The sequence below is a fragment of the Paenibacillus sp. FSL K6-2441 genome, from assembly GCF_037964765.1.
In the GTDB taxonomy this organism is placed as follows: domain Bacteria; phylum Bacillota; class Bacilli; order Paenibacillales; family Paenibacillaceae; genus Fontibacillus; species Fontibacillus phoenicis.
This window is the reverse complement of the sequence record NZ_CP150174.1, coordinates 3940344-3985000: the sequence shown is the minus strand read 5'-3', so window position 1 is coordinate 3985000 and position 44657 is coordinate 3940344. Positions and strand designations below refer to the sequence as shown.

Sequence of the window (44657 nt, the reverse complement as noted above, 5' to 3'; positions counted from 1 at the left end):
GTGAACCGAAGCCCCAGTAAACGGCGGCCGTAACTATAACGGTCCTAAGGTAGCGAAATTCCTTGTCAGGTAAATTCTGACCCGCACGAATGGCGTAACGACTTGGGCGCTGTCTCAACGAGAGATCCGGTGAAATTTTAATACCTGTGAAGATGCAGGTTACCCGCGACAAGACGGAAAGACCCCATGGAGCTTTACTGCAGCTTGATATTGGACTTGGATACGATTTGTACAGGATAGGTGGGAGCCTAGGAAGCCGGAGCGCCAGCTTCGGTGGAGGCGCCGTTGGGATACCACCCTGATCGTATCTAGGTTCTAACCTGGTACCGTAATCCGGTACGGGGACAGTGTCAGGTGGGCAGTTTGACTGGGGCGGTCGCCTCCTAAAGAGTAACGGAGGCGCCCCAAGGTTCCCTCAGAATGGTTGGAAATCATTCGAAGAGTGCAAAGGCAGAAGGGAGCTTGACTGCGAGACTGACAAGTCGAGCAGGGACGAAAGTCGGGCTTAGTGATCCGGTGGTACCGCATGGAAGGGCCATCGCTCAACGGATAAAAGCTACCCTGGGGATAACAGGCTTATCTCCCCCAAGAGTCCACATCGACGGGGAGGTTTGGCACCTCGATGTCGGCTCATCGCATCCTGGGGCTGAAGTAGGTCCCAAGGGTTGGGCTGTTCGCCCATTAAAGCGGTACGCGAGCTGGGTTCAGAACGTCGTGAGACAGTTCGGTCCCTATCTGTCGTGGGCGTAGGAAATTTGAGAGGAGCTGTCCTTAGTACGAGAGGACCGGGATGGACGCACCGCTGGTGCACCAGTTGTTCCGCCAGGAGCACAGCTGGGTAGCTAAGTGCGGACGGGATAAGCGCTGAAAGCATCTAAGCGTGAAGCCCCCCTCAAGATGAGATTTCCCCGTATGTAAGACCCCTTGAAGACGACAAGGTTGATAGGCCTGAGGTGGAAGTGCCGTAAGGCATGGAGCTGACAGGTACTAATCGGTCGAGGGCTTATCCAAAAAATAAAATGCAAATCTAGTTTCGTATCCAGTTTTCAAGGATTCAACCTTGAACCGATTTTTAGCTGCAAGCCTTTTATAAGGTTTGATCTTTTGCTGAAGCGGAAAGTGCGGAAGTAAAAGCAGCGCAAAAATCTTGTTTGGTGGCAATGGCGGAGGGGTTCCACTCGTTCCCATCCCGAACACGACCGTTAAGCCCTCCAGCGCCGATGGTACTTGGACCGAAGGGTCCTGGGAGAGTAGGACGCTGCCAAGCAATGTTCCCCGATAGCTCAGTCGGTAGAGCACTCGACTGTTAATCGAGTTGTCACAGGTTCGAGTCCTGTTCGGGGAGTCTATCCTGGAAGGAAGGATATATGTTTTGCATATTTCCTTCTCTTCCGGGGAAACCAACTCTTATGGAGAGGTGTCCGAGTTGGCCGAAGGAGCACGATTGGAAATCGTGTAGGCGTCACAAGCGTCTCGAGGGTTCGAATCCCTCTCTCTCCGCCAGCAAGGACTTGAATATGGCCCGTTGGTCAAGGGGTTAAGACACCTCCCTTTCACGGAGGTAACAGGGGTTCGAATCCCCTACGGGTCACCATCTCTTTTCTTTAGTCATCCCAGATCTGGAGGCTTAGCTCAGCTGGGAGAGCATCTGCCTTACAAGCAGAGGGTCGGGGGTTCGATCCCCTCAGCCTCCACCATACTTCTTATTACTGACGCGGGGTGGAGCAGCCCGGTAGCTCGTCGGGCTCATAACCCGAAGGCCGCAGGTTCAAATCCTGCCCCCGCAATTATCCTCTTCAAGAGGATGGCATTATTCTCGTGTGGAGCCGTGGTGTAGAGGCCTAACATGCCTGCCTGTCACGCAGGAGACCGCGGGTTCGAATCCCGTCGGCTCCGCCATTTATCTTCTTAGTTAAGACTTGTACGAGCCATTAGCTCAGTTGGTAGAGCACCTGACTTTTAATCAGGGTGTCGAAGGTTCGAGTCCTTCATGGCTCACCAGTTTCATATTTATTATGCGGACGTGGCTCAGCGGTAGAGCATCGCCTTGCCAAGGCGAGGGTCGCGGGTTCGATTCCCGTCGTCCGCTCCATCTTAATACGCGCCCTTAGCTCAGCTGGATAGAGCGTTTGACTACGAATCAAAAGGTCAGGAGTTCGAATCTCTTAGGGCGCGCCACTTTTTCAATTTCATATTTCACCTTATTGACGGGATGTAGCTCAGCTTGGTAGAGCACCTGGTTTGGGACCAGGGGGTCGCATGTTCGAATCGTGTCATCCCGACCATCTCTTTAAGGTGCGGGTGTAGTTCAATGGTAGAACTCCAGCCTTCCAAGCTGGTAGCGTGGGTTCGATTCCCATCACCCGCTCCATACATAACAGCAACATCATCGGATAAGATGATGTTTTTTGTTATAATTTTAACCTTATTACCATTGCGGCCTTCCTCCCGGGTATAAAAGTTTTCTATCGACGCCTTATACCCTTGCGTTTTACTGCTTTACCGTGTTAAGGTAAGTAAAGTTGCGACGGAATCGAATCCGCAGTCATAGCGTCCAAGAATTTCTTACAAATTAAGTGAAGATTTTCAGGTCAGTTTGTTGTATGATGTTAGGAAACGCTTGGCGCACGTCATTAGGTCTAACCGACAAAGATCATGACCATGCTGAATTTAGCATGCTGCATTGGGATGAAAAGGGGGAGAAACATGACAGAGTTAACGGTTACCGCAGGTAAAGGCAACTCGAATAACCTGCTTCGGCGCGACATTCGTTTTTTGGGCAATATTCTAGGAGAGGTCCTGGTGCATCAGGGCGGCAATGAGCTCTTGGATATTGTCGAGAAGATACGTGAAGCCAGTAAATCCCTGCGGGCTGTATTTTTACCGGAGTTACATGAAGAGTTTAAGGGAATGATCAATTCTTTAGAACCCGGCATCCGTCATCAGGTGATTCGTGCATTTGCGATCTATTTCCAATTAGTGAATATTGCGGAGCAGAACCACCGCATTCGCCGTAAACGCGATTATGAGCGTTCTGCAGGGGAAGAGGTTCAGAGCGGTACGATCGAGGCCGCTGTCCGCGATTTGAAGGAACAGGGTTTTAGTTATAGCGAAGCTCAGGAGCTCCTGAGCGGCATGTCTCTGGAGCTGGTCATGACCGCCCACCCAACGGAAGCGATGCGCCGTGCGATTCTGGACATCCACAAACGGATCGCTGACGATGTCATGCAGTTGGATAACCCCACGCTGACCTTCCGCGAACGGGAGCAATTGCGGGAGAAGCTGCTTAACGAGGTCATTACCCTTTGGCAGACCGATGAATTGCGGGATCGCAAGCCTACCGTACTGGATGAGGTCCGAAATGGGATGTACTATTTTCACGAAACCTTATTCCATGTGCTGCCTGAGGTTTATCAAGAACTGGAACGCTGCCTGACCAAATACTATCCAGAGCACTACTGGCACGTCCCAACGTACTTGCGCTTCGGCTCGTGGATCGGCGGCGATCGGGACGGGAATCCTTCGGTAACCTCCGACGTGACCTGGGAGACGTTGCGGATGCAACGTAAACTGGCGGTGCGCGAATATCAGCGGATTTTGTCCGATTTGTTCAAGCACCTTAGCTTCAGCACCACCATCGTGGACGTTACGGACGAGCTGATGGCTTCCATTCAGCGGGATCGCCTGCAAGTGACCCTGCGCAAAACGCAGCAATGGAACAACGAGAAGGAACCTTACCGTATTAAGCTGACGTATATGACGGAGAAGCTGCACAATGTTCTGGATGATAGCACAAAGGATACGCCAGAGCGTTATCCAAACGTAGAGGCATTTATCCAGGATTTGAAAATCATCGACCGCAGCTTGCGTCATCACTACGCAGACTATGTGGCGGATACGCATATCAAGAAGCTGATCCGTCAGGCGGAGCTGTTTGGCTTCCATACTGCCACGCTGGATATCCGTCAGCACAGTAAAGAGCATGAGAACGCCATGACGGAAATTTTGGCGAAAATGAATATTGTGGAGAACTATGCCGAGCTGGAGGAGCAAGAGAAGATTCAACTGTTGGAACGGTTGTTAAACGACCCGCGTCCATTAACTTCTCCTTATCAGGATTACTCGGAGAGCACAAGAGAATGTCTGGACGTATATCGTACGGTGTATCAGGCGCAAAAAGAATACGGCACACAGTGTATCACCAGTTACCTGATTAGTATGACAGAGGCGGCCAGCGATATCCTTGAGGTCATGGTCTTCTCGAAAGAAGTAGGCTTGTTCCGTAAAGAAGCGGACGGTACCGTCGTTTGCACGCTTCAATCGGTTCCGCTGTTCGAAACGATCGACGATCTGCACGCCGCACCAGGCATTATGCGTCAGTTGTTCAGCATGCCGATTTACCGGGAGTCGGTGGCGGCGATGAACGAACTCCAGGAAATTATGCTCGGCTACTCCGACAGTAACAAAGACGGCGGCGTAGTTACAGCAAACTGGGAGCTGCGCGTAGCCTTGAAACAAATCACAGCGACGGCCAATGAATTTGGCATTAAGCTGAAATTCTTCCACGGGCGCGGTGGCGCGCTTGGCCGCGGCGGCATGCCGCTCAACCGCAGCATCCTTGTGCAACCGCCGGAGACGATCGGCGGCGGTATCAAGATCACGGAGCAAGGCGAAGTGATCTCGTCACGTTATTCCTTGCGTGGTATCGCGTACCGCAGCTTGGAGCAGGCGACTTCGGCGCTGATCACCGCAGCGATTCAAGCGAAGCTGCATCAAGATCAAGGGCCAAGCGCAGAAGAACAACGCTGGGAAGAGATCATGAGCGGCATTTCCGAGACATCGCTTCAAAAATATCAGGACCTGGTTTTCCGAGAGCCGGATTTCTTGAAGTTCTTCCGTGAGTCAACGCCATTGGTCGAAGTGGGTGAGCTGAATATCGGCTCCCGTCCATCCAAGCGGAAGAACAGTGATCGGTTTGAGGATTTGCGGGCGATCCCTTGGGTGTTTGCCTGGACGCAAAGCCGGTATTTGTTCCCGGCATGGTATGCGGCTGGAACCGGCCTGTATAATTTCTATCAAAATAATGAAGAGAACCTCAAGGTTCTTCAGGATATGTATCAGAACTTCTCGTTCTTCCGCACGGTGATCGATACCTTGCAATTTGCGTTAAGTAAAGCGGACTTGGTCATCGCGAAGGAATACGCCAAGATGTGCAAGGATGATGAAGTGAGGGAGCGGATCCTGGGTCAAATTGAAGAGGAATTCCATTTGACGCGGGAAATGGTGCTGAAGATTTGCGGGATTTCAGAAATTTTCGACAACCTTCCTGGCCTGCAAGAATCAATCCGATTGCGTAATCCTTATGTTGATCCGCTGAGCTATTTACAGGTGCAGCTGTTAACGGAATTGCGGTCTGCGCGTGAAAAAGGGCAGGATGATGCCGAACTGTTACGTGAAGTGCTGCTTACGATTAACGGAATTGCTGCCGGACTCCGGAATACGGGCTGATCCATTATTGGCTCAGGATGCCAAGCCAGACCTTCTTCATAAGAAGGTCCGGCTTTTTTGCTGTTGGCTTGGCTGGATGTATTGCATTTTGGGATAAGTTGCTTTAACATTTGAATGAAGTGCCGACGACTGGAAGTACCCTTTCAAGGATTTAATGGTCAGGATTCGGATCAAGGACGACCTATTGCATTGCCTTAGACCAAGGGACGAATAGCCGGACAGGCAGGGTACAAGTACCTGAGCCCTTCCAACCGATTTGGGGGAAAATATGGTGGTGGAACATTTCGATGCAAGACTGGTGAAGCTGGCCCGTAAAGGGGATCAGGAAGCCTTCGCCGAACTTGTTGATCTATATAAGGATAAGCTTTATCATCTCGGATACCGGATGCTGTCCAACCGGCACGAAGCGGAAGATGTCGTGCAGGAGACGTTCTTAAGGGTACATAAAAACTGGAACCGCTACGACGATAAACAGAAGTTCTCAACCTGGATTTACCGGATCGCGACGAACTTGTGTATTGACCGACTGCGTAAGCGGAAGCCAAGTTATTACTTGGACGCGGAGATGAACGATCAGGATGGCTTGGACGGATACACTCTGATTCCTGGGGATGAACGGACACCGGAAACGGAATACTTGCTGTCGGAAACGCAGCTAACGATTCATCAAGCGATCGAAGGCTTGCCTGCCAAATATAAGTCGGTGATCGTGCTCCGTTATTTGCAGGAACTGTCGCTGCAGGAGATCAGCGAAGTTTTGGATATGCCGGTGACCACGGTGAAGACGCGGGTTCACCGCGGACGCGAATTTTTACGTAAAAAACTGGAGCATAAAATGCTCTGAAATTTGGGCTCCGCCCGGGGAATTATTTTTTGAAACGAATTCTGCACCATTACGTATTGTAAGGTAGGATGTAGGACGACTATGATCTTAGCCGTGCCTTCCGCATTTCGCATAGATTGATACTACTGAAAGGATTGGCTGATATGGAATGCAAACATGCCTCATCTTTGATGCATGATTATCTGGACGGCGAATTAAGCCGCGACCAAGCCGAACAGCTGAAGCAGCATCTAGACGAGTGTCCGGATTGCCTCAAGGAATTCAGGGAATTGGAACGAACCGAAATGATGTTGTTTGCCACCATCAAGCAGCATAGCAACATCTCGGCTCCCGATGAACTGGTGAACCGGATCATCAGTCAGATTCCAAGTCAACCCAAACAGCAGGCATGGATCCAGTGGATCAGACGCCATCCGGCGTTGACAGCGGCAGCAATGTTCTTGCTGGTGATGTTATTCAGCGCGGTATCGCTTTGGGATAGCGACGATCAGCTGGTCGTAAAAGGAGCGGGTCTGGATCAGGTCATCATTCAGGGCGATACGGTCACGGTACCAAGTGACGCCGTGATTGCCGGGAACTTGACCATTGAGAACGGGAAAGCCGAAATCTATGGTGAAGTTCAAGGCAACCTAACCGTAATTGATGGCTCCTATTACCAAGCCTCCACGGCGCATATTTCGGGCGAAGTTAAACAGATCGATCAAGCGCTGGACTGGATCTGGTACCGGATCATCAATACGTTTACGGAAGTCGCCTCTAGGTGATCGTAAGGCGATAATGAGTTTTTGGGCGCCCTTCCATCGGGAATTGGCGCTTTTTTTATTTTTTGGGACCAGGTAAAAATTTGCAATCGTTACGAAATGAACCTATTTTTGCTGGACGCTTGCATCTGACATGTGAACGTTATAACCTAGTATTTAGGGGAAACTTATAGAGACAGGCGTGAATGAAGCTGTACATATTGTTTCCTTGTTGGCGGGCCAAACGTCCGCAAGGAACTTTCCGGGGGTCGCAGCATGAACTATTTTGCGAATTTGACTTGGCAGGATACCATTAAGGATGTCATCGATATCCTAATTGTTACCTATATAATATATCACTTGATTTTGCTTGTCCGCGGAACACGGGCCGTTCAGTTGCTCAAGGGAATTTTAGTTCTGGTCTTTATTTGGGCCGTAAGTACCTGGTTCGACTTGTATACGCTGAAATGGCTGATGAATCAAATGTTTACGTTTGGCGTGCTGGCGATCTTCATTATTTTCCAACCGGAGCTTAGACGTGCGCTGGAGCAGCTTGGCCGGGGCAAGCTGTTCGGGCGAAACAGCGCGGACGAGGAAGAGTTTGGCAAAGAGATCGGTGAAATTATAAAAGCCGTGAATTATTTATCGCGCCGGAAGATTGGGGCTCTGATCGTGTTTGAACGCGATACGGGGTTAAATGAATATACCGAATCGGGAATTCCGATGCAGTCGATTATTTCTTCGCAGCTGCTGATCAACATCTTTATCCCAAATACGCCGCTTCATGATGGAGCCGTGATTATTCAAGGCCACCGGATCTCTGCGGCCGCCTGTTATTTGCCGCTGTCGGAGAATCCGTTCATCAGTAAGGAGTTGGGTACAAGGCACCGGGCAGCGATCGGAATTAGTGAGGTCGGAGATGCTGTCTCGATCGTCGTGTCGGAGGAGACGGGACAAATTTCGCTTGCGATTGACGGTCAGGTCGTCAGGGACATTAACGAGGAGTCGTTGATTTCCAAGCTGTATGCGGAATTAGGTCCGAACTCGCGCACCCAAGACAAGCGCAGCCCGTTCCGTAGACGGAAGGAGGCCGACAAAAATGGATAAATGGCTAACTCACAACAATTTTGCCAAGGTCCTTGCGCTGGTGTTTAGTATCATGTTGTGGGCGATGGTTCATTTGGACAGCGGGACTCCCGTAGACTCCACTACCTTGGCGCAGTCGCGTTACATCGACAACGTCAAAATCGAAGTGACCGGATTTGACGAGGACAAATACGTTTTGTACGATCTGGATCCCAGCACCGTGCGTATGGAAGTGAAGGGGAAACGGATCGATTTGACGACGAATTTCTCGGATTATAAGGCGAGGCTAAATCTGGAAAATCTGGGACCTGGGACATTTACCCTTCCTTTAACCCATGAGCTTCCTCCTGGGGTCCAACTGGTCTCCATGGAACCCTCCATCGTAAAGGTAACGATTGAAGCGAAGGAAACCCGGACGATTCCCGTGACCATTGTCACGAAAGGGGAGCCGGCCGACGGTTTAGTGCTTGGGACGCCAATTGTTGCCGGGAGCGGCACCGTTGATGTGACCCTGCCGGCGAGTGAGGCGCAGGAGCTGAGCAAAGTCGAAGGTACGGTGGATGTGACGGGACTGAAGGAATCCGTTAAAGGCAAAAGTGTCAAACTGACAGCATATGATAAGCAAGGGATGCCCATGGAGAATGCGAAGATTTCACCTAGTTCCGTGGTTGTAGACATCCCAATCAATAAGCTATACAAAAATGTGCCGATCGAAATACGCAAAACCGGGCAATTACCTTCCGGATACGTCTTAACCGATGTGGATATTGACGTAGAGGGAGTCGTTCTATACGGTACAAAGGAAGCGTTGGAGGGTATATCCTCCTATCCGTTGACGGTGGATCTAAGCCGTTATAACGGTTCGAATGAGACTAAATACTCGGTGGACTTGACTCCTCCAAAAGGTTTTGAGAAAATCGAGCCGAGCTCTGCCACGATCACATTGCATGTAATGCCCGGAGGACAGAAGCAGCTGGACGACATCCCGATCACGTTGAAAAATGTCGGATCCATGTACGATGTCAAGTGGATCCGGCCAACTGAGCCGAGCTTGAGTCTGACAGTGATTGGGGCCAGCGTGGTGTTGGACGCGCTCCAGCCGGAGAACATTCAGTTGACCGCTGATCTTGCACATCTGGGGGCGGGGACGCATACGATCCCGATTGAGATTAAATTGCCGGAGGGTGTGGCTCTGGCCGACCCGAACACTTCATTGTCCGTGGACGTGGAGCTGACGGAGAAAGGAAATCCAACCTCCGGTGTTCCTGTGGAGCATCCAAATCCGTCAGACGGTACACAAAGCCCAGCCGGTAATGGATCATCGCATGGATCGCCATCTCATCAAGAGGATGGAAGCAATGCGACAGACGACGATACCTCAGGGAACGGTAATGGCACGTAACATGAACATAAGCAGACAACGACGAACATAGACCGGTCAGACGCCTCCTGGGAGATGAGGAGAACGGTGCGGTACTGGCAAACAGTTGAAGGAGTGAAATCATGGGGAAGTATTTTGGAACGGATGGCGTAAGAGGAATTGCGAATAAAGAATTAACAGCAGAACTGGCTTACCAGATCGGCCGCTGCGGCGGTTATGTGCTTGCAGGGCAGGTACCTAAGCCCAAGGTTGTCATTGGTATGGATACGCGTATTTCCGGCGTAATGCTGGAGTCTGCGTTGGTGGCGGGGCTGTTGTCGATTGGCGCCGAAGTAATTCGACTTGGCGTCGTGACGACACCTGCGGTTGCTTATCTCACTCGCTTGCTTAAAGCGGACGCGGGCGTCATGATTTCCGCATCCCACAATCCGGTGGAGGATAACGGGATTAAGTTCTTCGGCAGTGACGGCTTTAAGCTGTCGGATGAAACGGAGCTGCAAATCGAAGAACTGCTCGACAAGGCTGTCGACGAGTTACCGCGGCCGATCGGCGGCGACTTGGGGACCGTGACGGTGGACAATGAATCGAAGCTGAAGTACCTTGAGCACTTGAAAACGACGATCAACTCCTCGTTTAAAGGGCTGAAGGTGGTGCTGGATTGCGCGAACGGGGCGGCCTATGAGCTGGCACCAAGATTGTTCCGCGAGCTGGGAGCCGAAGTGCATACGCTGGCAGCTGAGCCTAACGGGCTCAACATTAACGATCATTGCGGATCCACGCATCCGGAGCGGCTGAAGGAAGAAGTCGTTCGACTTGGCGCTCATGTAGGGCTTGCGTTCGACGGCGACGCGGACCGGTTGATTGCGATTGACGAGCTAGGTCAAGAAGTGGACGGCGACTATATCCTGTGCATCTGCGGCGATGCGATGAACAAAGCCGGTAAGCTGAAAGACAGCACGATTGTCTCGACAGTGATGAGTAATTTTGGCTTCTATAAAGCGGCCAAGAAATTGGGGCTGGCTACCCAGCAAACTGCAGTAGGCGACCGCTATGTTATGGCGGAAATGCTGCGCGGCGGCTACAATCTGGGCGGGGAGCAGTCCGGTCACGTGATTTTCCTGGACTACAATACAACCGGGGATGGCATTTTGACGGCGATTCAGTTGGTCGATACGATGCTGGCTTCCGGCAAGCCGCTTAGCGAGCTGAAGAAGGTCATGAAGCAGTATCCGCAGGTGCTGGTGAACGTTCGCGTACAGGACAAGAGCAAGTTCGCGGGTAACGCTGTGATTGCTGAAGCGATTGCGGAAGTAGAGCAAGAATTGGGCGATAACGGGCGCGTGCTGGTTCGGCCGTCGGGAACGGAATCCCTCATCCGCGTTATGGCCGAAGGGCCGGAGAAAGCGGAGCTGGAGAAGCTGGTCGCGCAAATTGTAGAGGTTGTAGAGAAGCAGTTGGTGTAACGACCTGATTGTTTGGTTCATGATATAGGACTTTGAGAACCGCCGGACGGGTGAGGATGCCTGTCGGGCGGTTTTTGCTAGGGAGAGGGCGTCTGTTTGGCTCTCTTTTTGACGATTATCCGGTTGCATCAGGTTGAGGAGAGGTGAAAAGCAGGTGCAACTTAAGGGCATTAAATGCCTCATTCGGGTGCGTATTCACCCAGATCTGAACGAAAGGGATCATGGTGCAAAGTGTCGGGCGAAAAGGGAAATGAAGGGCGAATAAGGGACATTAGAGCCTTAAGTTCCATTAGGGTACAGGGGGACAAGCTCGACGGGAGAAGGAATTCCCGTTTTTTTCTAGGCCAATAGGGTAAAAAACACGGTTCGACGAATCAGGACAAGATGATCATTGCCAAATCGTGTGAAGGTGCATATAATTAAGCATATTCGAGCAGAGAAAGTGAGGGTAGTTAGGTTTACCGGATTTTAAGCGCCAGAACTTCATTGTGCGCGTTTCGTTTGGACCGATTTAGGAAATCGGCGCGATCAAGGGAACGTTGTTGAGAAGCAGGGGCGGAAGGCTGGCTTGCAGCGACAACGGTGAATCCTTGAGGCGTTATTATCGGTTCAAGCGTACGGCAAAGCGAAGTTGACGAGGTGGAGGTGTTCGGAATGTTCGGCGGGGGCCTCCCGGTGCTGCATCGCACCGTAACCGTATCGGCAAAAGGATGGGGCGACCTTTCCCACAAACCGTGCGGGCAGATGGATAATCACATTCATAGATCGTTCATGAATGTACGTAAGCAAGTGACGCGGAAAGAGCCGCGGTAGACGGAGCAATCTGGACATTCGTGAAAAAATGAATGAAAGTTGCGTAACGTTTGAGTGATGATCAATCTGTTGATGATTGGTTGGATATATTTTTTTACAATTGAATAGTTCTGTCTCGGTGTACCGCGTAAGGCTTCTTCCGTGTTTCATTTCTTACGGCCAAAAAACCATCTTGTAAGAATGAAACGGAGGATAAATGATTATGTGTGGTATTGTTGGATACATTGGGAATCGGGATACGCAGTCGGTGTTGCTTGAGGGATTAAAGAAACTGGAGTATCGCGGGTACGACTCCGCAGGGATTGCTGTGTTTACGTCGGAGGGTCTGAAGATTGCAAAATCGCTCGGCCGTCTGGCGAACCTGGAATCCAAGCTGGAGGATGCACCGCTCAAGGGTTCGGCCGGGATTGGTCACACCCGTTGGGCTACGCACGGCAAACCGTCTGACGTGAATTCTCATCCGCATACCGATCATACCCAGAAATTTTCGGTCGTGCATAATGGGATCGTCGAAAACTATCTGGAATTGAAGGAAGAGCTGATCAGTCAAGGGTATGTCTTTGTTTCTGAAACGGATACGGAGGTCATTTCCCATCTGGTCGCTCGCGAGTATCAAGGCGATATCGTGAAGGCGGTTCAGAAGGCGATCAGCTATATGCGCGGCGCTTTTGCACTTGGGGTGCTGACGGAGTATGAACCTGACAAACTGGTGGCTGTCCGTCAAGCTAGCCCGTTGATCATTGGTCTTGGCGAAGGCGAGAACTTTATCGGCTCCGACATTCCTGCGTTGTTGAATTACACGCGGAACGTCTATATTTTGAACGATGGCGAGATGGCGGTGCTGACGAAGGATTCTGTCGAACTGATGACCATTGAAGGGAATTTTATTTCTCGGGAAATGATTCGTGTCGATTGGGACGCTGTCACCGCAGAAAAAGGCGGGTTCGATCATTTCATGCTGAAGGAGATCCACGAGCAGCCGAAGGCTTACCGGGACACGATGCTGGGTCGGATCGACGAAAGTGGACGCAAAGTCGTGTTGCCTGGCTTGAAACTGACGGACGAGAAGATCCGCAGCCTGAGAGCGATTCATATCGTTGCTTGCGGTACGGCATATAACGCCGGTCTGGTCGGCGGGTCAGCGATTGAGCAACTTGTACGCATTCCGGTGATGACCGATGTCGCTTCGGAATATCGTTATCGCTCGCCGTTGATTACACCGGATACGCTCGTGATCGTTGTCAGCCAATCGGGCGAAACGGCCGATACGTTGGCAGCACTGCGTGAAGCGCAAGCAAACGGTGCCCATGTGCTGGCGATCACCAACGTGGTTGGCAGCTCGATTGCCCGCGATGCAGACGATGTGATCGCTACGCTCGCTGGTCCGGAAATCGCCGTCGCTTCGACGAAGGCGTATACGTCCCAGTTGATTGCCTTTTACCTGCTTGCTCTGTACATGGCTCAGGTTCGCGGTACGCAAAGCGAAGATCAAGTGGCTCATGTGATTGCGGCCATGCAGTCGCTGCCGGAGCAGGTGGAAAGCATGCTGGCTCAGGCCGATGTGGTGAAGGCTTATGCGGAGCAAATTGCTAGCAATGAGCATCTGTTCTTTATCGGTCGCGGTCTCGACTATTCCGTCGTGCAGGAAGGTTCGCTGAAGCTGAAGGAAATTTCCTACATTCACTCTGAAGCGTACGCTGCCGGTGAGTTGAAGCACGGCACCCTGGCCTTAATCGAAGAAGGCGTTCCGGTGATTGCGCTGGCAACCCAGGAATCTGTGCTGGAGAAAACCGTCAGCAACATCAAGGAAGTAAAAGCGCGTGGCGCAGAAGTCATGGCGATCACGCACGAGGAGCATGTGCCTGACCTGCTGAAGTCGGTTGACCAAGCGCTGTCCATTCCGAAGACGCTGCCGCTGCTGACACCAGCCCTGTCGGTCGTACCGCTCCAATTGCTCGCTTACTACGCTTCCCTGGCTCGCGGCAACGACGTCGACAAGCCACGGAACTTGGCGAAGAGCGTGACGGTGGAGTAAGAGGAAATAAAATTGGTGCTATCTATAACAAGTAATTAAAGTCGCCACAAGGATTGTGAAGTCGATCTAAAGATTATGGAGTCGGTATCAAAAAGCCTAGGAAACTCAGAGTCACTCCTGAGTTTTCCTCGGCTTTTTTCATTTTTGTTGCTGTGATCCCTAGCTAATCCCTTGTTTATTAATTTTCTCCAGTTTTCCAACAACACCATTATCCGAATTCATCATTTCACTGGTTTTCGCATGTTAATCCACTATGATTCTTATCACTCGTGATGAAACCGGAATTTAAGACGAGAAGATACAAAACTAAGTGCGGCAAAGAGTTTCTCGGATTTTTCGTAGTTTTTTACGATGCAATCTTAACGAAAATATCCCGTAATCTGTAAATTAAAAATGTCCAGAGCCAATAAAAAATTCAATCAAATTCCCGGTGAATACTGAACTGAATTTAGTATTGAAATACTCGATTTATCCGTGGTAGTATTTGGGTAGAAGTTATGTTGATCAAAAGGGACTAATCCCGAATCTTCTTGTTATAAATTTCTCGATTATAAAATAAGGAAGTAACCTAACTTTTATCTTGAAAGAAGGTGATAAATTGATTGAATCGTTCTGGAATATCTGTCTGCTCCATGATATATCAACACGTGATCAGTTGCTTCGCGAAGCCATTCGAGTGAAACGGACGCAACAACTTCTGGAACAGCAACAGTTGGCCGAAACGGAGCTAATGACAGAACCTGAGAAGCTGTTTCAGTGGATGAAGGAACGAGCCTTAGACAAAGAATTAGGCCATTTTCCCGGCGATCGGGATTTATTTTATAAATTATACCATGCAGGCAAGGATATGGACTTGTTGGAATACGCCATGCTAACCATCCAACAAGATCGTGTTACAGGGAGCATTGTCGTCCATCCGGGAATCGTCGAGCGGTTTGTCGATCAGTGTGAGCGACATGGTTGCACGAACATCCTGTTTGCAGAAGCTGAAAAGTATATCAAAGGACTTATCGAAACGAAATGTTACCATCGACCATGGACAATCACATTGTTAACGGAAAACTACATCATCGGCAGATTGTTCAAAACGTATTTCGAGCCCTATTCCAATATCCGCATCGTTCAAGGGTCCATTTATCAACCGTTGCCTGCAGAACATCAATTCGAAGCGATCCTGGCGATGCCGAATTTTGGTATGAAGATGAACGATGACGATGTCGCGGTTCGGGAATCCGAAGGCGCAGCGGCCAGCTACCTCCTTCCACTCTTGCAAGACGGCGGGAGATTGAGCGTGACCTTTCCTGCACGGATGCTGTTTCAATCCGGCGCGATCGCCAGCTGGCGGAAGAAAATGAATGAACAGGCGCCGGTGCAAACGATCTATTCGCTTCCGGACGGCTTGTTTCGTCCCTACACTTCTATCAAGACCTATCAGGTTGACTTCGGCAAAGTGCCTGTGAAAGAGGTGATCCTCGGGCGACTCCATATGGAGAAGTCAAAGCTTGTGGGGGAACGGGAGATTACCATCCATCCGGATCGGTTCCGAGAGCTGGATCATTGGCGAATCGAACTGCTGCTGGATGAAGATCAGGATATACTTCGTTCGTTTCAGCAGGCGGCAACCCCGAAAGTGAAGTTGCGCGATGTGGCAGAAATTTTTCGGGGAAAATCGATTCTTAAGCAGGATCTAAAGCCCGGGAACATTAAGGTGCTGAATATATCCAATCTGGATGACGGCGAAGTGCTATTGGATCAGCTTGAAACGATTGACGAGGAAGAGCGGAAAGTGAAGCGTTACGAGATTCTCCCAGGCGATCTGGTTATGACATGCCGCGGCACCGTGATCAAGCTGGCTGTGTTTCCGAAGACCGAAGGGGTGGTCATCGCCTCATCGAATATGATCGTGATCCGATTCAAGTCGGCAATCAAGAGCCATTTTGCCAAAATGTTTCTGGAAAGCCCTGTTGGAACAGCCCTTATTCAAAGCTTCCAGCGGGGGACGACTGTAATGAATCTGAACCCGGCGGATGTGGCGGAATTGGAATTGCCCATGGTACCAGAAGACAAACAGCAAGTATTAATACAGAATTATATCCGGGAGAAAGAAAGATATAAAGAAGTCGTTCGGGAAGCGGCGAACCGCTGGGAACAAGTAAAGAGCCAGTTATACGAGCAACTCTACTGAGGAGGAATTTAGGATCATGGCAACAGCGAACATTGGATTCGAGGAAAAATTATGGAGCATGGCCGATAAACTGCGCGGCAGCATGGATGCAGCGGAGTATAAGCATGTAGCGCTCGGCCTTCTATTTCTGAAATATGTGTCGGATGCATTTGAAGAAAAATATGAAGCATTGAAAAATGAACCGTATGCCGATCCGGAGGACCGGGACGAATACGTGGCAGAAAATATATTCTGGGTACCGAAGGAAGCACGCTGGAACCATATCAAGGATAACGCGAAAAAGCCAGAAATCGGGCAGATCATTGATAATGCGATGATTGCCATCGAGAAGGAAAATCCATCGCTGAAAGGCGTGCTGCCGAAAGATTATGCTAGGCCGGCACTGGATAAAACCCGCCTTGGCGAAGTAATCGACCTGTTCTCGTTCAAAGTCGGCGATGAAGAGAGCCGTTCGAAGGATGTTTTGGGTCGGGTATATGAGTACTTCCTTAGCAAATTTGCTAGCGCGGAAGGCAAGAATGGCGGGGAATTCTATACCCCGAACAGCGTTGTGCGCCTGCTCGTCGAGATGATTCAGCCGTTCAAGGGCCGCGTATACGACCCCTGCTGCGGGTCCGGCGGCATGTTCGTTCAGAGTGAGAAGTTTGTAGAGGAACATCAGGGGCGCATCGGCGATATAGCGATTTATGGGCAGGAGTCGAATCCGACAACGTGGAAGTTGTGCAAAATGAACCTCGCCATTCGCGGTATCGACGGTAACCTTGGCGAGCATCACGCAGATACGTTTCACAATGATTTACATAAAAACCTGAAGGCCGATTACATCTTGGCGAATCCGCCGTTTAATATCAGCGATTGGGGCGGCGAACGGCTGACAGAGGATGCCCGCTGGACATATGGAGTGCCTCCCGCTGGGAACGCCAACTACGCCTGGATTCAGCATATCGTGAACAAGCTTGCGCCCAGCGGTGTTGCCGGTTTCGTACTGGCGAACGGCTCCATGTCGACAAGCACGACGGCGGAGTTCGAGATTCGCAGCAAGTTAGTTAACGCCGATTTGGTGGATTGCATCGTCACCTTGCCGGGGCAGTTGTTCTACTCTACGCAAATTCCGGTTTGTCTCTGGTTCATTGCCAAAAATAAAGCGCCAAAGGGCTTTCGGGACCGCCGTGGTGAAATCCTGTTTATCGATGCCCGCAAAATGGGGCATATGGTGGATCGCACACATCGCGAATTGAGCACGGAGGATATCCGGAAGATCGCCGACACGTACCATGCATGGCGCGGTCAGGCGGAGGTCGGAGCATACGAGGATGTGAAAGGCTTCTGCAAAGCGGCGAAACTTGCAGAGGTACAAGAGCACGAGTATATCCTGACACCTGGGCGTTATGTAGGCATTGAAGATGTGGAAGAAGACGGAGAACCGTTCGAGGATAAAATGGCGCGGCTGACAGCAGAGCTCGGGGAGCAGTTCGCCAAGTCCCGGCAACTGGAGGATGAAATTCGCAAGCGGCTTGGGGGGATTGGGTTTGAGTTTTGAGACATGGAATAATGTCATGCTCGGTGATGTTGTTGATATCATTAGTGGTGGTACCCCTAAAACAACAATCACTGAGTATTGGGAGCCTGAAGAAATAGATTGGATCACTGCGAAAGATGTTTCAGAGTGTGAAAACCGAACTATAAGAAAAACTAGTAGGAGAATTTCGAAAAAAGGACTTGAAAATAGCTCGGCAAGAATTTTAGAACCATTAACCACAGTCTTGATTGCACGTGGTGCAACAACTGGCAAGGTTGCATTGAGTTCTGAAGGCATGGCGATGAATCAAACGTGCTATGGATTGCAAGCGAAAGAGGGGAACGACAAACTTTTTATTTATTATTTGATGCTTTCAAGGTACAACAGTTTTCGGGCAATTGCGAATGGTAGTATTTTTGAAACAGTTATTGGATCAGGAATCAAATCTATACAGTTAAACATACCAACTTTCCCAATTCAACAATCAATAGGTAAAATTCTTGGGGCTCTTGATGACAAAATCGAACTCAACAACGCCATCAACAAAAACCTTGAAGAAATGGCCCAAGCTCTTTTTAAGCGGTGGTTTGTGGACTTTGAGTTTCCGAATGAAAACGGTGAACCATATAAGTCCAGCGGCGGCGAGTTTGAGGAAAGCGAGCTGGGATTAATCCCGAAGGGGTGGAAAGTAGTTACTATTGGTGATTATTGTAAAGTTAGATCTGGATTTGCATTCAAAAGTAGTTGGTGGCAAGACGAAGGTATTAAAGTTATTAAGATAAAAAATATAATAGGTAATACAATAAATTTACAAGATACTGATTGTGTAGATGAAGAAAAAATGTTGAAAGCTTCTGAGTTCTTAGCGAATCCTGGAGATATTCTTATAGCTATGACAGGAGCAACTGTGGGGAAAATTGCCCTAGTTCCACGTACGAATGAAGCATTACTCATAAATCAAAGGGTCGGGAAATTTTTTCTAGGAGAAAATCCTTTCAAGAAAAACGGATTTTTATATTGTTTATTAACTCAAAAAGTAGTATTCGATCAAATTGTTTCAGTAGCTTCAGGGAGTGCTCAACCGAATATTAGCCCTACAGGAATTGAAAGTATTAAAATATTGCTTCCTGACCCAAAAACGCTAGAATACTTTAATGAAATAACAGGTTCAATGTTGAAGAATATAGTAGAGATCAATTATGGAAATAAAATATTAACCCAAATCCGAGACACTCTTCTTCCCAAACTCATGTCTGGTGAGATTCGTGTTCCTGCTGAGCAAGATAACATTACAAACGATTTGCCAATGATTGCGGAGAGCAATTTAACTTATCAACCTTAACGTAAAGGAGGTGCAACAATGGCTTACTATTCCGTATCTTACACAGAGAGTGATTTGGAGCAGGCAGCGCTGGAATGGTTCGAGGAACTAAATTACGAGAAAGCTTACGGCCCGGATATTTCTCCCGAAGGCGAGTATCCTGAACGGCAATTTTACCATGACGTCATCCTGAAAGACAGGTTGCGTGATGCGCTCATTCGCATCAACAAACATGTGCCGCGTGAAGCAATCGAGGAAGCGATTCGGGTCATTGAAGTGCCGCGCAGTCCCAGCCTGCTGATCAATAACAAGGCGTTCCAGAAGATGATCACTGACGGGATCGATGTACAATACCAGGCAGCTAATGGTGAATATCCGACGGAAAAAGTATGGCTGTTCGACACCGACCCGGACCGGATCGACAACAACGATTTTCTGGTCGTCAACCAGTTTACCGTCGTCGAGAATCAGGGGGAAAAGCGACCGGATATTGTCGTGCTCGTGAACGGTTTGCCGATCGCCGTATTCGAGTTGAAAAGCGCCTCCAACGAAGAAGTCGGGATCAGCGATGCCTACAACCAGGTGCAGACATACAAAAGCACAATCCCGTCCCTCTTTACCTATAATTCGTTCTTGGTCATCAGTGACGGCGTGAATGCCCGGGTCGGCACGTTGACAGCCAATGAAGACCGGTTCATGATGTGGCGCACGATTGACGGCTATGACGTGGCTCCTTCTTCCCTGCCCCAGCTCGAAGTGCTGATTAAAGGAATGTTTGAAAAAAGTCGGCTGCTCGACATCATCAAGCATTTCGTGTTGTTTCAAACCGATGGGGAGCAATTGTTCAAAATATTGGCGGGATACCACCAATACCACGCTACCAACAAAGCGATTGCAAGTACGGAACGTGCGACGATGGACGAAGGGGATCGCAAAATCGGCGTAATCTGGCATACGCAAGGCTCCGGTAAAAGCTTGTCCATGGTATTCTACGCTGGCAAACTCGTGCTGACGCTCAACAACCCGACGATCGTCGTGGTGACGGACCGGAACGACCTGGACGATCAGTTGTTCAGCACGTTCAGCAAGTCGAAGGACTTGCTCAGGCAAACGCCTCAGCAAGCGGAGAATCGGGCCCATCTGCGCGAACTGTTGTCGGTGGAGTCGGGCGGGATCATTTTCACAACGGTCCACAAGTTCACCCCTGATGAAAATGAAGATAAGTATCCTGTGCTTACGGAACGACGCAATGTGATTGTGATCGCAGATGAAGCCCATCGCAGCCAGTACGGGTTTCAGGCGGAAATGGTTGCCGGGGAAGACGGGGCGACAATCAAGTATGGCTATGCCAAGTATATGCGCGATGCGTTGCCGAACGCTTCCTTTATCGGTTTCACCGGAACACCGGTAGAGTTGACAGACAAAAATACGCCTGCCGTTTTTGGTGACTACATCGATATTTACGATATGACCCGAGCCGTAGAAGACGGAACCACGGTCAGAATTTATTACGAAAGCCGTATTGCCCGCCTGGAGTTGTCGGAGGCTGAGCGCCCGGTCATTGACAGCGAGTATGAGGAAATTACGGAGTATCAGGAATACACGCAGCGGGAGCGGTTGAAGTCGCGTTGGGCGCGGCTAGAAGCATTGGCCGGTGCAGAGAAGCGGGTCAAGAAAGTCGCACAGGATATCGTTGAACATTTTGAGCAACGGCAAAAAGCCGGTTTTGGCAAAGCGATGATCGTTGTGATGTCGCGTCGGATCGCTATTGATATGTACAAAGCAATTGTGTCGCTCCGGCCGGATTGGCACAGCGATGATGATAACGAAGGCAAAATCAAAATCGTCATGACCGGCAGTTCCAGCGATCCGGAAGAATGGCAGCCGTTTATCGGCAACAAGCGGCGTCGGGAACATTTGTCCAAACGGATGAAAGATGTGAACGATCCGCTGCAGATCGTCATTGTCCGCGATATGTGGCTGACCGGGTTTGACGTGCCGTGCATGAACACAATGTATATCGACAAGCCGATGAAAGGACATAACCTGATGCAGGCGATCGCCCGCGTGAATCGGGTGTTCCGCGACAAGCCGGGCGGTCTAATCGTCGATTACATCGGCATAGCCGATTTGCTGAAATCGGCACTTCAACAATATACGGAAAACGACCGTAAAACTGCCGGCATCGATACGGACCAAGCTGTTGATTTTATGCTGGAAAGGCTTCAGCTTCTCCGCGAATTGCTCCATGGGTATGACTACAGTAAATTTGCTTCTGAGAAAGCATCCGAACGGATGAAGGCAATTGTTGAGACGGTCGATTACGTACTTGGATTGGGTGAGGAGAGCAAGCGGAACTTCTTGAATTGGACGACGGAATTAGCAAGAGCATTCTCGCTCTGCGCGACAACTTCCGCCGCGGAGGAAGTCAATGTCGAAATCAGTTTCTTCAAAGCGGTTAAATCAGGGATTATTAAGTTGATAACTGACGAGAACAGGAAGAAAACGACGAAAGAACTCGACGCCGAGCTGAATCAGCTCATTTCGAAATCGGTCGTATCCGATGAAGTTGTCGATATTCTGGAAGCTGTTGGCTTGCAGAAACCGAACATCGCGATACTATCGGATGAGTTCCTGGAACATGTGCGCGGATTGAAGCAGAAAAACCTAGCGGTGGAATTGCTCCGCAGGCTGCTTCAAGGAAAAGTGAAGGCTATTTCCCGGACCAGTATTGTACAATCGAAGAAATTCTCAGAGATGCTGGAGGAAGCAATTCGGAAATACAACAACCGCACCATCGAAACGACGCAAGTTATCGAAGAACTTATCCAGATGGCCAAAGATATGAATGCGGCTGTCAAGCGCGGCGAAGATCTCGGTCTGATCAAAGAAGAACTGGCCTTCTATGACGCGCTTGCGTCGAACGAATCGGCCAAGGAACTGATGGGCGATCTCATGTTGAAGCAGATCGCACATGAGCTGACCCAAGCGATAAAGAGCAACATCAAGGTCGACTGGACGCTTCGTGAGAATGTACGGGCTCAGATGCGAATTACGGTCAAGCGGTTATTGAAGAAGTACGGTTATCCGCCGGATTTGGAGAAAATGGCGATTGATTTGGTGCTTCAACAGGCAGAATTGATGGCGCAGGCCGAAACGGAAGAATTCAAATATTAACACACCTAGGCATAGCTAACATGAATTGTTATTTAGCTATGCCTATTAATTTGGAGGGAGAAATTGATGTCAACTGACAAAGAAGTTCTAATACGGGAATTCCTGAAAGCTCTTCATGAAGAAAATGCAGCTATTTTCGCAGGAGCGGGTTTATCCGCTGCTTCAGGATATGTTAATTGGAAAGGACTTTTAAAGGAGGTAGCAGAGGAGCTTCACCTTGATATAGAAAAAGAGACTGACTTAATATCTTTAGCACAGTATTTCTATAATAAAAATGGCAGGCAAAGATTATCGCAGTTGGTTATTGATAATTTTTCAGCGCAGGCTCAAATAAATGAGAACCACCGAATCCTAGCTAAGTTACCTATAGATACTTACTGGACAACAAATTATGATAGATTAATTGAAATGTCATTGATTGAGGCAGGAAAGAACCCAGACGTTAAAATAAAGCAAACCGATTTTGCCCTATTAAAGCCCAGAAGAGATGCGATTGTATACAAAATGCATGGAGATATTGAAAGAGCTGATGAAACTGTTTTGATAAAAGATGAATACGAAACATTTTATGAAAAGAATCAGCTTTTTGCAATGGGGCTTAAAGGTGATTTAATTTCAAAAACCTTTTTATTCATTGGTTATAGCTTTGAAGACCCTGATTTAGAGTATATATTAAGTCGCATCCGAGTATTAATGGGCCAAGACGGAAGAACCCACTATTGTTTTTTTAGAAAGGTCAGTCGCAATGATTACTGCCATCTTCCCCAAGAAGAAGGCGATGAAATGTTCAGGTACAATTCAGTTAAACAGGAACTAAAGTGCGCAGATTTAGAAAGGTATCACATCAAACCAGTGTTAGTTGATGAATATGAAGATATTACCGAAATTTTAAATACCATTTACCAACGTTACATTAGATCAAACATACTTATATCTGGGAGTGCAGCAGAGTACGCCCAGTTCGATAGTGATGAGAAAGTTGCCCAGATGTTTATTCATCAACTAAGTCATGAGATAGTGAAAGCTGATTTCAAAATAGCATCTGGATTTGGTTTAGGAGTTGGAAGTGCTGTTATTAACGGATCATTAGATTTTATTTACTCCACGAACAAACGAAAAATCAGTGATTATTTAATTTTAAGGCCGTTCCCCCAGTTTGCAACAAACGGAATGGACTTGAAGGATTTATGGGACAAATATAGGAGAGATTTAATCTCGGATGTGGGCTGTGCTGTGTTTATATTTGGGAATAAAGATGAAAATGGTCAAGTAGTAGATGCAGATGGTGTAAGAAAAGAATTCGATATTGCTGTTTCAAAAGGGGTTAAGGTTATACCTATAGGTGCTACAGGTTATGTATCCAAGGCATTATGGGAAGAAGTAATCGCAGATTTCGATAAATACTATTTTGATTTCCCGGCACTTAAACCAGACTTTGAATTCATTGGGGATGCAAAGAATGATCATCAGGAAATCATTAGAAGAGTAATAAAAATAATTAGAGTCCTTAGGGATGGCAGGTAAAGAATAATTTGGGGAGTGAATAAAATGGGGAGAAAGATTTTTATTTCCTATAAGTATTCCGATAGCAATGTATATCCTTTAAATAATGACTATTCTACAACTGTAAGACATTATGTAGATGAGCTTCAAGACAAACTAAAGGAAGACGATCACATTAATAAAGGTGAAGCTGACGGTGAAGACCTTAGTGAATTCAAGGATGAAACGATTTGGACTAAATTAAAGGATAAGATCTTTGATAGTAGCATCACCATTGTGTTTATTTCAAAGAATATGAAATCGGCATTTGTCAGCGAAGAAGACCAGTGGATCCCATGGGAGATCTCGTATTCGTTGAAAGAACTTACGAGAAACGGAAGGACTAGTAGCGCCAATGCAATGCTGGCAGTTGTTTTGCCAGATAAAAATAATAGCTACGAATATTTCATCCAGGACAACTCGTGTCCCTATTGTAATTGTAGGACACTAAAGACCTATACTTTATTTACAATATTGAGAGAAAATATGTTTAACATAAAATCTCCTACTTATAACGACTGTAGTAACCATAGTGAATTAAACAAGGTATACACCGGAGAAGCCTCATATATACGATCGGTTAAGTGGGTCGATTTTATTAATAATATCGATTATTATCTTCAGATAGCATACGACATTAATAAAAATATAGATTCATATAACATTCGAAAAAGTGTGTAAATTAGAGATGCATTGATAACGATCATTTTAGGAGATATAGTACATGCCGGGTGTAACAAAAAGAAAATATGTTGGAGAAACGATGCGGATCAATAAAAAAATCACACAAATATTGAGACGCCTATCAGAAGTTCTACCTTATGATTATAATGCGGATACACTGGTAAATTTATTTAAAGAGTTGTATCCACATGAGTGGTGCGAACTAAACCAACGTTATCAACACTATAAAAAGAAAGATGAATTCTTGCGAAAGATTGGTAAGAATGTCAGGTACAAGCCTGACCCACCGAGGAAGCATTTTCTTAATCTGCCTAAAGTCAAACACATGCTATCTAAAGGTATGGTTATTAAGCACAAAGCTAACTTTGATAGTGTGGGTTATCAAGAAAAGTTCAACAGTTTTAAGGTTAAGAGGCTAAACGCTATTAAGAGTAGAAATGACAAGATCGCTAAAGAAAATGAACTTATTCAAAATGTTGAACCACTATATATTGATGCATTTATTGCTGCTTATCACCAAAGAGGAATAAGTTTAGAAGGAAAGTTGGAAATATTTAATGAACTACAAAAATATAAGTCCAATAAAGTCCTAGAATTTTTCTACAAGCTTAATGACAGTGAACGGAATAACCAGATTAGAAACATGGGGTTCAGACATTTGCAACGGATGGGAAACTATATGAAATTAAGAAAAAAGTTTAAAGGTAAAGAAAAGAGTTACATGACGGAGACAAGTCAGTTTTTCATGACCCCTCTGGATTTATTAAACAGAATTGAAGGCAATAAGCTTCAGAATCAAAAGATATACGATGTATTTGTTTCTCATAGCTATATAGTTGCTCCTGAAAAAGTCGATTTTCAAAAATAGTTTCGGGTTGCTGGCTGGGTTGTGAGGGGGAACTTTCCCTAATGATCGGTTTCCATGTTAGTTTTGGAGCATTTTTGCCGCTCTTTGCAGGTTGTGGGTCAGAATCCCGAAGCCGACCCAGCATTTTGAGCCGACAAAGCCCCGATACCTGCTGCGGTTCAAACCGTACTTCCGCTTGAGAAGACTAATCTTCGCTTCTCCAGCTGCACGGTAACGCTGCAAGTCTTTGAACCATAATTCGTTTTCGTACTCGGATCGGGCAATGCCTTTTTTGCCCTTTCGCGGCAAGCTAGCTCGCTTCACACCAAGTTCGGTAATGGCCGTTTCGTTCTTCTTGCTTGAGAAACCGCGGTCGGTCGCTACAGCTTGCGGCGCTTTGCCGAATTGCTTGATATGCGCCTGTACAGCGGGAACGAGCAGTTCATCATCCGAGGGGTTCCCCTCGTAGACAGCGTAGCCGGTCACAAAGCCGCTTTCCGTCTCGTCGATTCGCACCTTGTAGCCGAACTCAGTTCCTTTGGCCAGCTTACCTTTCTTAATCGGTCTTGCTTCCGGGTCAAAGAAACTGACGATCCGATCTGCGATGATTCGATTGCCGGAAACGACCTGTTTGGCTTGTTCCAACAACTTGCCGGTTAGCGTGACCGCCTCGGTCAGTTTGGTTTTACTTTGTCGAAGAGCAGCTTTGCCCTTGTCTTGCAGTTTCTCGATAACGGCTTGCGCCTTGTTCACAACGTTCTCGGCTACTTCGATTACGCTCCCAGTGATCCGGTCAACTTCTTCCCAAGATTCACGGGTGCGGCGACGTAGAACTTTCGCGATGGACAGAATCTTTTCCTTGATTTCTGCCGTACGATCTTCAAAGCCTTGAACAGTGTGGGAGGCGACTTTCCGGATTTTCTGAATCGTTCGAGTGATGACTTTTACGCCATCTTGCAACAGCGTAGCGTCTGTCGGGTGATGGATGTCGGATTCCACAACCGTCGTATCCGTGCGCAATTTGCGGGTTTTCAGAACGGCTTTTTCCTCACACTGCTTTACGAGTGCGGCATTGATGTCTTCGACGATCTTGTCGCCGTAGCGTTTGCGGGCATAGATGAGCGTAGACGGGTCGGGCATCGGTTCGTCGATGGCAAACCGGCAGAACATTCGCCATGTGATGCTGTCACCGACTTCCTTCACGAGTGACTCGTAGCCCAAATTGTATTTATGCTTCAGGACCATAAGACGGATGTACTTTTCAATTGCAAGCGTAGGACGGCCGCTTTTCTTGCCTTTCGGGTGCAACTCAGTAAACGGTTGAAGAAAACGGTCGTCGTCCAGTAATTGATCTATGATTGCAAGCTCGACCGGCAACTTTCTAACAGATTCCGGGAGAATGGCATCCCAGATGGTCAATTGCTCGTCTCGAAGTTTCAACATTTTCTTCACCTCTTGGAAGGATTCCCGAGGGCTTCTGTTGAACTCCTATAGCAAAGGAATTCTTCCCTCGGGGTGTGGAACTTTGTTATCTCGTCAATAACAATTTCCATTTTGAGGTGCTGAATTCCTTTTAATTATGCTCAAAACACCCTGACTTTTTCAGGGGAAACTATATAGATTCCAGTGTTATAAAGAAGGTAATTAAAGCTCTTAATAAACATTTTCTCAATGTATACTGTGATTGGACGAGCGATAGAGAATTTCTTAGGAGAGAGCTAGTGAGTGAATATACGAAGGTAGTCTTAAAAAAGCGTATAAAACAATCGAAAAATATAGTCTTTGTAAGGACTAAGAACTCGGTTGAGTCTGATTGGGTTAAATTTGAATTAGATTACGCTAGAGCAATAGGAAAGCCAATATACTATATTGATTTATTGAATGATAATACTACACAGCAATTTCAAGAACTCATATTTGATCTTGAGAATGAGATAATATCCCTAGAGGGCTTCCATTTAAATCAGCAATAGCTATAGGAGGATAATGTGGCAGTATTTATTAGCTTTGCGAAAGAAGATCAAGCTTTTGCTGAACGTCTGTCAGCTGAATTAGTAAAAAGGCAGGTTATAGTTTTTTTTGATCAATGGGAACTAAAGGTGGGTAATAAACTTACGGACAGGTTAACTAGAGAAATAAATGAAGCAGAATATATCTGTATTATTCTTTCCAAAGCTTCAGTTAGGGTCTTAAATTCAGAAGATCAACGGTGGTTTAAACGCGAATTTGAATTAGCATTAGAATTAGAAAAAAAGGCTGGTATTGATATAATTCTCCCAGTTGTAATCGATGATTGTGAAATCCCTCATGCATTAAACGATAAGGTTAGATCGGAATTCCATATTAAAGGGTTTGATGAGGGGATTAAGGAGATTTTACTTGCTGTTTCCAGTTCAATTAAAGCAAAGACTTATAGACAAGAGCGAGAAGAAAGAAACTTTGTATATGATTGGGCTATAGATTGGTTCATTAACAAAGAAAAAATGTTAGAGATTACTTTGGATGTAGTAGAGTTTTCAAGAGAATTTGAATGGTCAATATTAACCAAAGTTAGTATTAAATCAAACAGTGCCGCTACACATCATTTTAAGAAACGTGCCAAAAAGGGGTTAGGAGAGGTTGTAATTTACACAATAATGGGATTCTTAGTTCAACATTTAAGTGATGAGTCTTTGTTACTTTCGAATAATAAACCGACAAAAAAAAGAGTTGATATTCAGGATCCTGCACTGGGTTATAAATTTGAGATTGACATAACAGCAAGAAAACTGGGGAGAGATACGGGGAGGGATTTTATACTACACACTGGAAATTATTACAAACAGATATTTAGCTATCTAATTAATAACAAGGTGCCTGTGGAAGCTAATTTACCATCACTTAATTCTCTAGTCTAATACTTTATTTTCCTGGGTTCCGTATTTAGAATCTAATCTAGATACTTAGTCTAAAACTTATTTTTCAAAAGCTGACGATTTTCCAGCTCAAAAACCCGCACCAGATCTGAAATTATAGTCTAACACTTTATTTTCTTTGAACAAATAAATAAAGCGGGGTTGCCATAGCAACCCCGCTTTATTTTTGCCTGCCGTCGGTGAGAACTCCCAAGCCTTCCATGATATAAGGTCGAACCATGTCTACTAATAAATCGGTTCGATTCTTTTCCCCAACCGTTAACCAATGGTGGGCTGCGCCATAGATTGCTGAGGCTGTCATAGCCGAAACGATCTTGGTATGGCGGTGGTCTGTAGAGTGCCCTTTGGAAAGAATGCTTTCGATCGTTTGCTGCAACATTTTCTTTATCATTTCATCCACAAGCTTCGCAATCGATTTAGAATCCATTCTGCAGATCTGATAAAAATCCACAATGTAGCGGTATGTCAGCAAGATCAGCTGGTCACAGATTTCAGCTGTAAACTCCTGCGCGTTCATCACTTGCTCGGGAACCATGTCACGGAAAAACTGTTCGGTGTATTCTTCAAGCAAAGCATATTTATCTTCGTAATGGGCGTAAAAGGTGGCGCGGTTAATGGTAGCTTTCTGTGTAATCTCCTTGATGGATATTGCATTAAAGTCTTTACTCCGCAACAACTCTCTAAATGCTTCTCGGATGAACTGTCGTGTGCGCATGACCCTTGGATCTTCCTGATTGACCATATCCCTGTCCCCCTCTAAAACATCAAATATCAAAATGTGTTGTTTTGGCAACTTTCCTCTGAATCTGTTTGTTGAAATCATGATCATGCAGTACTACGATTTTATCAGACATGTGTTGCTTAAGCAATTGATGTCGAGTTTCCAGAAAGGAAGGAACGCAATGAACTCAAAACAACCTCGACTTTTGATATTTGGTGCTGGTGTGATTGGTAGTGTATACGCCCTCCGATTTGCACAGTACGGATTAGACGTAACCGTGTTAGCGCGAGGAAAGAGACTGGATGTACTGAAACAGAACGGATTGCTTTACAATGAAGAGGGGATCGTTAAGCAAATACCGATCAAGACGATCGAAAAGCTGGAAGACGACGACATTTATGATTTTATTTTGGTTCCCGTACGATATGATCAGGCCGAATCTGCCCTTACTGCGCTCAAGCATAATCAGAGCAAAGCCATTGTCACCTTGACGAACACCGTTGGATATGACCGCTGGCTTGATATCGTGGGAGATCGGTTGCTCCCCGGATTCCCGGGTGCAGGCGGAGACATTAAAGAAGATGTTCTATACGCCCAATTTGGTTCTGAAAAACATCAAGGCACCATTTTTGGCGAAATCAATGGACAGATTACCGAAAGAGTGAAAGAGCTTGCCCAAATCCTTGAATCGGTAAATTTACACTATGAAATCCAACCAGACATTCAAGCCTTCCATATTTCCCATGCTGCATTAGCAATCGTCAACAAGCATTTCTATACCAATGACGGCATGATGGATGTAGAGTCGGCAAGAAGTGTGAGTACGCTAAGCAAGATCGCTGCAGAGATGAAGCAAAATCTTCGCCTGGTAGAGCAAGCCGGAATTCCGGTAATCCCAGCCGAAACGAAGGCAATGGGTGAAATGCCCGACGACGAGATGATCTCCCGTTACCGCCAGATGCTGACCAATGACTTTATCATTGATGTAAAGCTTGGGAACCATGCCGTCAGCCAAAAAGCAGAAATCATGTTATTAGATGAAATGTTTCATAAAAAGCTATCTAACCGAACATAACTTTTGGACAGGTTAGACACAAAAGGAACAGCGGCAGGCTAAGACTTTATTTTGCAAGTCCTGGTCCACCGCTGTTTCATTTTTGGGGGTTGCCCCTCTTTATTTCATATTTACCTTCTTCCACTCCTCATGATATTTCCACACTCGCTTCCATAGTTCATCGCGCTCTAGCTGGCTATAGCTGACCAGATGCTCCTGAAACACGTCTCCCAGCACTTCCAGCCATTGGGATTTGGTGCGAAGTTCTGTTTTTTCGATGCCCTTGCTGTCTCGCTTGGTCCATATACATCCTCTCAGTTCATTACTGCCGGTGGCGTGTCTATGCCGAACAAGAAATAGCTGAATCCAGGGCGACTCCGGCGATCGGCTGTAAAATTCATGCTTGGGTTTAAACTCTTCCAGGTTCTCTAATTCATCCGGGGCATAATCAACACCTGCAAACGATGTGTTTGGGGCGTGAACAAGCCGCCAACCGCCTTCCACCACGCCGGACTTCTCGACTTGATACACCAACGGACCTTGCTCGTAAGTGCCCATCTGCAGCGGAATCGGTTCATAGGGCATATCACCCAACCCCACGTCGATGATGTATCGTTGTTCTTGCTGCTGTTCATTGGTCAAGCTGACAGTGAGCCCGAGGTGAAAGGAGTTAATGCGAGGCTCCTGCCCCGGAGGTTGGACACCCGCTCGATGCCAAAAAACACGGTAGCCCAGTGAACGAAGCAGAACGCTGAACGCACCGTTCAAGTGAAAACAATACCCGCTTCGGTTGCTCAACATCAGACGGACGCACTCGCGTAAATCGATCGGAGTTGGTCTGCCGGCAACGATATCAATGGTCTGCCAGGAAATGGTCGACACATGGGCCCTGTGAAGCTGAGTGAGATATTCAAGGGTTGGCGGTTGTATGTCCTCAATGCCAATTCTTTTTAAGTAGGCTTTGATTTCGGCGGGGGTCATCATCATGTTTCCATCATCACTTTCGCAGGTTGCTTGCTGTTATGCCCCAGCTTCTTCACCAGTACGATAAATTGTTCGACGGCTTGGTCGATGCGCTGGATGACCTCCATATCTTGAGGAACCCCATCCGCATCAAAGACCGATTGGCCCTCCCCAACGGATATCCATTCCGGACACAGGATGCCATGAAGATTCCGGATGATGCTTTGGAAATGGAGAAGTGAACTGACTCCCAGAGGACCGCCTGCCGAGCTCACAGTCAAAAATGGCTTGCCAGTCACGTGGCTGTTGTCCAGGTAATCCAGCGCATTTTTTAAGGAACCGGAGATGGAACCATGGTACTCGGGAGTGGCTAAGATGAGGCCGTCAGCTTGCTTCACTGAATGGATCAGAACGTCGGCTTCCGGGGGGACGACCTCTGAGTCAGGAGAATAGAGCGGTAATTGCACAGCCGCCAGATCGATAATTGAGACCTGAATGTTTCTCGATTTCAGAACGTCTTCGATATAACGAAGAATACTTGTGCTTGCAGCGTTGTGCCGGTTGCTTCCGGCGATCAGGGTAATATGCATCATTATGACCTCACTTAATTCGTTTGCTTAAGTTGCTCCGAGGAAGATCTAGAAAATTTCCACGACATATTCATTCCAACAACCTAATGTAATGCAAGCCAGAACGAGCAAGATAGTTCCGGTCGTTTGCGACCAGCCGCTGCTGCCATTCATGATATATATGAACACAATGCCGCTTGCAGACAGAAGAAGAGACAGCTTCTGCATCCAGGTGGTTTTTTCTTTCAAAAAGAGGGAAGCGAATAGCATCGTGACCACAGGCGTCATGGCGCTGATGATGCCCCTTCCGCGGAATCTGCATGCTGAAGCCCAAACGTTTGCAAAACAAAGTAAGCGATCGGGTATAATGAAGCGAGTAGCACCAAGGAGAATAATGGTTTCCCACGGAAGCCCAGTTTGACGAATCCAAACAACGCAGGAACATAAGTTACGCCAATCACTGCCGCATTCAGGATGGCAACGAAATAAGCAAGTTTCAGTTGCGGAATCACCTCCAGACCAACGAGTTCGAGGAAGCCCCCGTTACATCTCGTATATTGGAAGAGGGATTACCAATCGTTCTTTCCGGGATGAAGACATTGATTGAGACAGACAGTTCGTTAACTTTCTAGTGGCACATATAAAGGAGGCAGAATTAGATGAAAATCGTAGTGACAAGCCTGTTCGTTCAAGATCAGGACAAGGCGTTAGAGTTTTATACCCAAACCCTGGGTTTTGTAAAAAAGCATGACATTCCTGCCGGAAAATTTAGATGGATTGCATTGGTTTCTCCCGATGAGCTGGATGGGACTGAGCTTTTACTCGAACCAAATGACCATCCTGCCGCCAAGGAGTATCAACAGAAGTTGTTCGCCGATGGCATTCCGGCCACGATGTTTGGTGTTGCAGATACTCACAAAGAGTACCAACGCTTATTGGAACACGGGGTGAAGTTCACGATGGAGCCGACTCAAATGGGCGAGAACACCATCGCGATCTTCGACGATACCTGTGGTAATTTGATCCAGATTATTGATTATAAGAACAAATGATGATATCCCGATCACGCTTCCTGAAACTGGCGCGCTGATTTCATTTGTTTATGACAAGATCTGTCACTATTATCCCTTATCATAAACAAAGAAATCTCACCAGACGTTACAAGGAGTGATCGAAAGTCATGTTAAGATTTACAATACTGTTCTTCTGCATCATGTTTATGATCGGGACCGATACCTTTCTCGTCTCGCCGCTGCTGCCGACGCTGCAGGATCAATTTGGTGTGGATACGGGCATTGCCGGCTGGATGATTGGTGCCTACACGCTGGGCTCTGCCATCTTTGCCTTGATCGCTGGACCGCTGTCCGACGGCTGGAACCGCCGATTTGTGCTCGTCAGTGGACTGCTTGGGTTCGCCGTCTCCACCATCTTGTGCGGCTTTGCGTTCAGCTTTTGGTCCATGTGTCTGTTCCGTTTTCTTGCCGGCATTAGCGCGGCTTTTACGGCTCCCCAAGTGTGGGCGTCCATTCCCGCAGTGATGCCGGCGTCAAAAATATCGAAAGCGATGGGCGTCGCCTTCTCCGGGCTGGCGGCCGCGCAAGCGCTGGGCGTGCCGATCGGGAGCTGGCTTGCGGCTTCCTCCTGGTCCGTGCCGTTTTGGATCATTGGCGGGGTGGCATTGCTGCTCGCAGCAGCCGCGTATGGCATGCTGCCGAACATCCATCCGCATGAACCGCAACGGAACACGGTATCGATTTTCCGCCGCTATATGCCTCTGATCACGAGCGGAAAAGCAAGATCCGGGTATCTGGCCTACCTGCTCCTTCATCTGGGCAGCGGGACTACGATGGCTTTTGTCGGCAAATGGCTGGCGGACCGCTTCGAGCTTCCTGTTGAGTCCATCGGCACCGTGATGCTGTTTCTCGGGTTCGGGTCGCTGCTGGGCAGTTTCATCAGTTCTGCTGTGGTGAAAAAGCTGGGCCAAGCCAGTGCAGTCGCGGTGGGAACGGCACTTCTCGTGCTGTTCTATACGGGTTCACCGCATATGGCGAATCTCCCCGTCGTTACCGCTCTCTATTTGATCATCTTCACGACCCTGGGCATCATCTTCCCGCTTGTCATGGAGGCGCTCACTTCGTTAAACGCCTCGATTCGGGGAACGATCTCCAGCCTCGCCAACTCAACGATGAATGTTGCCAATACCCTAGGGGCTTGGGCAGCCGGTATTTTGTATACCCAATTCGGCGGGTTTGGCGCGATCGGGATGTTCTCGGCCGTCAGCTTGGCGCTCTCGCTGGGGATCTTCCTGTTTGGCGGCGTATTGCAACGGAAATCGGAACACGCAGGCCAGGAATCGCCGTCAGCTTCATAATTGATGCGGTTGCCGCTGCCGTGGGAACCCAATAAGGAGTTCCACGCAATTGCGCGTTTTTATGGACCTTTTTAAATTTGTAGATTACGGCTTCAGCATCTCCATCGAAACTTCGGCAATTTGATGGAGCTTCTGTTTATCGGTGGAGGTGCGACGCATGACGCGGATTCCGAGCAAAGTCGCATGTAAACTGGACGCAAGCAGGCGGGGGTCTAATTCTGGTGAGATGTCTCCCGCTTGTTGCCCCTGTTGGATGAGCTCAGTCAACAACTGCTCTTCATTGCCGAACAGCTCGCTCGTTAATTTGCTGACCTCGGGATCTCTGTAGGCCAGCTCAGTCGCCGAGTTCACAAAGAAGCAGCCGTTGGGCTGTTCGCCGTTGGTTTCAATCAGATAGTCAAAAATCAGACGGATGGATTCTAAAGCCGTACGGCCGCGTTGGACTTCCGCCTTAATGGCAGCATTCGTAATCCTCGCATACTGCTCCATCGTTTTGATGTACAGCGTGTGCTTATCGCCAAACGTGTCGTACAAGCTGCGGCGATGTACTCCCATATGCTCCACCAAATCTTGAAGTGAGGTCTTCTCATACCCTTGCTCCCAGAATAAACGCATGGCCTTAAGAAGGACTTCCTTTTCGTCGAACTCTTTACTTCGTGCCATTAACCAGTCCCCTTTCAACTTTATCTTATCATACGAGAATGAACGGTAAAAGAACTGAACAAAAGGGGTCAGTGTCAAGTCAGTGTGGGCAATTCATTAAGGGAACAAAACGAACTTCATAAAGAACCCTTGCCCCTGTAAGCGCTTTGCCTTGATCATTCTCCAAACAAAAGATACATTTACCTAAATTTGTATGATTACCCTCGAAGCCCTTTAAGAGCCATTCCCGTCGGGCTGCTCTGTTTTGGTCCTTGAAGCAAGCGAATCATTCCCGTTACACAGCCTTTCGCCTGTTGCGTGATCTCCTTCATTAGCCGCCGCATATTCATTGTGTTTCTCGCCAAGTTTGGTTTCCGCTCTACATCCGCCGCAAAAGTCACGAATTTGGCTTCTTGTCTTCTCATCATCGTTCGCAGCATCGCTCTTACACCGCGCTCGCTCCAACTGTATCCGCCTCGCTTCGTTCTTCTGGCGAAAATGCGCATCTGCGATTCTGCACTCCCCATAGGGCGCATAGCGCTTGTGTCGATTCCGTTGGCGCAAAGCGTCTTCCGGTAGTCGTCCAAATGCCTCTGATGCCGCTTCAGATAACCCTTGTACTGCTTCCAATCCCGCCTATGCTCTTCCGCTATCTCGTGCTCTGCTACGCCTTCCAAAGCCGCCATCAACGCCGCAGCGTCCTGCTTGGCGAGGGATCTCCTTACGGCCTCCCATACGCTCGGCAGATGGCCGACAAAACGCTTGAGATCGCGTGCGACATGGAACCGGTCAAGCATGTACAAGCATTGATGGAAGTACGATTCACATTCCCCGATCCACGCCGCTCCGTCTCCGTTTACGACAAGCCACGTGTTCTCATCGATTTCGTAGCGCTCCGCCAGGAAGTCTCCAAACCCTTCCCAGAAGTCGCCCCCGGCCGTATGCAGGTAGTGTTGCTTATTCTTCAGTCGGACACGCTTGCCGCTTTTCTCCCAGCCTTCGTGCACAACCGCAATCGCGTTCTCCATCCCACGCTTCTTGCTCCGCTGCAGCTTCGTGTACAAGCCGTCCACTTCCACGAACAGCACGCGCGCCGGTCGCCGCTTTGCAGCCCTCGTCTCTTGCTCCGCCTTTTCGAGCAGCTTCTCCCGAATCGCCTGATGGCTTAGCACGTTGTACCCTAACAGTTGCTCCAGCCGCTTCGCGCTGTCCCGATAGGACGGGCCTTGGCTCGCGAACGCAATCGCCGTCTCTTCCAAATGCGGGGTGACTTTCCCTCGCCCTTCGAATTGCAGCAGGCGATCCAGCAGATACACATGCTTGCCACTCTGTCGATCCACGTACAATCTCCGTTTGAACCGGATATGGCCGAACACGGTGTTGACGCTGGTTTCGCGTTCTTCTTTCACACGGTAACGTGATCGGTCCCGCTGCTCAAGAATCTGCTGGTCCATCATTTCCAGTGCCTTCGTCATGGCGCTGGCGAACGCCTTTTGCATTTTCCGCAGCATCCATTGCTCAAGCTCTTTCATCGTCGGTATCGTTGTGGTAAAGTGGCTCATAGGGGCTTTCTCCTTCTTGGTGTGTTGTCGGCAAACATCACTTTACCAAGGGAGAAGCTCTTTTTCTATGTTCGCTTTTTCCAGTTCCTACCCCCACGGAAATTTTACACTAACACAAAAGGGATAATCCTGAGAGCAAGGCAACCAGAGACATCCTCACCTCTTCGGGGAGGTTGCCATAGCCAAGCAAGATATGCCGCGTATAGTTTCCTTGGATCAGGCAATAGTCCTCGACCCCGTAAACGCGAACGCCGTATGCCTGGGCTTTGGACCACCAATCGATACCGGTGGGAACCCCATGAAGCTCAATCATCAGGTGCATTCCGGCTTCATCCCCTTGAATGGCCGCACGTTCGCCGAAATGGCGGTGTATGGTCCCGATTAATAGTTGCCGCGGCTGAATTGGCAGGATGCCGCCGCCCGGGAACTGATGCGAGGGCGTCAGCAGCATGAGATGTCCGGGCTCCCATGCGGGAAGCTCATGCAGCTTCATCCCGGCGCCGTCTATAGCCACCGGCGAGATCCGATAGCCGGCTCTGCGAAAAATATGCAGCGTGAACTCAATCGTCGGATCCTCCAGGTACACGACGTCAAAACGATCCCGCAGCGTCTGGGCAATGAGGGCAAAGCCTTCGGAGGAGCCGGATACGATCATGATTTGGACCGGCTGGCAGCGCATGCCTCGTGTTCGGTAAAGGTAGGCGGCAAATTCCTTTCGCAGCGCTTCCTCGCCGCGAATATCGCCGTAATCGAGGGAGGCGGGCGGTACACCCCCCGCCGCTTCTTTCAAATATTTGGCCCATAGCTTCCGGGGAAAATGGTGTAAATCCGGCGTACCGATCTCGAAAGGAGCTGCTCATACGCGTCAATCACCACGTTCCGGCCATGGGGCTGCTGAGCGGCAAGTTTACGGCCGCAAAGGCCATCTCCTTCGGCCCGTTGACTCCGGCGCAAATGAGCGAAATCAATGCGATTTTGCGGGGAAAGGCATAAGTCCGGGGCAGGTGACAGCCTAAAAAAAGACCTCTTCGAGCATTTCGAAGAGGTCTTTCTACAATCCCGAAAGCAAGAGATCAGCTCAACGTGGAGAGGGCTTCCTTCGTAAATGGCTTCAGCTCATCCACGCGGCCATCGCGGATTTTAGCGGCCCAAGCCGGGTCGGTCAGCAGCGCACGGCCAACGGCAACGAGGTCGAATTCGCCGCGTTCGAGGCGCTCGATTAGTTGATCAATGCCGGTTGTTTCTGCGCCTTTGCCTGACTCGAACAAGCTGGTGAACTCGGAATTCAAGCCAACGGAACCTACGGTGATCGTTGGTTTGCCGGTCAGCTTGCGCGTCCAACCGGCCAGGTTCAGTTCCGAACCCGCGAACTCCGGTTCCCAGAAACGGCGAGTGGAGGCGTGGAAAATATCAACCCCGGCAGCACTCAGCGGAGCCAAGAAGCGCTCCAGCTCCTCAGGGGTCGCGGCCAGCTTGGCACTATAGTCGACGGGCTTCCATTGCGAGAAGCGGAAAATAATCGGGAAATCCGGCCCAACCGCAGCACGGACCGCTTCAATCACCTCAACAGCAAAACGAGTACGCCCGACAAGGTCGCCGCCGTATTCATCGGTCCGCTTATTGGTGACCTCCCAGAAAAACTGGTCGATCAGATAACCATGCGCTCCGTGGATTTCCACGGCATCAAATCCAAGGCGCTTCGCATCCGCGGCAGATTGGGCATAAGCCTGAACCAGCTCGCGGATTTCCTCCTTCGTCAGCGGTTCAGAGACCGGCTTGCCGGTCAAGCTGAGGCCAGATGGTCCGATAGGATCGGCATCCGATTCAGGGAACGTCTCTCGCTGGCGGGCCGTGCCGGTATGCCAAATTTGGGGAGCGATTTTACCGCCGGCTTCATGCACTTCATTGACGACCCTTTGCCACCCGGCCAACGCTTCCTCTCCATAGAAATGCGGCACGTCCCGATCCGCAGGGGCTGCCGGATGATTGATGACCGTGCCTTCCGTAATGATCAATCCAACGCCGTTCTCGGCTCTTCTGCGGTAATAACCGGCGACATCAGGACCCGGGATGCCGCCGGGCGAAAAGGAACGGGTCATCGGCGCCATGACAATTCGATTCGCAAGCTTCAGTCCGCCGCCTTCAAAAGGTTTGAATAGAGCAGCAGCCGCTTGGGAAATGGACATGTGGATCTCTCCCCTCCATAATCATTTTATACGTATATCTAAATATATAGATTAATAAATCGATATGCAAGCAAAAAATGATTCTGCTTGATTATTTTTTGGCTTTCAGCTTGGCGGCAAATTGCTCCAAGAAGGTATCGATCCCTTCTTCATTTAACCTGTAATACGTATATTGTCCATAACGGCGTGATTCTAACAGGCCGCTCTTTTGCAAACTGGCTAAATACGAAGAAATGACGGATTGCGCTAATCCGGATTTTTCCTGAATCGAGCCGACACATACACTGCCCGGAAACTCTTGCTTGATGACATCCGGCAGATCGGACTCCAATTTCTCCGGCTCCCGCAGCCAACAGAGAATGTTGAGCCGAGTTTCATTTGAGAGGGCCTTTAGCACGGCCAGCATGTCTTGGTCTTTCATCGTTTGATCCCCGTTCTTAGTTCGTTTGTTCCCAGTATATCAAAATTTTCGCCGCCCCATAAAGAGTGAAGATGCTGCAGCGCTCGTGATGGTTTGAATTCATGTCGTCTGCCCATTTTTCATAGCTCTTCAAAGTCCATGATCGAATAGTTAAATGAAGGAAGGCGGGAAGTGCTGCCTTTCTTTTTTTATGCCCGTTTGTCCCGTCCGGTCCATAGCCATTATGACAAAGAGCTGTTTGCTGCTAGACGGAGCATCATTGCGGGGAGCAAACTCTATGCCCCAATGCATGAAACGATCGCCCGGATCATTAATCCATACGCAGGCGACACCGCTTCTGCCCCTCTCGTGGCCGACATGGGTTGCGGGGAAGGTTCGCATTTGCAGGGGATATTACGGCAGTTGGAAAGGCCGGATGGGTTAGGCGTTGGCATCGATTTGTCCAAAGAAGCCATCCGGCTGGCTGCCCGCTCGCCTGGTCTGCGGAACAAGCGCGAATCGCAGCGTTTACGCAGCGGGATGCCGTAGAAATCACCATCGATGTGGAGATTCTGATGGGTATCAAGGAGATGCGCTAGACGGTTTTTCGGCAAAACGTTATCATGAATGAGGACAGAACAAACGAACGGATAGGAGCAGAAAGATGATCGGAACGATTGTGAACACGGTCGCCATATTGGCGGGGAGTGTGCTTGGCAGCATCTTTAAGAAAGGGCTGAAGGAAACGTATCAGTCCGCCCTATTTACCGCAATCGGTCTGGCCGCCACCATGCTTGGCATTAACGCTGCGGTGACCCATATGAAGGACAGCACGTTCCCTGTGCTGTTCATCATCAGCATGGCGGCGGGGAGTTTGGCCGGAACCGCGCTGGACATCGACGGGAAGTTCCAACGGCTGGTGGGGCGGTTCTCCACCTCGAATTTGGGACAAGGACTATCGACGGGCATCCTGCTCTTCTGCATCGGCACGTTGTCGATCCTTGGGCCGATTGAAAGCGCGCTTCACGGGAATCACACCTACCTGTACATGAATGCCACGCTGGATTTAGTGACTTCCATGGTGCTGGCATCCAGCTACGGCATCGGCATTGCACTTACTGCTGTCGTGCTCTTTCTATGGCAGGGAGCCATTTATATGAGCGCCGATTATTTGGCGACTTTTCTGACGACTTCATTGCTGACGGAAATTTCGATTGTCGGCGGCGTGCTGATTGCAAGCTCGGGGTTATCGATTTTGAAGATCATCGATGCGAAGACGTTGAATATGCTGCCGTCCTTATTGGTGCCGGTGATCTGGTTTTTGCTTAAAGGCTGGTTCGGTTATTGAGGACTCAAGTCGGGATACTCAATACAAATTAACTGGAAAATGTACCGTTAATTTCGATGTAGACCAGCTGTACGTGCAACTAACAGTAAAACCTACCGTTAATTTCATCAATATCGCCACTTTAGCGGAAAAGCACCCAAATTAACTATACAATTTACCGTTAAATCGCCCATAACTTACGTTTCTGCCAATATTAACGGTAGAAATTCCAGTTAGTTTGTATTCTCCGACGGGGAGTGCTAACGATTCCGTCGTCCACTGATACAAAAAAAGTCAGTCAGGGTTACCATCCTGATCGACTTTTTTTTGATTTAAACTTTCACAGCTGCCGTTGATTCGCGCACGATCAAATGGGTGGGCAGCAAAATTTCTTGATACGCTTCGTTCGGATGCTTGATCCGCCACATGAGCTGATCAAACGCTTTGTGCGCGAACAGAGACAGGTCAACCTCCATCGTCGTGATTTTGGGCGTGGCCATTTGGGAATAATGGCTGTTGTCGAAGCCGCAAATCGAGATCTCGTCAGGGATTTGGTAACCCAGCTGGCGCAGCGCCGAGCTGACGTAAAACGCAAATCCATCATTCAGGCAAAACCAAGCGCTAGGCTGGTCAGCCACACGGCTCATCGCTTCAGCGATGATTTCCTCTTCTTCTTGCGTATGCACAAGCATACGTGCTTCACGCGGCTCAAGGCCGTGCTCCCGCAGGGCAAGCATATAGCCTTCCCAACGTTCCTGGTAACTCGGCGAAACCGCGACATTGCCCAGGATGCCGATATTCCGATGGCCATAATCCAGCAGATGCTTGACGGCGATATAAGCGCTGAAACGGTTATTGGTCAGAACCGCATCGGTTGAAAGCAGCGGGTGATGGTGGTCGATCAGCACGGTGGGGATGCCTTGCTCAAGCACGTTGCGGATATAAGCCGTACTGATATGCGACAGAATCAGGAGGCCGTCCACTTGCTTCTCTTCAATGAAAGAAGGCAGCTGCAGCCGGTCGCGCATCTCGGGAGTAATCGATTGAATAAGGAGATTGATACCGTGGTTCTTGGCTTCCCGTTCGACCGCAAGATAGATTTCCCCGAAAAACTGCATGGAAAAAGCAAAGTCTGAAGCAATCAGCCCGATGGTCTTCACTTGATTTTGATTGCCGGCGGACGTCTTCTTGTTGTAACGGTAGCCCATGGCTTCCGCCGTCTCGATAATTTTGCGCCGCGTTTCTTCGCTTACTCCGTCCTTGCCGGATAACGCCTGGGAGACAGAGTTCTTGGATAGATTCAAGCGATCAGCGATATCCTGCATGACGACTTTTTTACGCATGTTTGAATCCCCTCTATGTGTACTGCTTATCATTTTGTAACGTTACAAAATTAAATATACACAAAAAAAGTTGTAATGTAAACGATTAGCAGGAAAAAAGCTTAGTTTTCAGCATTTTGTGAAGCTGAAATCCTCTCTTGACAGCGTTGTCATTTGGATACATAATAAAAATGTAATCTTGAGTAACGTTACAAAAGAAGGTTAGTCATGAAGTTAGTAATTCTATCATCTATCTGGTAGGGGGTCATTCATGTGAAGAAGAAATTTTCCATGGCCATCATCTTGGTTCTTGCAGTTTCCCTGCTGTTGTCGGCCTGCTCCGGCAATAACGGCGGAGGTGCCAGCCAAGGCGATCAGAATGAGAAGGGAGGGCAAAGCGCTGAACCAGGCAAGAAGGTGGAACTGAAGCTGACGACCTGGGCCGGGGCGGACGAAGCGAAAGAACTGCAGCAAATTCTTGACGAATTAAACGAGAAATCAACAACGTATACGATCGTGCAGGATTCCAATCCGGCGGAATACGATACCCGATTGATCACGCAATTAACCGGGAATTCGGGACCAGATCTGTTCTGGATCAGCGCACAGCGTGCGGCCCAGTTCTCGTCGGAAGGCGCGATGCTGGACATTACAGATCGATTGAAGTCCTCTGACAAACCGGCAGCGAATCTGGATGATTATTACGAGGCTTCGCTTCAGCCGTTTACGCACGAAGGGAAGGTTTACGGCCTGCCTTGGCTGCAGCAGCCGGTGATGCTGTACGTGAATAAGGGATTGTTCGACGAAGCGGGTGTGGCTTATCCGGATGAAACCTGGACCTGGGAGCAATTTACCGATGCGGCAACGAAGCTGACCAAGGACAAGAATGGCAAGCATCCGGGCGAGGATGGGTTTGATGAGAAGTCGGTGGTACAGTGGGGCTTTACGTTAAACGGCTGGCCGCCATCCCAAATGTTCGTATGGCAAAACGGTGGAGACGTCTTAACCGAAGACGGTCAATCGCCAATCGACTCGCCGGAAGCGAAGGAAGCTCTGAACTTCTACGCCGACCTGGTGAAGGGTCCATTGACACCTTCGCAGCAAATCGTTCGCGATCGCGGCTTCGACAAAATGTTCCGCGATGGCCAAGTGGCTATGTTCATGGGCGGGGCAGCCGATGATCTGGATTCCACGGTCGATAACGTGCAAGCTTTTATGGTTCCAGCGGGACCAACCGGCATCCATGCCACCTTTGGCGACATCCTTGGCATGGGCATCAACGTCAATACGAAAAACCCCGATGCCGCTTTCGAAGCTTTGGTGGATCTGAGCGATGCGATCCACCACTGGAAGATCATGCCGCCGCGTAAATCCCTGGCGGACTTGGCAACGTTGCAGGAGCTTCATCCGAAGAAATCGCATTCCCTAGAGGCGATCATCAACTCGATGGAATACGCGAGACCGTACCGCTATTCCGAGAAATATCCGGAATGGGATAACATTTACTGGACGCAGCTGATGGACCCGATCATCAATGCGGGGACCGATCCGGAGAAGCTGATTCCGGAAGTCAAGCCGCTGCTGGAGAGCGCGATTAAATAATTGAAGGTTCGAGAGAGAAGGACGGGGAGGCGGGAGCCTCCTTCCTTTTCTTCATCAAGCGAACGGGCCAACCTGTGCAGAAAGGAGGAAACCGCATGGAAAACCATCTTGCAACCTTGATCCGATGGTTGCTGGTGCCTGTCGTCCTGTTAGTCATTGCGAGCGTGCTCTACTTCGTTGTTTCCAAGCTTGGCTGGAAAAAGAAGCAGGCGATCGGTTTGGCGCTCGTTTCCCCGTGGATTGTAGGTTTCCTGATTTTTACCCTTTATCCTTTGCTGGATTCCTTATACCTGAGCTTTACCGAGTCTTCGATCTTCGGAAAGACGGAATGGGTAGGATTTGGCAACTACATCAAGCTGTTTACGAATGATATCGAGTTCTGGCCGTCCATCCGGATCACGCTGCTTTACGCCGCCTTATCGCTGCCGATCGGCGTGATTGGAGCACTGCTGGTCGCCATGCTGCTGAACAATAAAATCAAGGGGATCGGCACGTACCGGACGATCTATTTCCTTCCGGCGGTGATGCCCGAGGTAGCGGTGGCGCTGCTGTGGAGATGGATGTTTAACAGTGAGTCAGGCATTATCAACTATGTTCTATCGCCGGCGCTGTCGTTGTTTGGCATCGATAAGCCTAATTGGTTTGGCGATCCGCATTATGTCATTGGCGCGTTTGTCATCATGAGCTTATGGGGGATCTTCGGTACCAATACAGTCGTATTCCTGGCCGGCTTACAGGGCGTTCCAAGCAATTTATACGAAGCGGCAGAAATCGACGGAGCCGGACGATTCGCCAAGTTCATACACATCACGATCCCGCAAATTTCGCCGGTGATCCTGCTGCAGGTCATCATGGGGATGATCGGAGCACTGCAAATTTTCACGATTGCGATGTTCGTCCGCCCAACCTCGGCCGCCGGCAAATTTATGAACCAGCTGGTGTACGAACGCGGATTCACGCAGCTGCATATGGGCGAGGCGTCGGCCATCGCCTGGGTGTTGTTTATCATCATCCTGGTGTTGACGCTGCTCGTGTTCCGTTCCAGCCCGGCGTGGGTTCACTACGAATCGGAACGGCGCTAATAGGAGGTGTAACACATGGAAAATGCTTCGACAGCCCGTACCCAAGCCGTCTCCGGCAGAACGTGGAAATGGGTGAACAAAACGTTGATTTACGTGATCGTCACGTTCTTAGCCGCCGTCATCCTGGTGCCGTTCTTCTGGATGGTGTCGACCGCTTTGCAGGCGGACGGGGATATCTTCGCCTGGCCGCCGCAATGGATTCCAGATCCGCCGCAATGGCATAACTTCGTGGAAGCGTGGACGGCGATGCCGTTTAACCGCTACCTGTTTAACACGATATTTATCGTGGTGCTGGGGATTGTTGCGGAGCTGATCAGCGCGACGATTGTAGCTTATGGATTTGCGCGGTTTCGTTTTCCTGGAAGCAGTCTGATCTTCCTCGTGCTGCTGGCCACGATGATGCTGCCGTTTCACGTCACGCTGATTCCAACGTTTCTGATCTGGCAGAAATTTGGCTTGGTCGGCCAATTCGACCCGCTTGTTCTGCGGGCGTGGACGGCGTGGGGACCGTTTTATATTTTCTTGCTGCGTCAGTTTTTCATGACCTTGCCGCGGGAATTGGACGATGCGGCTGAGATCGACGGGTCAAATTTCTTTCAGACCTTCGTTTATATCATGCTGCCGCAGGTGAAGCCGGCGTTGCTGGCTGTAGCGATCTTTGCGTTCCGGGGGTATTGGAACGACTTTCTGGGTCCGCTCATCTACCTGTCGGATATGAAGATGTATACGCTTAATGTTGGCATGTATTTCTTTATGGGCGGCGTGAACGAAGCTCCGCAATGGAATTACCTGATGG

General features: G+C 48.8%; 34 protein-coding genes, 11 tRNA genes and 2 rRNA genes (2 of these 47 cut by a window edge). 36 read left to right on the top strand and 11 right to left on the bottom strand.

Annotation, left to right across the window (positions count from 1 at the left end; genetic code table 11):
* The 27 genes from NSQ80_RS18425 to NSQ80_RS18295 form a co-directional block, all read left to right on the top strand.
* Positions 1 to 1011, top strand: a 23S ribosomal RNA gene (locus NSQ80_RS18425); it begins 2051 nt to the left of the window's first position.
* Between the two features lie 139 nt (positions 1012 to 1150).
* Positions 1151 to 1267, top strand: a 5S ribosomal RNA gene (rrf, locus tag NSQ80_RS18420).
* A 5-nt stretch (positions 1268 to 1272) separates the two neighbouring features.
* Positions 1273 to 1345 (top strand) — tRNA-Asn (locus tag NSQ80_RS18415).
* A gap of 66 nt (positions 1346 to 1411) precedes the next feature.
* Positions 1412 to 1503: transfer RNA gene (locus NSQ80_RS18410), tRNA-Ser, on the top strand.
* Positions 1504 to 1519: 16 nt separating this feature from the next.
* Positions 1520 to 1594 (top strand) — tRNA-Glu (locus tag NSQ80_RS18405).
* A 27-nt stretch (positions 1595 to 1621) separates the two neighbouring features.
* Positions 1622 to 1697 (top strand) — tRNA-Val (locus NSQ80_RS18400).
* 16 nt (positions 1698 to 1713) lie between these two features.
* Positions 1714 to 1787 (top strand) — tRNA-Met (locus NSQ80_RS18395).
* A gap of 35 nt (positions 1788 to 1822) precedes the next feature.
* Positions 1823 to 1899 (top strand) — tRNA-Asp (locus NSQ80_RS18390).
* 26 nt (positions 1900 to 1925) lie between these two features.
* Positions 1926 to 2001: transfer RNA gene (locus tag NSQ80_RS18385), tRNA-Lys, on the top strand.
* 16 nt (positions 2002 to 2017) lie between these two features.
* Positions 2018 to 2092, top strand: a tRNA-Gly gene (locus NSQ80_RS18380).
* 9 nt (positions 2093 to 2101) lie between these two features.
* A tRNA-Arg gene (locus NSQ80_RS18375) sits at positions 2102 to 2178 on the top strand.
* Positions 2179 to 2208: 30 nt separating this feature from the next.
* Positions 2209 to 2285 (top strand) — tRNA-Pro (locus NSQ80_RS18370).
* A gap of 12 nt (positions 2286 to 2297) precedes the next feature.
* Positions 2298 to 2371, top strand: a tRNA-Gly gene (locus NSQ80_RS18365).
* Between the two features lie 335 nt (positions 2372 to 2706).
* On the top strand, positions 2707 to 5508 hold the full coding sequence (gene ppc, locus NSQ80_RS18360) for a phosphoenolpyruvate carboxylase (RefSeq protein ID WP_339300286.1): 2802 nt from the start codon (positions 2707 to 2709) through the stop codon (positions 5506 to 5508).
* 268 nt (positions 5509 to 5776) lie between these two features.
* Positions 5777 to 6352 carry an RNA polymerase sigma factor SigW gene (gene sigW, locus NSQ80_RS18355; RefSeq protein ID WP_009226542.1) on the top strand — a complete coding sequence of 192 codons (576 nt, stop codon included), beginning with the start codon at positions 5777 to 5779 and terminating at the stop codon, positions 6350 to 6352.
* A 143-nt stretch (positions 6353 to 6495) separates the two neighbouring features.
* Positions 6496 to 7116, top strand: a complete 621-nt coding sequence (locus NSQ80_RS18350) for a zf-HC2 domain-containing protein (protein WP_260071138.1) — start codon at positions 6496 to 6498, stop codon at positions 7114 to 7116.
* Between the two features lie 252 nt (positions 7117 to 7368).
* Positions 7369 to 8199 carry a diadenylate cyclase CdaA gene (gene cdaA, locus NSQ80_RS18345; RefSeq protein WP_009226540.1) on the top strand — a complete coding sequence of 277 codons (831 nt, stop codon included), beginning with the start codon at positions 7369 to 7371 and terminating at the stop codon, positions 8197 to 8199.
* A complete protein-coding gene (locus NSQ80_RS18340; RefSeq protein WP_260071137.1) occupies positions 8192 to 9580 on the top strand; it encodes a CdaR family protein in 1389 nt (462 codons plus the stop codon). The genes cdaA and NSQ80_RS18340 overlap by 8 nt, the downstream gene beginning before the upstream one ends.
* 101 nt (positions 9581 to 9681) lie before the next feature.
* Positions 9682 to 11022: a phosphoglucosamine mutase gene (gene glmM / locus NSQ80_RS18335; protein ID WP_339300284.1), complete on the top strand. Its 1341-nt coding sequence runs from the start codon at positions 9682 to 9684 to the stop codon at positions 11020 to 11022.
* A 1015-nt stretch (positions 11023 to 12037) separates the two neighbouring features.
* Entirely contained in the window at positions 12038 to 13870 is a 1833-nt protein-coding gene (gene glmS / locus NSQ80_RS18330; protein WP_339300282.1) for a glutamine--fructose-6-phosphate transaminase (isomerizing), read from the top strand.
* Positions 13871 to 14546: 676 nt separating this feature from the next.
* Complete coding sequence (locus NSQ80_RS18325) at positions 14547 to 16055, top strand: restriction endonuclease subunit S (RefSeq protein WP_339300280.1); 1509 nt, start codon at positions 14547 to 14549, stop codon at positions 16053 to 16055.
* A gap of 16 nt (positions 16056 to 16071) precedes the next feature.
* The gene (locus NSQ80_RS18320; protein WP_339300278.1) at positions 16072 to 17595 is read left to right on the top strand and encodes a class I SAM-dependent DNA methyltransferase; all 1524 of its coding nucleotides are present in this window, start codon (positions 16072 to 16074) and stop codon (positions 17593 to 17595) included.
* Positions 17552 to 18916, top strand: a complete 1365-nt coding sequence (locus NSQ80_RS18315) for a restriction endonuclease subunit S (RefSeq protein ID WP_083791530.1) — start codon at positions 17552 to 17554, stop codon at positions 18914 to 18916. The genes NSQ80_RS18320 and NSQ80_RS18315 overlap by 44 nt, the downstream gene beginning before the upstream one ends.
* Positions 18917 to 18934: 18 nt before the next feature.
* Positions 18935 to 22072, top strand: a complete 3138-nt coding sequence (locus NSQ80_RS18310) for a type I restriction endonuclease subunit R (RefSeq protein WP_009226533.1) — start codon at positions 18935 to 18937, stop codon at positions 22070 to 22072.
* Between the two features lie 66 nt (positions 22073 to 22138).
* Positions 22139 to 23596, top strand: coding sequence for an SIR2 family protein (locus tag NSQ80_RS18305; RefSeq protein ID WP_009226532.1), 1458 nt, complete (start codon positions 22139 to 22141; stop codon positions 23594 to 23596).
* Positions 23597 to 23620: 24 nt separating this feature from the next.
* A complete protein-coding gene (locus NSQ80_RS18300) occupies positions 23621 to 24295 on the top strand; it encodes a TIR domain-containing protein (RefSeq protein WP_036646330.1) in 675 nt (224 codons plus the stop codon).
* 43 nt (positions 24296 to 24338) lie between these two features.
* Entirely contained in the window at positions 24339 to 25166 is an 828-nt protein-coding gene (locus NSQ80_RS18295; protein ID WP_009226530.1) for a hypothetical protein, read from the top strand.
* Positions 25167 to 25223: 57 nt separating this feature from the next.
* On the opposite strand, the gene NSQ80_RS18290 is transcribed toward NSQ80_RS18295, so the two are convergent.
* Positions 25224 to 26588 carry an ISNCY family transposase gene (locus NSQ80_RS18290; protein ID WP_019007868.1) on the bottom strand — a complete coding sequence of 455 codons (1365 nt, stop codon included), beginning with the start codon at positions 26586 to 26588 and terminating at the stop codon, positions 25224 to 25226.
* A gap of 545 nt (positions 26589 to 27133) precedes the next feature.
* Between NSQ80_RS18290 and NSQ80_RS18285 the strand changes: the two genes are divergently transcribed.
* Positions 27134 to 28042, top strand: a complete 909-nt coding sequence (locus NSQ80_RS18285) for a toll/interleukin-1 receptor domain-containing protein (protein ID WP_339300275.1) — start codon at positions 27134 to 27136, stop codon at positions 28040 to 28042.
* Positions 28043 to 28220: 178 nt separating this feature from the next.
* On the opposite strand, the gene NSQ80_RS18280 is transcribed toward NSQ80_RS18285, so the two are convergent.
* Positions 28221 to 28802: a TetR family transcriptional regulator gene (locus NSQ80_RS18280; protein ID WP_323077799.1), complete on the bottom strand. Its 582-nt coding sequence runs from the start codon at positions 28800 to 28802 to the stop codon at positions 28221 to 28223.
* Between the two features lie 160 nt (positions 28803 to 28962).
* Here NSQ80_RS18280 and NSQ80_RS18275 point away from each other — a divergent pair, with 160 nt between their 5' ends.
* Positions 28963 to 29856 (top strand): 2-dehydropantoate 2-reductase N-terminal domain-containing protein, encoded by an 894-nt coding sequence (locus tag NSQ80_RS18275; RefSeq protein ID WP_339300273.1) that lies wholly within the window; start codon positions 28963 to 28965, stop codon positions 29854 to 29856.
* A gap of 99 nt (positions 29857 to 29955) precedes the next feature.
* Here NSQ80_RS18275 and NSQ80_RS18270 read toward each other — a convergent pair whose 3' ends face one another.
* From NSQ80_RS18270 to NSQ80_RS18260, 3 genes are read right to left on the bottom strand one after another with little or no spacing between them, the layout of a single operon-like run.
* Positions 29956 to 30819, bottom strand: coding sequence for an arylamine N-acetyltransferase (locus NSQ80_RS18270; RefSeq protein ID WP_339302189.1), 864 nt, complete (start codon positions 30817 to 30819; stop codon positions 29956 to 29958).
* Positions 30819 to 31391 carry an NADPH-dependent FMN reductase gene (locus tag NSQ80_RS18265; RefSeq protein ID WP_323077797.1) on the bottom strand — a complete coding sequence of 191 codons (573 nt, stop codon included), beginning with the start codon at positions 31389 to 31391 and terminating at the stop codon, positions 30819 to 30821. The genes NSQ80_RS18270 and NSQ80_RS18265 overlap by 1 nt, the downstream gene beginning before the upstream one ends.
* A 45-nt stretch (positions 31392 to 31436) precedes the next feature.
* Positions 31437 to 31655 (bottom strand): EamA family transporter, encoded by a 219-nt coding sequence (locus tag NSQ80_RS18260; RefSeq protein WP_339300271.1) that lies wholly within the window; start codon positions 31653 to 31655, stop codon positions 31437 to 31439.
* Positions 31656 to 32026: 371 nt separating this feature from the next.
* On the opposite strand from NSQ80_RS18260, the gene NSQ80_RS18255 reads away from it, so the two are divergent.
* Complete coding sequence (locus NSQ80_RS18255; RefSeq protein WP_323077795.1) at positions 32027 to 32419, top strand: VOC family protein; 393 nt, start codon at positions 32027 to 32029, stop codon at positions 32417 to 32419.
* Positions 32420 to 32547: 128 nt separating this feature from the next.
* A complete protein-coding gene (locus tag NSQ80_RS18250) occupies positions 32548 to 33738 on the top strand; it encodes an MFS transporter (protein WP_339300269.1) in 1191 nt (396 codons plus the stop codon).
* Between the two features lie 84 nt (positions 33739 to 33822).
* Here the strand turns inward: NSQ80_RS18250 and NSQ80_RS18245 are convergent, their stop codons facing one another.
* From NSQ80_RS18245 to NSQ80_RS18225, 5 genes are all read right to left on the bottom strand, one after another.
* Positions 33823 to 34401 (bottom strand): TetR/AcrR family transcriptional regulator, encoded by a 579-nt coding sequence (locus NSQ80_RS18245; RefSeq protein ID WP_339300267.1) that lies wholly within the window; start codon positions 34399 to 34401, stop codon positions 33823 to 33825.
* A gap of 197 nt (positions 34402 to 34598) precedes the next feature.
* Complete coding sequence (locus NSQ80_RS18240) at positions 34599 to 35942, bottom strand: ISLre2 family transposase (RefSeq protein ID WP_339300265.1); 1344 nt, start codon at positions 35940 to 35942, stop codon at positions 34599 to 34601.
* A 109-nt stretch (positions 35943 to 36051) separates the two neighbouring features.
* Positions 36052 to 36732 carry an aminotransferase class I/II-fold pyridoxal phosphate-dependent enzyme gene (locus NSQ80_RS18235; protein WP_339300263.1) on the bottom strand — a complete coding sequence of 227 codons (681 nt, stop codon included), beginning with the start codon at positions 36730 to 36732 and terminating at the stop codon, positions 36052 to 36054.
* Positions 36733 to 37015: 283 nt separating this feature from the next.
* Positions 37016 to 38128 carry an NADH:flavin oxidoreductase gene (locus NSQ80_RS18230; protein ID WP_323077791.1) on the bottom strand — a complete coding sequence of 371 codons (1113 nt, stop codon included), beginning with the start codon at positions 38126 to 38128 and terminating at the stop codon, positions 37016 to 37018.
* 91 nt (positions 38129 to 38219) lie between these two features.
* Positions 38220 to 38549: a metalloregulator ArsR/SmtB family transcription factor gene (locus NSQ80_RS18225; RefSeq protein WP_260071122.1), complete on the bottom strand. Its 330-nt coding sequence runs from the start codon at positions 38547 to 38549 to the stop codon at positions 38220 to 38222.
* 171 nt (positions 38550 to 38720) lie between these two features.
* On the opposite strand from NSQ80_RS18225, the gene NSQ80_RS18220 reads away from it, so the two are divergent.
* Positions 38721 to 39077 carry a hypothetical protein gene (locus tag NSQ80_RS18220; protein ID WP_323077790.1) on the top strand — a complete coding sequence of 119 codons (357 nt, stop codon included), beginning with the start codon at positions 38721 to 38723 and terminating at the stop codon, positions 39075 to 39077.
* A 115-nt stretch (positions 39078 to 39192) separates the two neighbouring features.
* Complete coding sequence (locus tag NSQ80_RS18215) at positions 39193 to 39876, top strand: DUF554 domain-containing protein (protein ID WP_009226526.1); 684 nt, start codon at positions 39193 to 39195, stop codon at positions 39874 to 39876.
* Positions 39877 to 40187: 311 nt separating this feature from the next.
* Here the strand turns inward: NSQ80_RS18215 and NSQ80_RS18210 are convergent, their stop codons facing one another.
* Positions 40188 to 41198, bottom strand: coding sequence for a LacI family DNA-binding transcriptional regulator (locus NSQ80_RS18210; RefSeq protein ID WP_009226525.1), 1011 nt, complete (start codon positions 41196 to 41198; stop codon positions 40188 to 40190).
* 252 nt (positions 41199 to 41450) lie between these two features.
* Here NSQ80_RS18210 and NSQ80_RS18205 point away from each other — a divergent pair, with 252 nt between their 5' ends.
* The 3 genes from NSQ80_RS18205 to NSQ80_RS18195 all read left to right on the top strand — a co-directional run.
* Complete coding sequence (locus tag NSQ80_RS18205; RefSeq protein ID WP_009226524.1) at positions 41451 to 42779, top strand: sugar ABC transporter substrate-binding protein; 1329 nt, start codon at positions 41451 to 41453, stop codon at positions 42777 to 42779.
* Positions 42780 to 42874: 95 nt separating this feature from the next.
* Positions 42875 to 43861, top strand: coding sequence for a sugar ABC transporter permease (locus NSQ80_RS18200; RefSeq protein WP_009226523.1), 987 nt, complete (start codon positions 42875 to 42877; stop codon positions 43859 to 43861).
* A 15-nt stretch (positions 43862 to 43876) separates the two neighbouring features.
* Positions 43877 to 44657: the 5' portion of a carbohydrate ABC transporter permease gene (locus tag NSQ80_RS18195; RefSeq protein WP_009226522.1), read on the top strand. It continues 98 nt past the right edge of the window; only the first 781 of its 879 coding nucleotides appear in the window; its start codon is at positions 43877 to 43879; its stop codon lies beyond the right edge, outside the window.

What these genes read in the sequence shown, in the direction of transcription:
- ppc (WP_339300286.1), top strand. Translation starts at nt 2,707, where the DNA reads ATGACAGAGTTAACGGTTACCGCAGGTAAAGGCAACTCGAATAACCTG.
- sigW (WP_009226542.1), top strand. Translation starts at nt 5,777, where the DNA reads ATGGTGGTGGAACATTTCGATGCAAGACTGGTGAAGCTGGCCCGTAAA.
- NSQ80_RS18350 (WP_260071138.1), top strand. Translation starts at nt 6,496, where the DNA reads ATGGAATGCAAACATGCCTCATCTTTGATGCATGATTATCTGGACGGC.
- cdaA (WP_009226540.1), top strand. Translation starts at nt 7,369, where the DNA reads ATGAACTATTTTGCGAATTTGACTTGGCAGGATACCATTAAGGATGTC.
- NSQ80_RS18340 (WP_260071137.1), top strand. Translation starts at nt 8,192, where the DNA reads ATGGATAAATGGCTAACTCACAACAATTTTGCCAAGGTCCTTGCGCTG.
- glmM (WP_339300284.1), top strand. Translation starts at nt 9,682, where the DNA reads ATGGGGAAGTATTTTGGAACGGATGGCGTAAGAGGAATTGCGAATAAA.
- glmS (WP_339300282.1), top strand. Translation starts at nt 12,038, where the DNA reads ATGTGTGGTATTGTTGGATACATTGGGAATCGGGATACGCAGTCGGTG.
- NSQ80_RS18320 (WP_339300278.1), top strand. Translation starts at nt 16,072, where the DNA reads ATGGCAACAGCGAACATTGGATTCGAGGAAAAATTATGGAGCATGGCC.
- NSQ80_RS18315 (WP_083791530.1), top strand. Translation starts at nt 17,552, where the DNA reads ATGAAATTCGCAAGCGGCTTGGGGGGATTGGGTTTGAGTTTTGAGACA.
- NSQ80_RS18310 (WP_009226533.1), top strand. Translation starts at nt 18,935, where the DNA reads ATGGCTTACTATTCCGTATCTTACACAGAGAGTGATTTGGAGCAGGCA.
- NSQ80_RS18305 (WP_009226532.1), top strand. Translation starts at nt 22,139, where the DNA reads ATGTCAACTGACAAAGAAGTTCTAATACGGGAATTCCTGAAAGCTCTT.
- NSQ80_RS18300 (WP_036646330.1), top strand. Translation starts at nt 23,621, where the DNA reads ATGGGGAGAAAGATTTTTATTTCCTATAAGTATTCCGATAGCAATGTA.
- NSQ80_RS18295 (WP_009226530.1), top strand. Translation starts at nt 24,339, where the DNA reads ATGCCGGGTGTAACAAAAAGAAAATATGTTGGAGAAACGATGCGGATC.
- NSQ80_RS18290 (WP_019007868.1), bottom strand. Translation starts at nt 26,588, where the DNA reads ATGTTGAAACTTCGAGACGAGCAATTGACCATCTGGGATGCCATTCTC.
- NSQ80_RS18280 (WP_323077799.1), bottom strand. Translation starts at nt 28,802, where the DNA reads ATGGTCAATCAGGAAGATCCAAGGGTCATGCGCACACGACAGTTCATC.
- NSQ80_RS18275 (WP_339300273.1), top strand. Translation starts at nt 28,963, where the DNA reads ATGAACTCAAAACAACCTCGACTTTTGATATTTGGTGCTGGTGTGATT.
- NSQ80_RS18270 (WP_339302189.1), bottom strand. Translation starts at nt 30,819, where the DNA reads ATGATGACCCCCGCCGAAATCAAAGCCTACTTAAAAAGAATTGGCATT.
- NSQ80_RS18265 (WP_323077797.1), bottom strand. Translation starts at nt 31,391, where the DNA reads ATGATGCATATTACCCTGATCGCCGGAAGCAACCGGCACAACGCTGCA.
- NSQ80_RS18260 (WP_339300271.1), bottom strand. Translation starts at nt 31,655, where the DNA reads ATGACGCCTGTGGTCACGATGCTATTCGCTTCCCTCTTTTTGAAAGAA.
- NSQ80_RS18255 (WP_323077795.1), top strand. Translation starts at nt 32,027, where the DNA reads ATGAAAATCGTAGTGACAAGCCTGTTCGTTCAAGATCAGGACAAGGCG.
- NSQ80_RS18250 (WP_339300269.1), top strand. Translation starts at nt 32,548, where the DNA reads ATGTTAAGATTTACAATACTGTTCTTCTGCATCATGTTTATGATCGGG.
- NSQ80_RS18245 (WP_339300267.1), bottom strand. Translation starts at nt 34,401, where the DNA reads ATGGCACGAAGTAAAGAGTTCGACGAAAAGGAAGTCCTTCTTAAGGCC.
- NSQ80_RS18240 (WP_339300265.1), bottom strand. Translation starts at nt 35,942, where the DNA reads ATGAGCCACTTTACCACAACGATACCGACGATGAAAGAGCTTGAGCAA.
- NSQ80_RS18230 (WP_323077791.1), bottom strand. Translation starts at nt 38,128, where the DNA reads ATGTCCATTTCCCAAGCGGCTGCTGCTCTATTCAAACCTTTTGAAGGC.
- NSQ80_RS18225 (WP_260071122.1), bottom strand. Translation starts at nt 38,549, where the DNA reads ATGAAAGACCAAGACATGCTGGCCGTGCTAAAGGCCCTCTCAAATGAA.
- NSQ80_RS18215 (WP_009226526.1), top strand. Translation starts at nt 39,193, where the DNA reads ATGATCGGAACGATTGTGAACACGGTCGCCATATTGGCGGGGAGTGTG.
- NSQ80_RS18210 (WP_009226525.1), bottom strand. Translation starts at nt 41,198, where the DNA reads ATGCGTAAAAAAGTCGTCATGCAGGATATCGCTGATCGCTTGAATCTA.
- NSQ80_RS18200 (WP_009226523.1), top strand. Translation starts at nt 42,875, where the DNA reads ATGGAAAACCATCTTGCAACCTTGATCCGATGGTTGCTGGTGCCTGTC.